Below are 52,322 nucleotides of genomic sequence, written 5' to 3'. Positions count from 1 at the left end.
CTGGGGGCGCAGCCCCCAGTAGTGACGGGAAGGGTAGGGGCGGCGGGGGCGGATCAAATGGTTCGCCAGGCCCCCAGGGCCAGCCCCGGTTCCGACTTGCGGCGGGTCAGCAGGAGCGCGCCGGTGGTCGGCGCGAGGCTCGCCGCGACCACCCGCCCCTCCGCGTCCTCCGCCAACGCCACCTGCGCGTCCGCAGGCAGTTGCGGACCCGAGTCGGTCCACCACGCCCCCGCCGACTCCTGCTCGGTGGGATACGCGGCGAAGGCGACACGCCCACTCGCCGAGCGCTGCGCCAGCAGCGTGCAGTCGATGTCGTCGAGCGTGCAGCGGATCGCGGACACCGGGCCCGGCCCCGCGCAGCCGAGAAGCTCCACGGGCTCCGCTCCGGGCCGCCAGGCGCACACGGTGTCCTTCTCGTCCGTGAAGAACAGGGTCACGTGCTCCTCGGAGGTGACCAGCGCCCGCAGGGTGCCCGGCCGCACCGCCACCTTCAGCGGCTCGTCGTCGAGCGCGGGGACGTGGCCGGGACCGGCCTGGGCCCAGCGCAGGATGCCGGCCGGCGTGGCCGCGTACAGTTCGACGCGCCCCGACGCCCGGGTCACGGCGGCGAGTTCGCCCGTGACCTCGCGGCCCTTGAGGTCGCGCCAGGGGCCCCAGCCGCCGCGCTCCTTCTGGCCGCGCATGCTGACTCCGCCGCCCTTGTTGCGTACGAAGACGTGCGCGCGGCCCTCGGCGTCCACGGCGACGGCCGGTACGCCGGTCTGCTTCCCCTTGGTGTTGGGGTGCCCGAGCCGGTTCCAGTCGAGCGCGGCGAGGTGCGGCCGGAAGTGGGTGGAGTGGACGAGCCCCGCCTCCTGTGCGCCGGTGGGACGCCAGGAGACCAGATGGGCGTAGGAGTCGGCTCCCTGCCCCACGGCGAGCACCGGGTTCACGCGCTGGTCGCCGCCGACCGCGCGGGGGGCCGCCCAGGGGCCGCCGGGATGCTGCTCGGCCCAGCACCACACCGCGTCCTCCAGCGGAGCGTAGGCACTGAGTCTGCCGTCCCGGCCGCGTATGAGCCAGACGCCGTTGAGTGTGCGGACCATTGACACTCCCCCACTCTAATCGGGCCGTGCGATCCGCCTCCGTGCGACCCTGGTTCTCATGGACGCGCCTCCCCTTGTGATCGTCGACGCAGCCAATGTGGTCGGGTCGGTGCCCGACGGCTGGTGGCGCGACCGCCGGGGCGCCGCGGAGCGCGTACGGGACCAGCTCGTCCCGTACGCCGCCGAAGGCCTCCCTGGTGTGCCGGGTCCCCTGGAGCTGGTCCTCGTGGTCGAGGGGAGCGCCCGTGGAGTGACGTCCGTGCCCGGTGTACGGGTGGACGCGGCGCCCGGCAGCGGTGACGACCGTATCGTGGAGCTGGTCGGCGAACACCCGGACCGCTCCCGCCTGGTGGTCACGGCGGACCGTGAACTACGGCGCAGAGTGGGGGAGTTGGGCGCCGACGTCACGGGACCGCGGACCGTCCGCCCCTAAGGCCCTTCTGAGACCCTGTCCCGGATTGCCCCTTTCGGCGTTCGAGAGGACCGGCTGATCCGTAGCGGAACCGTTGCGCAACGCGACGAAAGGTTGCGAAGGAAAATAGGTACGCTCCCCCTTGGCCTCGCGGCTTCGGCAGAGGCCGTACTGCCGTTAACAGGGGATGATTCGTCATGAGCAGCACGCCTTCTGCCAACCTTTTCAAACCGCTCCAGGAGGGTGACCCGGCTGTTGTCGGCGGTTATCGCCTGGCGGCCGTGCTCGGCACGGGTGGCATGGGCAAGGTGTATCTCTCCTACACCCCGGGCGGCCGGCCCATCGCGCTCAAGGTGATCCGGCCCGAGTTCAGCGAGGACCCCGAGTTCCGGCGGCGGTTCAAGCAGGAGGTGCAGGCCGCGCAGCGGGTGCAGGGTCTGTACACGGCGCCGGTCATCGACTTCGACACCGACGGCGCTCAGCCCTGGCTCGCCACCGCCTACGTGCCGGGCCCCTCTCTCGCGCACGCCGTGGCCCAGCACGGTGGACTGCCGCTGCGCAGCGTGCTGTTGCTGACGGTGGGGGTCGCCGAGGCGCTCCACGTGATCCACGGCGCGGGCATCGTCCACCGTGATCTGAAGCCCGCCAATGTGCTCCTGGCCTCCGACGGTCCTCGCGTGATCGACTTCGGCATCGCCCGCGCGGCCGACGCCACCGCGCTGACGGGCACCGGCGTCAGCGTGGGCACCCCCGCGTTCATGTCGCCCGAGCAGGCGTCTGCCGGTACGGTCGCCCCCGCCACCGACGTCTTCGCCCTGGGGCAGATCACGGCCTTCGCGGCGATCGGTTCGCCCGCCTACGGCGACGGGCCCTCGCACGCCGTGCTCTACCGGATCGTCCACGAGGACCCCGACCTCAGCCGGCTGCCCGCGGAACTGCTGCCTCTGGTGACCCGCTGCCTCAGCCGAGACCCGGCCGGCCGGCCGAGCCTGACCGAGATCATCGAGCTGTGCCACGAACTGTCGCCCGTCGCGCTGCGCCAGGGTGAGGACTGGCTGCCGCAGGCGGTCGCCGGATCGATCACCGAGCGGCTGCGACTGCCCGAACCGGCGAAGACCCCGCCGCCGCAGCCCGCCGTCGCTCCGACGCCGACGCAGTTCTCCCCGCAGCATCCGGCGCCGGGCACGGTGAACCCGTACACGCCGACCGAGTTCTCCTCACCCTCCGCGCCCTCCGCGTCCTTCGCACCGACGCAGAGCGCGCCAGGAGTTCCGGGGCCGGTGCCACCGCCCGGGTACCCGGCGCACCCCACGCAGGGCCCGCACACCCCTGCGCCCGGCTATCACACTCACCACACGCCGCCCCCCGTCACCTACGCCCCCTACGCGCCCCCGCCGCGTGTGAAGCCGAAGCGGACGGGGCTGATCGTGGCCGCGTCGGTCGTGGGCGTGGTCGTCGTCCTGGGAGTCATCGGCTCCCTGCTGTCCGACGGGTCCGGCAAGGACACGAACAGCGGGGCCGACTCCCCCGGCAGCAACAGCAGTAACAGCAGGAGCGGTTCGAGCGACGGTGGGACCTCGGGTGGGGACCAGCGGAGGGCGGACCCGAAGCCGGTCTCGTACAAGGGCATCGATCTGACCGAGAGCTACGAGCTCATGCTCGCCGACGACCCGCCGCGCCCGGTGGAGGGCGAGGACCTGGCCTACGGCAACGGAGATCTCTACTTCAGCGTCGTACGTTTCATGGACGAGGCGGCGATCGGCACCGCCAACGGGAAGCTCGTCCTGCTGAACAACACGCAGAAGGGCTCCCTGGAGACCTGCCGCACCGAGACGCGCTACACCGAGAAGATCGCCCTCGACCAGCTCAGCAACGGCTCGGAGATCTGCGTGCTCAGCGACGCGGGCCACATCGCGGTGGCCACCTACCGCGGCAAGTCGGGCGAGAACGACCCCGGCTCGTACATCACCATCGACCTGCGGATCTGGCGCAACGCCGAGGAGGCCAAGGCCGACTAGGGCGTTTGCTCGCTGTCATGCCTGTTCCGCGTCCGGCACGGGAGCTCTGCCTGGCCGGGTCGGTTCGTGGGTCATCCGGTCGCGGAAGCGGCCCGGTGCGATGCCGAACTTCCGCCGGAACGCGTTCGCGAAGGCGTATTCGCTGGAGTAGCCCACCTGTCGGGCTATCGCCGCCAGCGGTGCCTTCGTCTCCCGCAGCACCCGCGCGCTGTGGGTCAGCCGCCAGTCCGTCAGGTACGTCATCGGCGGCGTACCCACCAGCAAGGTGAACCGCCGCTTGAAGGCGGTGAGGGACATACCCGCGATCGTGGAGAGCTGTCCCAGGGTCCACGGCCGCTGCGCGCTGGTGTGCATCTCGTTCAGCGCGGCGGCGATGCCGGGATCCGTGACCTCCGGCCAGGCGCCGAGCCGGGTGTGGCCGCGTGCGTGGCGCAGGGCGTGCACCAGCGTGAGGTCGACGAGCGCCGACCGGGACACCGCGGCGCCCGGCAGGTCCTCGGCCATATCGGCGACGAGCATCTCGATCAGCATCCGCGTCTCGGGGTGGCGGTCGTAGTCGGGCGACATCGTGATGACCGGTGGCAGTTCGCGCAGGAAACGGTGGATCCGGCCCCGTTCCAGCCGGTAACACCCGAGGACGACGTCGAAGGCCGCCGGCTCGGTCACCGGATGGGCCGAGGGCAGCTCCAGGTCGGGCAGCCCGTCGATGGTCCACGCGGCGGTATGGCTGAGTCCGTGCTCCACGCCGTGCGGTACGAGGACGACATCCCCCGCGTTGAGCGGAACAGGCTGACCGGAGGGGGTGATCAGCCAGCCCGTGCCCTTGAGGACGACGTGGAAGCCCATCCCCTCGATGCCGGGAAGGTACATGCCCCAGGTACCCGACTGCCGGACGCGCAGCGCACTCGGCCGTCCCGCACGGATGGTGCCGATCACCTCGCTGATCACGTCCACGGAGCAATCGTAACGAGCGCGGTGAACGGCCCGTCTCCTCGGCCCGTCTCCCCGGACCGTCTCCCCGGCCCGGGTCCCCGCCGATCCATCGGCGTATCAGGGCGGGCCTTCCGCGCATCGTCGGGGCACCGGTTCGGTGTTTCGATCAGTTCGTGATCGACATCGACATCCTTGCCGCCGACGCGGAAAAGACCGAGCAGCGCAATCGTCCGACGGCGGCCGGCGAACAGCTCCCGCAAGGTGGCCTCGCCGAAGTCGCCGAAGGTGACGACCTGGGCCGTTTTCGGCGCGATCGTCGACGGCACCTTCTCGCTGGTCCCGCTTCCGATGACCGAGGTGACCGTCGACCGCACCTGGGACGTGGCGGGGTTGCGTGGGAGCGGCAGTCACTCGGGGGTCAAGGCGCGCTTCCCACCCGACGCGAGGACTCTGCAGCTGTGGGGGCTCAGCGCGCCGGCACCGGTGGTGGGCGCGACCGTCGGCGCGTTGGGCGTGGTCGACGCGGTGTTCGCCTCGGATCGCAAGCCGTTCATGACGTCCTACTCCCGCATGGGCGAATCGGCGGGCGCGCGGCACTGGCCGGCCGCCGGGACAGCAGCCGCATGCGGCAGGACCGAGCCGACGCGGGCCGTGACTGCCGCGCGGCCGTCGAGCGGATGCTCGACCTGCACGGCGGGAGCGGCTTCCGGACGGCCAACCCGCTGCAACGCTTCTGGCGCGATGTGGCAGTAGCCAGCCGTCACCCACAGCTCAACGCGTACCTGGCCGTCGAGGACTACGGCACGGCCCTGACCACCGTCGACAGGGTTTGAGGGCTGCTGGGTCCAAGGGCTTCTAAGGGGCGTTCTTGCCTGGAGGAGTCGTGGGCCGGCCCGCGGTCGCCTTCTGGTCCCGGCCGAGCCGGCTGTGCGAGCGGCCGTACAGGAAGTACACGAGGAAGCCGAGCGCCATCCAGATGCCGAACCGCAGCCATGTCTCGGCGGGCAGGTTCAGCATCAGCCACAGCGAGGCGAGGACGGACACGACGGGCAGGAGCGGCACCAGCGGGGTGCGGAAGGCGCGCGGCAGCTCCGGGCGGGTGCGACGCAGGATGATCACGCCGATCGCGACGACGACGAACGCGAAGAGCGTGCCGATGTTCACCAGCTCGGCGAGTTCGCTCAGGCTGGTGAAGCCGGCGACGATCGCGATGATGACGCCGAGCAGGATGGTCGGCCGGTGCGGGGTCCTGAAGCGCGGGTGGACGTGCGAGAAGAGGCGCGGCAGCAGTCCGTCGCGGCTCATCGCGAAGAAGACCCGGGTCTGGCCGAGGAGCAGGATCATGCAGACGGTGGTGAGGCCGACGGCGGCGCCGAAGCTGATGAAGCCCGCGAACCAGGGGTGTCCGGTGGCCTTGAACGCGTCGGCGAGCGGGGCGTCCACGGACAGCTTGCTGTAGTGCTGCATGCCGGTCACGACGATCGACACCGCGACGTACAGCGTGGTGCAGATGATCAGGGAGCCGAGGATGCCGCGGGGCATGTCGCGCTGCGGGTTCCTGGTCTCCTCGGCGGCCGTGGCCACGACGTCGAAGCCGATGAAGGCGAAGAAGACGACGGAGGCGGCGGTGAAGACGCCCATCACCCCGAAGTTGGAGGGTGCCCAGCCGAACATCAGCTGGATGAGCGGGGAGTCGAGGCCGCCGCCCGCGTCCACGGGCTTCGCCTTCGGGACGAACGGGTCGTAGTTGTCGCTCTTGACGAAGAAGGCACCGGCGATGATCACGACCAGGACGACCGTCACCTTGACCGCGACCACGACGGCGGTGACCCGCGCCGAGAGCTTCGTACCGACCACGAGGATGGCGGTGAGCACCAGCACGAGGGCGGCGGCGAGGATGTCGAAACCGAAGCCGTCGGCGCCCTCCCTGCCGCTGAGGGCCGCCGGCAGCTGCCAGCCCGCGTTGTCGAGGAGCGAGGCGATGTAGCCGGACCAGCCGACCGCGACCACCGCCGTGCCGAGCGCGAACTCAAGCACGAGGTCCCAGCCGATGATCCAGGCGGGCAGTTCGCCGAGGGAGGCGTACGAGAAGGTGTACGCGGAGCCGGCCACCGGGACGGTGGACGCGAACTCGGCGTAGCAGAGTGCGGCGAGCGCGCAGACGACGCCGGCCACAACGAAGGCCAGGGCGACGGCGGGACCGGCGTTGTTCTTGGCGACCGTGCCGGTGAGCACGAAGATGCCGGTGCCGATGATGACACCGACCCCGAAGACCGTGAGATCCAGGGCGGACAGGGATTTCTTGAGCGCGTGCTCCGGTTCCTCCGTGTCCTGGATGGACTGCTCGATCTTCTTCGTCCTGAAGAGGGTGTTGCTCACGGGCGTTCCTCCCACGCTTGTCGTCCTCGACATGATCGAGAGGGGGCGTCGTCCGTATGCCCCGGCGCGTGGGAATTCACACGAACGGGCCGGTCCCACCACCGTAAAGGGTGGGGAAACCGGCCCACTCGGGTCTGTCGGTCGCGGCTGTGTCAGTCGCGGTCCGTCAGTCGCAGGTCTGTCAGTCGCGGGCGGGCTCCGCCGTGGCGTGGGCCTGTGCGGAGGGGGTTCCCCCGTTGGAGCGGAGCCGGGAGTGGGGGATGCCGTCGAACTTGGAGACGAGTCCGGTGACCTGCCGGGCGATGTCCGGTGCGGTCAGTCCGATCTCGGCCATGACCTCCTTGCGGGAGGCGTGGTCGAGGAAGCGCGGCGGGATGCCGAAGTCGCGCAGGGGTACGTCCACGCCCGCGTCGCGCAGGGCCTGGGCGACCGCGGAACCGACGCCGCCGACGCGGGAGTTGTCCTCGACGGTGACGACCACCCGGTGCCGCTCGGCGAGCGGTGCCATGGCTTCGTCGACGGGCTTGACCCAGCGGGGGTCGACGACGGTGGTGGTGATGCCCTGCTTGTCGAGGAGACCGGCGATCTCCAGGCACATGGGGGCGAGGGCGCCGACCGAGACGAGGAGCACGTCCGGGGTGTCGGTGCCCGGCTCCCGCAGGACGTCCATGCCGCCGACGCGGCCCACGGCCGGTACGGCGGGGCCGACGGCGCCCTTGGAGAAGCGGACCACGGTCGGCGCGTCCGTGACCTCGACGGCCTCGCGCAGCTGGGCGCGGACCTGCTCGGCGTCGCGCGGCGCGGCAAGGCGCAGGCCCGGCACGACCTGGAGGATCGACATGTCCCACATGCCGTTGTGGGAGGCGCCGTCGGTGCCCGTGATGCCGGCCCGGTCGAGCACGAAGGTGACCCCGCACCTGTGCAGGGCCACGTCCATCAGGACCTGGTCGAAGGCGCGGTTGAGGAAGGTCGCGTAGACCGCGAAGACGGGGTGCAGGCCGCCCGCGGCGAGCCCGGCGGCCGAGACGGCGCCGTGCTGTTCGGCGATGCCGACGTCGTAGATGCGGTGCGGGTAGGCGTCCGCGAACTTCTTCAGGCCGACCGGCTGCAGCATCGCCGCCGTGATCGCGACGATGTCCTCGCGTTCCTTGCCGAGCGCGACCATCTCGTCGCCGAAGACGGAGGTCCAGTCGGCGCCCGAGGCCTTGACCGGCAGGCCCGTGTCGGGGTGGATGGGGCCGATGCCGTGGAACCGGTCCGCCTCGTCGCTCAGGGCGGGCTGGTAGCCGCGGCCCTTCTCGGTGAGGCAGTGCACGATGACCGGGCCGCCGAAGCGCTTGGCGCGCACGAGCGCGGACTCCAGGGCCTCCACGTCGTGCCCGTCGATGGGCCCGACGTACTTCAGGCCGAGGTCCTCGAACATGCCTTGCGGGGCGATGAAGTCCTTGAGGCCCTTCTTGGCGCCGTGCAGGGTCTCGTAGAGCGGTCTGCCGACGACCGGAGTGCGCTCCAGGAGGTCCTTGCCGCGGGCCAGGAAGCGCTCGTAGCCGTCGGTGGTGCGCAGGGTCGCCAGGTGGTTGGCGAGGCCGCCGATGGTCGGCGCGTACGAACGCTCGTTGTCGTTGACGACGATGACGAGCGGGCGGTCCTTGGCGTCGGCGATGTTGTTCAGCGCCTCCCAGGCCATGCCGCCGGTGAGCGCCCCGTCGCCGATGACGGCGACCACGTGGTGGTCGTCCCTGCGCAGGACCTCGTTGGCCTTCGCGAGGCCGTCGGCCCAGCCGAGGACCGTGGAGGCGTGCGAGTTCTCGATCACGTCGTGCTCGGACTCGGCCTGTGAGGGGTAGCCGGACAGGCCGCCCTTCATCTTCAGCTTCGAGAAGTCCTGGCGGCCCGTGAGCAGTTTGTGGACGTAGGACTGGTGCCCCGTGTCCCACAGGATGCGGTCCTTCGGGGACTCGAAGACCCGGTGCAGGGCGAGGGTGAGCTCGACGACACCGAGGTTGGGGCCGAGGTGGCCGCCGGTCTTGGACACCGCGTCGACGAGAAAGGTCCTGATCTCGCCGGCGAGCTGGTCCAGCTGCTCCAGGCTGAGCCGGTCCAGATCGCGAGGTCCCTTGATGCGGGTCAGCAGCGGCACCCGTGCCTCCTTGCAGTAGAGCTGATCGAGATTGCCGGGCCTGTCGAGTCTAATGTTCCGCCACGCGCGGCAATGCCCGGGCCGCCGTCGTACGTCACGCGACCGGCGGAAGAACATCTCACCCACCAGCGCCCCCGGCAAACGCCCCAGACCACACAAAAGTGCCCGGCACCTCTACAGGCACCGGGCACTGAAGCCCCCCAAGGGGCGCGAGGAACTGCGCGACCAGCCACGACGGCCGGCAGCCACTCCACGCCCCGCAAGCCCTACGGCGCAACCGCACGCCGCGCAGCGGCACTCACCGCGCAACCGCGCAGCGTTATGCGCGGCCGGCCGTCTTCTGCGTCTTGCGCGTCACCGAGTCGATGACGACCGTGGCAAGCAGCACACCACCGGTGATCATGTACAGAACCGGCGTGGCGGTGCCCTCAAGGGCGAGCCCGTACTGGATCGAGGTGATCACCATGACACCGAGCAGCGCGTTCCACGTACGGCCGCGACCGCCGAAGAGGCTGGTGCCGCCGATGACGGCCGCCGCGATGACGTTCATCAGGAGGTCGCCCGCACCGGCGCTCTGGTTGGCCGCGGCGATCTTCGAGGACCAGAACAGACCGCCGACGGCGGCGAAGAAGCCCGCCAGGGCGAAGACCGAGACGCGGATCGCCGTGACGTTGATACCGGCACGGCGGGACGCCTCGACGCTGCCGCCGAGCGCGAAGATCTTGCGGCCGTAGCCCGTACGGCGCAGTACGAAGTCGCTCGCGACCAGGACCACCAGGAACAGCAGCAGCGCCAGCGGCAGGCCCTTGTACTGGTTGAACATGACCGCCGCGGCGAACGCGACGATCGCGAGCAGCACCGTGCGCACCACGAGGTCGATCAGCGGCCGGGACGGGATGCCCGCGGCCTCGCGGCGGCGGTTGTCCAGGAAGCTGGTGACGAAGAAGAGCACCACGGCGGCGGTCGCGAGCCCGTAGGCGGCGGCGACGTCCGAGAAGTAGTACGTGGTCAGCTTGCCGACCACGCCCTCGCCGTCGATGTTGATGGTGCCGTTCTCGCCCAGGATCTGGAGCATGAAGCCGAGCCAGAACAGCAGGCCGGCCAGGGTGACCGCGAACGCGGGGGCGCCGATCCTGGCGAAGAAGAAGCCGTGGAGGGCTCCGATGGCCGCGCCGCTGACCAGGGCGATGAGGACGGCCAGCCACTCGTTCATACCGTGCGTGACGCTGAGCACGGCGGTGATGGCACCCGCCACACCGCTGACCGAGCCGACCGACAGGTCGATCTCGCCGAGCAGCAGCACGAAGATGATGCCGACGGACATCATGCCGGTGGCGACCATCGCGACGGCGATGTTGTTGAGGTTCTCGGCGGAGAGGAACGCCGAGTTCAGGCTCTGGAAGACGACGCAGATGACGATCAGGCCGATGACGACCGGGACGGAGCCCAGGTCGCCGCCCTTCATCTTGCGCTTGAACTCGCCGACGTAGCCGGCCAGGCCCTGCTCGCGCACGAGCAGCCGGGGGTCGACCACGGTCACCGCGTCGGCCGCGGCCTCGGGGTTCGCGACCACGACGTCGTCCTTGGAGGCGGAGGTCTTGTCGATGCTCACTTCTGAGCCTCCCCGTTGCTGCGCGCCGCACGGCGGGTCACGGCGTTGTCCGTGGCACCGGTGATGGCGGAGATGATCTCTTCCTGCGAGGTGGCCTTCACCTCGAAGACGCCGTTGTTGCGGCCGAGCCTGAGCACGGCCACCTTGTCGGCGACGGCCTTCACATCGGCCATGTTGTGGCTGATGAGGAGGACGGCATGGCCGCGCTCGCGCAGCCGTTCGACCAGGTCGAGGACCTGGGCGGTCTGCTCGACACCGAGGGCCGCGGTGGGCTCGTCGAGGATGACCAGCTTGGGCTCGCCGAGCATGGAGCGGGCGATGGCCACGGTCTGGCGCTGGCCGCCGGAGAGCGAGGCGATCGGGATGCGCACGCTGGGGATGCGGATCGACAGCGTCTGGAGCAGTTCGCGCGAGCGGCGCTCCATCTCGACCTCGTCCAGGATGCCGCGCCTCTTCAGCTCACGGCCCAGGTAGAGGTTGCCGACGACGTCGATGTTGTCGCACAGCGCGAGGTCCTGGTAGACGGTCGCGACGCCCAGGTGCTGGGCGTCGTGCGGCTTGTTGATCTGGACGGTCTTGCCGTCCCATTCGATGACGCCCTCATCGATGGGGTGCACGCCGGCGATCGTTTTCACCAGCGTGGACTTTCCGGCGCCGTTGTCGCCGACCAGGGCGACCACCTCGCCGGCGTGGACTTCGAGTTCTACGTCGGTGAGCGCCTGGACGGCGCCGAACCGCTTCGATACCCCACGCAACGCCAGAACAGGCGTAGCGGACACGTTGACCATCTCCTTCGCCGCCTGACCCGGCGGGAGGTTGTGCAGAAGAGTTTGGGGGGTGTGAAGTGTTCCGTCCGGCGCCCCGCCCTAGCTTGCGGGGCTGGTGATTGCGGGGCGCCGGATGGGCTTCGGGTACGACCGTCCCTTGGGGCCCGGGGGCCCGTACGGGAATTCAGTGGAGTGAATTCCCGTGCATACCCGTAGGTGCCAAGGGAATGGTCGTCGACTAGTTCAGTCCGACCTTGGCGCAGTCGGCCTTGAACTTGGTGGTGCAGATCTCGTCGACCGTGTAGATCGCTTCCTTGATGACCGTGTCGTTGATGTTGTCCTTGGTCAGCGAGACGACCGGGACGAGCACCGACGGGACGGCCTTCGTGGTGGGGCTGTCGACCTTGGTCTTCGCGATGGAGTCGAGCTTCTCGCCCTTGGCGAGCGCGACGGCCATCTGCGCCGCGATGTCCGCCTCCTGCGGGTAGGACTTGTAGACGCTCATGAACTGCTCGCCCGACACGATGCGCTGCACGCCCGCCAGCTCGGCGTCCTGACCGGTGACCGGCGGGATCGGGGAGACGCCCGCGGCCTTCAGGGCGGTGATGATGCCGCCCGCCATGCCGTCATTGGCGGAGTAGACGCCGACGATCTTGGTCTTGCCGATCGCGGAGATCGCGCCTTCCATGTTGGCGTTGGCGTTCTCCGGCTTCCACTCCTTGGTGTCGTACGACTTGGCGATGTCGACCTTGCCGTCGAGCTGGGACAGCGCGCCCTTCTTGAAGAGGGCGGCGTTCGGGTCGGTGACCGCGCCGTTCATCATGACGATCTTCGCGGAGGGCTTGGCCTTGTCGCCCAGGGCCTCCAGGAGCGCCTTGCCCTGGACGCGGCCGACCTCTTCGTTGTCGAAGGAGACGTAGGAGTCGATCGGGCCCTCGGCGAGGCGGTCGTACGCGACGACGGGGATGCCGGCTTCCTTGGCCTTCTTCACGCCGTTGGCGATGGCCTTGGAGTCCACCGCGTCCACGATCAGCACGTCCACCTTGTTGGTGATCATCGTGTCGACCTGCTGGGCCTGCGTGGTGGCGTCCTGCTTGGCGTTGGCGTAGACGATCTCGCCCTTGTTGTTCGTGAGCTCCTTGACCTTCTTCTCGATCAGGGGCTTGTCGAACTTCTCGTACCGGGCGGTCTGGTTCTCCGGAAGGAGGAGCCCGACCTTGATGTCGTCGCCCTTGGCGGGGGACTTGCTGGAGTCGCTCTTGTCGCCGGACTCATCGGCGCTGCCACAGGCAGCGAGCGAGACGGCCATGGCACCCGCGGCAACAGCAACGGCGGCGCGACGCATACGCGTATTCACTTCAGAAACCTCCCTGACGAGGCCGCGACGTTGCGGCCGAGGTGGCTGGAAGTCAACTCGGCTCCAGGTGCGACGTCAAGAAGTAAATCCTTAACGAGATGGCAACGGTGCCATCCGTTCTCTAAGTGAAGGCAGGTGTTACAGCAGTGAGCGATCCGTCCAAAAGGGTTGAATCGCCCATTTCGCTGAGTGCGAGAGCGAGCGCCCCGAGGACCTCCGCCCGACCGCCAAGTGCCCCTGGCAGAACGGATAGTTGACGTGCCGCACTGGGGATCGCATAGCGGCCGACGGACTCCCTTATGGGTCCTAGTACGAGCTCTCCGGCCTCGGCGAGATCACCACCGAGCACCACCCGGCTCGGATTGAGCAGATTGCACAGATTCGCTACTCCGCTGCCGATATGTCGACCGACGTCGGCGATCACCCGACGGCAGCCGGGGTCACCGTCCCGCGCCAGTCGTACGACACCCTCCATGGTGAGATCCGTGCCATGGCTGGACTGGAGGAGCGGCAGCACGTAGCGCGCCGCCGCGAAGGTCTCCAGGCAGCCCCGGTTGCCACAGCGGCAGACGGGACCGGACTCATCAAGAGTAATATGCCCGATTTCTCCCGCTGTGCCACCTGGGCCACGGTAGATCTTGCTGTCGATCACGAGTCCGGCGCCGACACCGCTGGCGACCTTGATGTAGGCCAGGTCCCGCACGCCCCTGCCGCTCCCCCAGACGAGTTCGCCGAGGGCTCCGAGGTTGGCGTCGTTGTCCACGTGCACCGGCACCCCGAGCCGCTCCCGCAGCTCCTCGGCGGGCTTGGTGCCGGTCCAGCCCGGCAGGATCGCCGTGGAGCCGAGCGTGCCGGTCTCCGCCTCGATCGGCCCGGGCACGCCGAGACCCAGCCCCGCGATCTTCGTACGGTCCACGCCGGTGGCCACGATCAGGCGGTTGACCAGCTGTTCCGCCCGGTCGAAGCCCTGTGCGGCGGACGCGTCCACGTCGAGCGGCTCGGACTCCTCGGCCAGCACCTGGTGCGCCAGGTTCCCGACCGCGACCCGCAGATGCGTATGCCCGAAGTCGACGCCGATGACAATCCCGGCGTCGCCGCTGAGGCTGACGCTGCGGGCCCTTCGGCCGCCCGCCGAGGTGGGCGTGACCTCGACCGTTCCGCCGTCCTTGAGCTCCCGGACGATGTTGGAGACCGTGGCCGCGGACAAACCCGTCGACCTCGCGATCTCCGCCTGCGTGAGCGACCCGGCCAGGCGCACCGCACGTACGACCCGTTCGAGATTGGCTCGGTGCAGCGACGACTGCGACCCCGGAGTCTCCACGACGACCTCCTGCGTACGGGGTCGCCTCGGTGAGACCCCGTCTATGTCCAACTAGTGAACCCTAAGCTGAGCTGTTTGGGTCGCCTCCCGTCAAGAGGTTGAGCAGAGGGGTACGTCCATGCGCCTGTTCGCCCGAGGGCGGACCCGGAGTCATTCCGGGACCACCCTCGCAAACCGAACCGTTGGTTGAATCCCGTTACGGTTGCGGCCCATTACCGGTCGAGGTCGTTGCCGGTCGAAGTCCGTCGCCGTTCGAGGACCGTTGTCGGTCGAAGGAGGCCGTTGTCGGTCGAGGCCCGTTACTTGAGGGCGCCGGCCGTCAGGCCCTGGACGACCTGGCGCTGGAAGACGATGTACGCGGCGAGCACGGGCAGCATCGCCATCACGAGGCCGGCGAACAGACCGGACCAGTCGCCCTTGTAGCCCTGGCTGACGGCCAGTTGGACCAGGCCCTGGGTGAGCACCTTGTTGTCCGGTTCGGTGTTGAGCACCGTCGGCAGCATGTACTGGTTCCACTGCCCCAGGAAGTTGAAGATGGTGATGCTGATCAGACCGGGCTTGGCCATCGGCAGCATCACCTGGAAGAACGTCCTGGTGTGCGAGGCGCCGTCCACGAAGGCCGCCTCGGCCACCGAGGTCGGCAGCGTGCGGAAGAAGGACGTCATGAAGAACACGGTGAACGGCAGCGAGTAGGCGATGTAGACCAGGATCAGGCCGGGCAGCGTGTTCAGCAGGGACAGGTTCTGCATGACGTAGAACAGCGGCACAAGCGCCAGGATGATCGGGAAGCTCATCCCTCCGATGAAGAGGAAGTAGATGAAGCGGTTCCCGGGGAACTCGAAGCGCGCGAGGACGTACGCCGCCATGGAGCCGAGGAGCATGGTGCCCAGGAGCGAGCATCCCACCACGATGATCGTGTTGAGGAAGTAGTCGCTCATGTTCGCCGAGGTCCAGGCGCGCGACCAGTTGTCGAAGTGCAGCGTGTCGGGCAGCGACCAGGGCGAGCCGAAGATGTCCTTGTCCGTCTTGAACGAGGTCATCACCGCCCAGAGCAGCGGCAGCACGACCATGAACGCCCAGAGGACGAGAAAGCCGTGCGAGAAGATGTTCAGGGTCCTGCCGGTGGCCTGCTCCTGCGGCACGGGCGCGGGCGCCTCCTTGCTGACGGGGGGACCCTCCCCGGTGGCGTCGGCGGGCGGTGTGTCGGCGGGAGGCGTGTCGGTCGTCTTCATGCGTGGCCTCCTCGCGGCTCGGCGTGCTCGGCCGGTCGGATGTACTCGGTCGGTTCCGTGTACCCGGTCCGGTCGGTCGGTTCGGTCGGTTCGGTCTGCATCAGTACTCCAGCCGCTCGCGCCGGCCCAGCCGCATCACGACCGCCACGAACAGCAGCGTCACGAGGAGCAGGGCGACACCGATCGTCGTCGCGTAGGCGGCCTGACCGTCGCGGAACGCCTTCTGGTAGACGTACAGCGGCAGGACGGTCGTCGAGTAGTCGGGACCGCCGGGGCCCACGGTCATGATCTGCACGACCGCGAAGGACTCGGCGCCGAGCGCCAGGATGCCCATATAGGCCCAGCCGGACTGCACGGTGTCCCAGAGCAGCGGCAGAGTGATCTTGAAGAAGGTCGTGAAGCGGCTCGCGCCGTCCAGCAGCGCGGCCTCGTAGTAGTCCTTGGGAATGGAGGCCATTCCCGCGGAGAAGAGCACCACGAAGAATCCGACGGTGCTCCAGACGAGGACCGCGAAGATGCACCACAGGGCGAGGTCGGGGTCACCGAGCCAGTCGGGCTGGACGCTGTCGAGACCCACCGCCTGCAGACCGGAGTTGAGCGCCCCGCTGTTCGGGTTGTACGCGAACTGGAAGAGCAGCGCGACAATCGCGATCGACAGCACCTGGGGGAAGAAGTAGACCACTTTGTAGAAGGACGTGCCGCGCACACCGGCGATCGCGGCGTTCTTACGGCGCCGGCCGCCCACATTGAGCATGAAGGCGAAGAACAGCGCCATGGTGAGCGTCACCAACGGCAGCAGCAGCACGAACGTCACGCTGTGCTGCAACGACTTCCAGAAAACGTCGTCGTCGAACAGCCTCGTGTAGTTCTTGAAGCCCACCATCTTGAACTCGGGGCTCAGACCGCTCCAGTCCGTGAACGAATAGTAGATGGACTGGATGAAGGGCCAGATCACGAAGAGGCTGTAAATGGCCAGAGGGGCCGTCAAGAACCCCACGATGAAACGGTATTTACCGTGTTGCATTCCTACCGACCCGATCTTTCCCGCGGGGGCTGCCGTCGACGTCGCACACGCCGCACATCGAGAGCCGGGGCCCCGGACACCGCCCGGGGCCCCGGCCGCGCTCACTGGTGCTTGTAGTGCTGGATGTTGTCGTCCTTGGCCGCCGCGTCGGCGTAGCCCTGGATCTTCTTGATGGCCTCGACCGGGGTGAGCCGTCCCGCCATCATCTCGCCGAGGCCGCCGACGCCGATCTGCTCCTTCTGGAGCGCCACGTACCAGTCCTGGAGGCGCGGGTTGACCACGTTCTCGCCGGCCTTGTCCAGAGCCGCGACACCGGACTTCAGACCCGGCGTCAGCTCGATGCCGTCGGTGCCGCCGTTGAACGCGGACAGCGACTTCACGGACGAGGTGAAGTTCTTCGAGGAGGCCTCGCTGAGCATGATGCGCAGCTGCTCCATGCCGCCGTCGGTGTTCTTGGCCTTGGCGGGGACGATGAACGGCTCACCGCCGGACGCCCAGATGGTGCCGAAGGGCATCTTGTCCGAGCTGTCGATGCCGCTGGGCGCGGACACCGCGAGGTCGAAGTCCTTCGGCATGGTCTTCGCCGCCTCGTTCTCCACCCAGGAGCCGTTCGGGATGAAGAGCGCCTTGCCCTCGGTCCAGGCCGTCTGGGACTGGATGTGGTCCAGGCCCGGGGTGCCCTTGAGGATGTAGCCCTTCTTGAAGAGCTCGTAGTACGCCTCGAAGCAGGCCTTGACCGCGGGGTGTTTCCAGGCGTTCGGCTCCAGGTTGTCGATGGCGTCGAGCACCTCACGGCCGCCGACCTTGGCGATCATCGGGTAGAGCGAGAAGGGGACGTAGTACGGGTACTTGCCGGCGTACGTCCAGCCCGCGATGCCCTTCTTCTTCGCCTTCGCGCAGACCGCGAGCATGTCGTCCCAGGTCTCCGGGTACGTGGCGTCGAGGGAGTCCAGCGCCTTCTGGGAGTACCAGACGCCGTAGATCGTGTACGCGTAGTACATGATCCAGACCGGGTCGCCGTCGAGTTGGCCCATCTCGACGATGCCGGGGCGCAGGGTGTCGCGGACCTTCTTGGCCGGGTCGTCGAAGGACGGCGCGTCGAGCAGCGGGGTGAGGTCCGTCAGCTGCTTCTTGCTGGCGAGGACGCCCATGTCCATCTGCTCGGCGCCCGAGTTGTCGATCAGGTCCGGCGGAGTTCCCTGGTTGAAGCGCGGCTGCAGGACCGACTGGATCTTCTGGGTCGAGGAGAACTTGACCTTCGCCTTGGGGAAGTTCTTCTCGTAGACGGCCTTGGCGTCCTCGGCGTACTTCGTGCCGAAACCGCCGTCGAAGATGACGATCTCCAGCGGCGCGCTCTCGTTGACCGCGAGCGGGTTGCCCTTGGTCTTCTTGCCCTTGTCGACCTTTTCGTCGCTGCCGCTGTCGCCGCTGGCACACGCGGACAGGAAACCCATCGCGGGGACGGAGATCAGGCCGAGCGCGGCGGACCGCTTGATCAGATCCCGGCGGCCGACACCCTCGCGGTCGTTGTGTGCGGAAGTGGATCCCATGCTCAAGTCCTCGCCTTCATTCAGGACTCAGGCGGTGAACCGGACCCTCCCCGGCACCGCGGTTGGTACTGCATTACCCGGGGAGAACCCCGGCCCCCCGGCGGCAGAAGCGGGTCGGACGGTCGTCCGGCGCTTGAGCGAGGGAAGGTCAGTAGAGCTGGATCGTGCCTGAATACCGGGGACCGCGGGAATGCACGGCAAGTCGTCGAGCGCCGCGCCCTCTCGTCCCCGGCCTCTGCTGCCCGCGACCGGTCGAACGACTGGGCGGACGCCGACAGGTATAGTCCACTTCCCGCCAGCGGAGCAAGATCGAATGCACAGTTGGCCGACACTCTTTCCCGAAGTGAGACCTCGCGGAAATATGAGCTGCCCGGGGACTCGCCACAGGACTTGCGCCGGACTCGCCGCGGGCTTGCTGCAGTACTTGCCGCAGGAGTTGCCGCGGGGCTTGCCACACAGCGGATGATCAGGGAACGATCAGCGATCGACCGTGGATCGATCACGCATCGACCACGGCGTCGATCACGGCGTCGATCAGCGTGCGCACAGCAAGCCGACAGGCGGCCCACAAGGGGGTCACCGCGTCGGCTGTCGGCGTTGCCCGCACATTGCCCCCGTACGCCACGTACAACACCCTTGACAGCACTGGCAACTTGACTCCCTACTGGACCTTGCGCAGCTAATTTGACAACGTTGTCCAGGCGCACGTGACAGGGAGGGTGCTGGCGCATGCACCACAGATCTCGGCAAGGGACTCTGCACAGACCTCGGCTCGGAGCATGGCTCGGAGCACGGCACGGATGGGGTTCCACGGCGGTCCTCGGAGCGGCCGCATTCGCACTGGTGGTGGCCTCACAGGGCGCCGCCGTGGCCCGTCCCGGCGAAGCGGCGGCCCCGGAGCGGGAGTTCGGCTCCTCCTTCGAATCGGGCGAGCCCGCACCCGACTGGCTCGACACCGTCGACACCTCGCCCGACGGAGCGAAGCGTTCCTCGGGTGTCGACGGCGACTACAGCACCGGCATTCCCGGCAACGTGACCGACCAGGTCTCGGCCGTCCGGGCGAGCGGCGAGAACACCAACGGCGGCGAGGTGGCGAAGAACCTCGTCGATGTCGAGCCCAGCTCCAAGTGGCTCACCTTCGCGCCCACCGGCTGGGTGGAGTTCGACCTGGAAGCCCCCGTCAAGCTGGTGACGTACGCCCTCACCTCGGCCAACGACCACTCGGAGCGCGATCCGCGCGACTGGGCCCTCCAGGGTTCCACGGACGGCAAGGACTGGAAGACGCTCGACAGCCGCACCGGCGAGACCTTCGCGGGGCCGTTCGACACGAAGTCGTACAAGCTGTCCGAGCCCGCCGAGTACCAGCACTTCCGTCTCGACGTCACCAGGAACAACGGCGCCACCGACGCCCTCCAGCTCGCCGACGTCCAGTTCTCGAACGGCGACGCCGACAATCCCGTCCCCGAGGACATGCTGTCCCACGTGAACAAGGGCCCCGCCGGCTCCCCGACGGCCAAGTCCGAGGCGGGCTTCACCGGCAAGCGGGCCCTGCAGTACGCGGGCACGCACAAGGGGGACGGCCGCGCCTACTCGTACAACAAGGTCTTCGACGTGAACGTGGCCGTCGGCCGCGACACCGAGCTGGCGTACCGGATCTACCCGTCGATGGCCGACAAGGACCTGGACTACGACGCCACGAACGTGGCGGTGGACCTGGCCTTCACGGACGGCACCTACCTCAGTGACCTGCGCGCCCAGGACCAGCACGGGTTCGCGCTGACGCCGCGGGGCCAGGGCGCGTCGAAGGTGCTGTACGTCAACCAGTGGAACAACGTCACCTCGCGGATCGGCTCGGTCGCGGCCGGCCGCACCGTCGACCGCATCCTGGTCGGGTACGACTCCGCCAAGGGTCCTGCCAAATTCCGCGGCTGGCTCGACGACGTCAACCTGAGCGTCAAGAAGCCCGAGAAGCCCAAGGCGCATCTCTCGGACTACGCGTCGACCACCCGCGGCACGAACTCCAGCGGCAGCTTCTCGCGCGGCAACAACTTCCCGGCGACGGCCGTTCCGCACGGCTTCAACTTCTGGACGCCGGTGACGAACGCGAACACCCTGAACTGGCTGTACGACTACGCGCGCGACAACAACGCCGACAACCTGCCGACCATCCAGGCGTTCAGCGCGAGCCACGAGCCCAGCCCCTGGATGGGCGACCGGCAGACCTTCCAGGTGATGCCGTCGGCCGCCAACGGCACCCCGGACACGGGCCGCGGCGCCCGCGCGCTGCCCTTCAAGCACGAGAACGAGACGGCACGCCCGTACTACTACGGCGTACGGTTCGAGAACGGGCTGAAGACGGAGATGGCGCCGACGGACCACGCGGCGGCCCTGCGGTTCACCTTCCCCGGTGACGACGCGAACGTCCTCTTCGACAACGTCACGGACCAGGGGGGCCTCACCCTCGACAAGGAGAGCGGGACCTTCACCGGCTACTCGGACGTGAAGTCCGGGCTGTCGGCGGGCGCGACGCGGCTCTTCGTGTACGGCACCTTCGACGCGCCGGTGAAGGACGGAAGCTCCTCGGGGGTCAAGGGCTACCTCAAGTTCGACGCCGGCTCCGACCGCACCGTCACGCTGCGCATCGCCACGTCCCTGATCAGCATCGACCAGGCCAAGGACAACCTCCGTCAGGAGATCCCGGACGGCACGTCCTTCGACAAGGTCAAGTCGAGCGCCCAGAAGGCGTGGGACAGGATCCTCGGCAAGATCGAGGTCGAGGGCGCGACCACGGACCAGCGGACGACGCTGTACTCCAGCCTCTACCGGCTGTACCTGTACCCCAACTCCGGCTTCGAAAAGGTCGGTTCGAAGTTCCAGTACGCCTCGCCGTTCTCGCCGATGCCCGGCCCGGACACGCCGACGCACACCGGGGCGAAGATCGTCGACGGCAAGGTGTACGTCAACAACGGCTTCTGGGACACCTACCGGACGACATGGCCCGCGTACTCGTTCCTGACCCCCGGTCAGGCGGGTGAAATGGTCGACGGGTTCGTCCAGCAGTACAAGGACGGCGGCTGGACCTCGCGCTGGTCCTCGCCCGGATACGCGGACCTGATGACCGGCACGTCCTCCGACGTGGCGTTCGCGGACGCGTACGTGAAGGGCGTCGACTTCGACGCGGAGTCGGCGTACGACGCGGCCGTGAAGAACGCGACCGTCGTGCCCCCCTCCTCGGGCGTGGGCCGCAAGGGCATGGACACCTCGCCCTTCATCGGCTACACGAGCAGCGAGACGCACGAGGGCCTGTCGTGGGCGCTGGAGGGATACCTCAACGACTACGGCATCTCGAAGATGGGCGAGGCCCTCTACAAGAAGACCGGCAAGAAGAAGTACAAGGAAGAGGCCGCGTACTTCCTCAACCGCGCCCAGGACTACGTCAACCTCTTCGACTCGAAGGCCGGCTTCTTCCAGGGCCGGGACGCCAAGGGCGACTGGCGGGTGGAGTCCGAGAAGTACGACCCGCGCGTGTGGGGCTACGACTACACGGAGACCAACGGCTACGGGTACGCCTTCACCGCGCCGCAGGACTCGCGCGGGCTCGCCAACCTGTACGGCGGCCGGTCGGGACTCGCCGACAAGCTCGACACGTACTTCTCCACCCCGGAGACCGCCTCGCCGGACCTCAAGGGCTCCTACAACGGTGTCATCCACGAGATGATCGAGGCCCGCGACGTCCGCATGGGCATGTACGGGCACTCCAACCAGGTGGCCCACCACGTCAACTACATGTACGACGCGGCCGGCCAGCCCTGGAAGACCCAGAAGAACGTGCGTGAGGTCCTCTCCCGCCTCTACACGGGCAGCGAGATCGGCCAGGGCTACCACGGTGACGAGGACAACGGCGAGCAGTCGGCCTGGTACCTCTTCTCCTCGCTCGGCTTCTATCCGCTGGTGATGGGAAGCGGCGAGTACGCGGTGGGCTCACCCCTGTTCACCAAGGCGACCGTGCACCTGGAGAACGGCCGCGACCTCGTCGTGAAGGCCCCGAAGAACAGCACGAAGAACGTCTACGTGCAGGGGCTGAAGGTCAACGGCAAGGCGTGGAAGTCGACTTCGCTCCCCCACTCGATCGTCTCGCGCGGCGGGGTGCTGGAGTTCGACATGGGGCCGAAGCCGTCCTCGTGGGGCACCGGCAAGAACGCGGCGCCCGTGTCGATCACCAAGGACGACAAGGTGCCGACGCCCCGGACCGACGTCGTCGAGGGCGAGGGCGCGCTGTTCGACAACACGTCGGCGACGAACGCCACCGTCGCGTCCGCGGATCTGCCGACCGCCGATCCGGTCAAGGCCGTCCAGTACACGCTGACGTCGGCCGACGGCGCCAAGGCTCCGAAGGGCTGGGTCCTCCAGGGCTCGTCCGACGGGACCAGGTGGAAGGACCTCGACAAGCGCTCGGGGCAGTCCTTCGCGTGGGACAAGCAGACGCGGGCGTTCTCGGTCGCGGCGCCCGGGAAGTACGCGAAGTACCGCCTGGTCCTCGACGGTGAGGCGACGCTGGCGGAGGTGGAACTGCTGGGCTGACACTGCCGGCTTGACACTGCTGGGCTGACGCACGGCAGCGCACACGGCACCGGTTACGGCAACACCGTGACCGGTGCCGTGTCGTTGGCGGGGTCGGGGTCGCGGCGGTCGGTGCCGGCGGCGTCCGTCACCCGCACCTCGCCCTCGCCCGGTCCGCCGAGCCGGAGGGTGAAGTCGAAGGTGCTCGTCTCCCCCGGCGCGAGCCCGCTCCGCACGTAGCAGGAGTACGTGCCCTTGGCGAGGTCGCAGGAGGGCTCGTACACGTCCTCGTCGATGGCCTCCTCGGGCTGCTCGACCACGGTGGCGCCCGGCGGCGGGGTGAACAGCAGCCGCGTGGTGCCGGGGGCGGCGGGCCCGTTGTTGCGGACCAACAGGCGCACGGTGTGCTCGGAGCCGCGCTCGCCGCTGAACTCGGCGCCGAAGACTTCGAAGTCGGCGTACGTGTCCACCTGCACGTCGCTCCCCACGGGGCCGCCGGCGAACGTCCCCGACAGATCGGGCCCCTTCGCGGCCCGGGTCGTCAGCCGCGGGCCGTCGCCCGAGTCGCCGCCCTCGGGTACGACGCTGTTCTTCGCGGGGCCCATGTCCAGGGCCCACGCCTCCTGACGGAAGGAGGTGTCCGTCCGCGTGGTGGGGATGCGCAGCGCCAGGTCCGGGTGGAGGACGACCGCCTTCCCCGGCGGTATGCGCAGGCCGGGGAACTCGCACACCGCGACGGAGCCCTTCTGGGGCTCCGGATAGCGGCAGTTGCCGTACCGGTCCTCGAAGCCCATGTCGGCGCCGACGGCGAGTTCGAGGCCGACGCCCCGCACGGGCACCTCTCCGGTGTTGCGGACCACGACCGGCGTGCTGAGCACGGAGCCCGGCCCGACGTCCTCGAACACCTTCGTCGTGCGCACCTTCACCACGGGCTCACCGACGACGACCCGGGTGCGGGCGGTGAGCGTCTTCCCCTTCCGGACGGTGAACCGGAAACGGACCGTCGCGCTGTCGCCGGGCTCGGCGCCCGGAGCGGCGAAGGGGTGGACGCGGTCCAGGTCGGACCAGCTGTCGTAGGTGCCGCCCACCCGGCAGACGACCCTGGTGGCGCTCCCGGCGCACCTCGGGTTCTTCTTGCGGATGTCCGAGATCTTGAGCCGTACGGTCCGTCCGGACCCGGTGACGTCCACCGTGAGCCGGTGGTCCTGCGCTCCGAAGCCGCTCCTGGCCGTCGCGTCCTCGGCCTGGACGTGGAAGGGCACCTTGTTCGTCGGACCCGCCCTGTCCCCGTGCGGCCGCAGATAGAACAGGTCCGGCACCACGATCCCCGCCTTCTTCCCGGCGCCGGTGCCGGTCCCGCACCCGGCGAGCCCGCCCAGCAGCACCAGTGCCAGGCAGAGGGCCGCCCCCACGGACCGCAGCACTGGACCTCGCTCGCGCATGTCTCTGTCCCCTGAGGAGACCGTCATCCTGCTCACTGAAAACGGTCGAAGATCGATCGGAATCGCACACGGTACCGCCTCCGCCGATCGAAACATCGACGGAGTCGAAACCTCGGGCTCGGCTCGGACGGCACGGAGGACCCGGATGAATCCGACAATACGGCTTGCGCGGGCGGCACGAACGGCGTGAACCTCAAACCCGGCTCAAGGTCTCAACTGGATTGGCCGCGTTGTCCGTTGGAGGAGTAGAGTCATATTCAGACCGCTGGACAACGTTGTCTCGTCCCCGGTCGACACGGACCACGTTCCATCCGGTCAGGCACTCCCCCGACCTGTCCGGCTCGCGGACCCGGTGGATTACGGCCACCGGGTCCGCCCTGAGCAACGTGAGGGGATGGCGCTCCTGGTTTCGGGGGATTCCGGGCTCGGGTGTTTTTGGATCAGCCCGGCCGGCACGCCAGGGCGGTCGCCGTATCACCTCCGGAGCCCTGGACGACGTATCCGAACGTGGTGCTCTCCCCCGGATCGAGCGACCCGTTCCAGTCGGCGTTGTGGACCATCACGTCCTGGCCGGTGTACGTGGCGTTGCCGCTCCAGAGGCTGTCGACGGACTGCCCGCCGGGCAGCGACCAGTCGACCATCCAGCCGAGCAGCGGTACGTCGCCGGAGTTGGTGACGGTCACCTCGGACTGGTACCCGTCCGACCAACTGCCTGTTGTACGGCGGGGGGCGGAGCAGGCGCCGGCCGGGGGCTCGGTCGGGTTGCCCGGTTCGTGGATGCCCGTCACCTCTCCGTTGCCGCCGTCGAAGACGACGTCGGAGCAGGAGTAGAAGGTCTCCGCGCTGTCCGAGCGCTGCCAGACCATGTAGACGAGGTGGCGTCCCGACTTGCCGGCCGGGAGTTGGCCGGTCCAGGAGTAGTTGGCCTCGACCGTGCCCGGGGACCCGTTGAGCGGTGGGTGGTCGACGCTCAGGAACGGCTGTTCCTCCATGTCGTCCCAGGTGAGCGCCCTGGTCGGGTCGAAGCCGTCCTTGGTGATGTAGACGTAGAACCAACCCGGGTGCACCGCCCAGGCGTTGTACGAGAAGTCGACGGTCGCGCCCGAGGTCAGATGGGTGAGCGGCCAGTCGGCGCTCGGCGTGTTGAAACCGGTGAAGTTGGTGTTGCCGCCGCTGCACAGTTCGCCGTCGGGCACGAAGCCGCGGGTGCGGCCCGCTCCGTCGGAGCGCAGTACCGAGAACCAGTTGTAGAACGGCGTCGTGCCGCTGACCTGTTGCGCCGCCTTGCAGGCCGGGTTGACCGGCTTGATCTCACCGGTGTCGGTGAGTGCGTCCTGCCAGCACAGGAAGGTGCGGCTGGCGGGCTTCATGGGCGTGCCGTGGGCTTCCGCCTCGCCGCCCGCCGAGACGACCAGGCCGAGAGCCGGGACCGTGACGACCAGGGCCAGCAGGATGAGGAGGAAGGCTCTGCCGCGGGCGGGGAGCGGTGACCGCCGTGGGGGGCGGGGAGGTGCGGAGGTCGATGGTGTTGTCAGGATCATGACAGGTGTGTCCGTCCCTTCGTCCACAGGCCGTGTGGGGTCGGGTGCGTGTACGGATGTCTGTACGAATGTCTGTGCGGATGCGCGAGGTGGGAGCGGTCCCGGGCGGGTTCCGGTCCACCTGGAGTGGGAGCGCTCCCACCTCACGTGCTGTCGAAGCTAGCGCGGACCGGTACGCCTGTAAACGGCTGACGCGCGAGGGCCGCCCCCGGGCGGGCGCGGCCCTCGCTGTGACGGGGAACGTCACGTCGCGTTCGTGTCACCGGTGGTGAGGTGACGTCAGGTAGTGCTGTCGCAGGAGCTCCTTCCCGTAGTCGTTGCCGTTCGGCGTGCGGATGATGGAATGGACGTGCATCTGGGTCGCTCCGCTGCCCTGCGAGGCGCCGTACGCGCCGGCCAGCGGACCGGGGGCCTGGCAGTCCACCTCGACCCACACGACCGGGCTGTGCACCCGGACGTAGAAGGCGGAGTCGTCCTCGATGCCGCCCGCCCAGGTGACGTACGTGTCGTTCAAGTGCCCCCGGACCTCGGCAAGTCGGGCCTTGGCGACGTCGGCCTTGGCGCGGCCCGCGAAGGCCTCGACGATGCCGAGGAGCTTGAGCTTCTGGGCGCCGGTGAGGGTGTTGCCTCGGATGCCGGTGTACTCCTGGACCGCGTTGTCGGAGAAGGCGCCTGCCTTCATCGACTCGTTCGACTTGGTCGTGGACTCGACCGCGACCTTCCGCTGGGCCTCGGTGAGGGAGTTGATGAAGGCGAGGCTCGCCTTCACCTCCTCCTTGCACACGGAGACGGTCGTGCCGTCGATCTCGATCTCGGTCGGCTCCGAGCCCCAGAAGCAGGGGCTCATGACGATCTGGTCGCCGAGGACGAAGTAGTTGATGACCAGGTGGTGCCCGTCGAACTGGAAGCCCCAGGGCTCGGTGGCGGACGGCGTGCCCATCACCGTGTAGTAGAAGGCCTCTTCGTTGAAGGCGTCCGTGTTGTCGATCGCCTCGCCCGCGGCCTGGTTGATCCTGCGGATCCGCTCCGTGGTCTCCAGCCCCTCGGCGCTGAGCGCCGACTTCAACAGGGCTTTGCCGAGGGCCTGTTGCGCGTCCGACAGGTCGGCGATCGACACGCCCTGACGGTCGTACGCGTCGACGTTGCTCCACAGCCGCCACTCGGTGGAGTGGACGGTGAACTGCGTCGACGACTTCTGCGTGGCGCTCAGCCCGGCCAGGAAGGCGTTCGCCGCGGCGATCACCGGAGCGGTCGCGACGCCCTCGGAGTGGATCGTGAACAGGTCGTCGATCTTCTTGCCGTCGGTGGTCAGACCGAGGAAGTCCTCGGTGATGGACTGGTTGCCGGGGCCTCCGGTGCCGCCGCCGGGGCCGCCGCTCGGAGCTCCGCTCGGAACGGCGCTCGGGTCGGCCGACGCGGTGGTGCCGGTGCCGTCGGCGGTGGTGTCATCGGCGGCGAGGGCGGCCCAGGCGCCGGCCCCGCCCATCGTCGCGACGGCCGTGGCGCCGCTGGCGAAGAAGACCTTGCGCATGAAGTTCCGGCGACCGACGTGGGCGTGCCGGCCGGTCTGCGGTTGCTGGGGCGTGGGTTCTCCGGTGTCTCCGGTGGCTCCGGTGGCTCCGGTGGCTCCGGTGTCTCCCGTGTCGAGCTCGGTCATCGTGGCTGGCTCCCTCTTGGCCGTGGGCCGGTCCCTTGCGGACGGCCGCGCGAGACGACTGTGGGGCGCCGACCTGAGTCCCACCTGAAGTTGTGGGTCGGGGCGGTGGACTCCGGCCCCGCGCCTCGCGTCACCGACGGCGCATCCGTGGGCGGCGGCAGCGTCAGCGTGAACTCCGTGCGCCCCGGCTCGCTCTCGACGTCGATGCGGCCGCCGTGTGCCGCCGTGATGGCCGCGACGATGGCGAGGCCGAGCCCCGAGCCGCCCTCGGCGGGGCCGCTCCGGGAACGGGAGACGTCGCCGCGCGTGAAGCGCTCGAAGACGGCGGGCAGCAGGTGCGGCGGGATGCCGGGGCCGTCGTCGCGGACGCGGACGACACAGTGGGCCTCCGTGGCCTCCACCGAGGCGACGACGGTCGTGCCCACAGGTGTGTGCACCCGCGCGTTGGCCAGCAGGTTGGCCACCACCTGGTGGAGGCGGGCCTCGTCGCCGAGGACGAGCGCGGGGGTGTCGAGGAGCAGCGCCAGTTGCCAGTCGTGGCCGCCTCCCGCCGCCCGCGCGTCCCACACGGCCTCGGCGACCAGCGCCGCGAGGTCGACCTCGGCGGCCCGCAGCGGACGCCCCTCGTCGAGCCTGGCGAGCAGCAGCAGGTCCTCCACGAGGCCCGTCATACGCGCCGACTCGGCGGAGACCCGCCGCCAGGCCAGGGCCGGCTCGATCCGCTGGGTGCCGCGGTTCATGAGTTCGGCGTATCCGGCGATGGACGCGAGCGGCGTACGGAGTTCGTGGCTGGCGTCCGCGAGGAAGCGGCGCATGCGTTCCTCGCTGCGCTGACGCTCGGCGAGCGACGACTCGACGTGGTCGATCATGCGGTTGAGCGCGGCGCCGACCTGCCCGGCCTCGCTCCCGGGGTGGGTGTCGCGGTCGCGTACCCGGGTGAGGCCGGTGACCGCGCCCCGGCCCAGCGGGACGCGGGAGACCTCGACGGCGGTGGCGGCCACCCGGCCGAGGGGCCGCAGCTGACGGCGTATCACCACGGCGCAGACACAGCCCGCGGCGGCGAGACCGACGCCCGCCGCGACGGCCTCGACCAGGACCAGGCCGCCGATCACGTCCTGTACGTCGTCCATCGGGAGCCCGGTGAGGACGGGGACGCCGTCGCCGTCGAGGGCGGTCACGCGGTAGGTGCCGAGACCGGGGATCGTACGGGTGTGCGGGGAGCCGTCGGTGGCGATGCCTTCGAGGGCGGTGCGCTGGGCCGCGGTGAGGGTCTGCCGCGGACCGTCCTCGGTGACGACCTCGGCCGCGACGACGTCCCCGTCGTCGCCGAGGCGGGCGGCGAGGGTGCCGACGGCGTGGCCGCGTTCGTTCAGGAACCCGAGGTCCGTGGCGTCGCCCGTCCGGCGCTGCAGCCCGCCCTGGCTGCGCTCGGCGGCGTCGGTGACGCGCTGGTCCAGATTGCCCAGCAGATAGGCGCGTTGGGCGAGGACGGTGGTGAGCGCCATCGCGGCGCATACGACGACCAGGGTCACGCCGATGTAGAGCAGCAGGCGGGTACGGAGTGAGCGGCGATCCGGCAGCCGCGGCCTCATCTGCCCTCCTCCGGCGGTCTGATGGCGTAGCCGACGCCCCGCACGGTGTGGATCATCGGCGTCCGCCCCTTGTCGATCTTCCGGCGGAGGCTGGAGATGTAGACCTCGACGAGGTTGCCGCCGCCGTCGAAGCAGCTGCTCCACACGTGGTCGAGGATCTGTGTCTTGCTCAGCACCTGGCGCGGGTGGCTCAGCAGCAGGCTGAGCAGGTCGAACTCCTTGGCGGTGAGCTGGACTTGGCTGCCGTCGCGGTGCACCTCGCGGGTCTCCTCGGCCAGGACCAGTTCTCCGAGGACCCGTACCGTTCCGTCGGACCCGGACCCGGACCCGGCCCCGGACCCGGACCGGGAACCGGACCGGGAACCGGGTCCGGCTCCGGACCTGGCGTCCTCGGCGCCCGACCGCCGCAGCAGCCCGCGCAGCCGCAGCACGACCTCCTCCAGGGAGAAGGGCTTCGTGACGTAGTCGTCGGCGCCGGAGGCGAGGCCGTCGATGCGGTGTTCCAGGGCGTCGCGCGCGGTGAGCATGAGGACGGGCAGCCTGGGGTTCTCGTACCGCAGCCGGCGCAGTACCTGGATGCCGTCCAGGTCGGGCAGCATGCCGTCGAGGACGACGGCGTGCGGGGCGCGGGCGCGTGCGACGCGCAGCGCGGACTGACCGTCCGCGACCGGGTAGGGCCGCCAGCCGGCCTCCGTGACGGCCACGGAGAGCAGCTCGGTGAGGCCGGGTTCGTCGTCGACGATCAGCACGCGGACGGGCTCGCTTCGGGTGCCAGGCATGGGGCGATGGTGTCGCTCGCACCTGGCAGAACCCTGTGTTCCGCCTGGGTCCGGGCCATGTCCTGAAATGAACGGCAAGGGGAACGGCAGAGGAACGGCGGGGCGAACGGCGAGGGGCCGCACCCCCTTCGGGAATGCGGCCCCTCAACTGCCGTGCGGTACCGCCTGCTCGACCGGCCGTTCGGCCGGTTCGGCCTACTTGGCGATCAGGCTGCGCAGCACGTACTGCAGGATGCCGCCGTTGCGGTAGTAGTCGGCCTCGCCGGGGGTGTCGATGCGGACGACCGCGTCGAACTCCACGCCGGTGTCGGTGGTGACCTTGACCGTACGGGGGGTGGTGCCGTCGTTCAGCTCGGTGATGCCGGTGAAGGAGAAGGCCTCCTCGCCGGTCAGGCCGAGGGTCTCGGCGGTCTGGCCCGCCGGGTACTGCAGCGGGATGACGCCCATGCCGATGAGGTTCGAGCGGTGGATGCGCTCGTACGACTCGGCGATGACGGCCTTGACGCCGAGGAGCGCGGTGCCCTTGGCGGCCCAGTCGCGGGACGAGCCGGAGCCGTACTCCTTGCCGGCCAGGATGGCCAGCGGGGTGCCCTGCTCGATGTAGTTGCGCGAGGCGTCGTAGATGAACGACACCGGGCCGTCCTGCTGGGTGAAGTCGCGGGTGTAGCCGCCCTCGGTGCCCGGCGCGATCTGGTTGCGCAGGCGGATGTTGGCGAACGTGCCGCGGATCATGACCTCGTGGTTGCCGCGGCGCGAGCCGTAGCTGTTGAAGTCACGGCGCTCCACACCGTGCTCGGTGAGGTACTTGCCGGCCGGGGTGTCGGCCTTGATGGCGCCGGCCGGGGAGATGTGGTCGGTGGTGACCGAGTCGCCCAGCTTGGCAAGCACGCGGGCGCCGGTGATGTCGGAGACCGGGCTGGTCTCGATCGCCATGCCCTCGAAGTACGGGGGCTTGCGGACGTACGTCGACTCGGCGTCCCACTCGAAGGTGTTGCCGGTGGGGATCGACAGCGCCTGCCACTGGGCGTCGCCCGCGAAGACGTCCTGGTAGGACTTGTTGAACATGTCCTCGCCGATGGTGTTCGCCACGACGTCGTTGACCTCGGCCTCGGTCGGCCAGATGTCGGCCAGGAAGACCGGCTTGCCGTCCTGGTCGGCGCCCAGCGCGTCCTTGGTGATGTCCACCTTCATGGATCCCGCGATGGCGTACGCGACGACCAGCGGCGGGGAGGCCAGGTAGTTCATCTTGACGTCGGGGTTGATCCGGCCCTCGAAGTTCCGGTTGCCGGAGAGGACCGAGGTGACCGCGAGGTCGTGGTCGTTGACGGCCTTGGAGACCTCGTCCGGCAGCGGTCCCGAGTTGCCGATGCAGGTGGTGCAGCCGTAGCCGACGAGGTTGAAGCCGATCTTGTCGAGGTAGGGGGTGAGCCCCGCCTTGTCGAAGTAGTCGGTGACGACCTTGGAGCCGGGCGCGAGGGTGGTCTTGACCCAGGGCTTGCGCGTCAGCCCCTTCTCCACGGCCTTCTTCGCGACGAGCGCGGCGGCGACCATGACGTACGGGTTCGAGGTGTTGGTGCAGGAGGTGATGGCCGCGACCGTCACCGCGCCGTGGTCGAGCTCGTAGGTCGAGCCGTCGGGGGCGGTCACGGTGACCGGGTTGGACGGGACGCCGTTCGGGCTGACGGCCGGGGCGTCGGAGGCCGGGAAGGACTCCACGCCCGCCTCGTCCACGGAGTCGACGTAGTTGCGTACGTCCGTCTTGAACTGCTCGGCGGCGTTGGCCAGGACGATCCGGTCCTGCGGGCGCTTGGGACCGGCGATCGACGGGACGACCGTGGCGAGGTCCAGCTCCAGCTTCTCGGAGAAGTCGGGCTCGGCGGCCGGGTCGAGCCAGAGGCCCTGCTCCTTGGCGTACGCCTCGACGAGCGCGACCTGCTGCTCGTCGCGGCCGGTCAGGCGCAGGTACTTCAGGGTCTCGTCGTCGATCGGGAAGATCGCGGCGGTGGAGCCGAACTCCGGCGACATGTTGCCGATGGTGGCGCGGTTGGCGAGGCTCGTGGCCCCCACGCCCTCGCCGTAGAACTCGACGAACTTGCCGACGACACCGTGCTTGCGGAGCATCTCGGTGATGGTCAGCACCAGGTCGGTGGCGGTGGTGCCGGGCTTGAGCTCACCGGTCAGCTTGAAGCCGACGACGCGCGGGATGAGCATGGAGACCGGCTGGCCGAGCATCGCGGCCTCGGCCTCGATGCCGCCGACGCCCCAGCCGAGGACGCCGAGGCCGTTCACCATGGTGGTGTGCGAGTCGGTGCCGACGAGGGTGTCGGGGTACGCCTGGCCGCCCCGCACCATGACGGTACGGGCGAGGTGCTCGATGTTGACCTGGTGGACGATGCCGGTGCCCGGCGGGACGACCTTGAACTCGTCGAAGGCGGTCTGGCCCCAGCGCAGGAACTGGTAGCGCTCCTTGTTGCGGCCGTACTCCAGCTCGACGTTCTGTGCGAACGCCTCGTGGGTGCCGAACTTGTCGGCGATGACGGAGTGGTCGATGACCAGCTCGGCCGGGGCCAGCGGGTTGATCTTCGCCGGGTCGCCGCCGAGCTCCTTCACGGCCTCGCGCATGGTGGCGAGGTCCACGACACAGGGCACGCCCGTGAAGTCCTGCATGATCACGCGGGCCGGCGTGAACTGGATCTCCTGGCTGGGCTGGGCCTGCGAGTCCCATCCGCCGAGAGCACGGATGTGGTCGGCGGTGATGTTCGCGCCGTCCTCGGTACGGAGCAGGTTCTCCAGCAGGACCTTGAGGCTGTACGGAAGGCGGGCCGAGCCTTCCACCTTGTCCAGCCGGAAGATCTCGTACGACTCGTCGCCCACGCTGAGCGTGCTACGGGCGTCGAAGCTGTTCGCCGACACGACAGTCTCCTTCATTCATGTGCGCGTACCACCGCATCCTGCCGCCATACCCTCTTGGCCGATCCGCTAAGGTCAGGCTAAGTTAGGTAACCCTTACAACCCTTACCGGTCCGGGCGGCTGCGGCACGCCTCGGCAGATATCTCGATGTCGAGATAACTCTAGTACATGACCGGCGGACGGTCATGCCCGGAGGGTGCTGCAATGCCTCCACTTGCCTGGCGCAGCCCTCATCCAGGAGGCCGGAGCGATCCGGAGCCGGGCCGGAACCGAGCCGGAACCGGGCCGGGGCCGAGCCACTCGATGTGCAGCACGTCGGCAGGACGTCGGCGGATGTCTCGGCAGTACATCGATGGACACTCCGGACCGGGTGGCCGCTCAGCCCTCGCGCAAACTAGGACGCACCGTCGCCGACGCCCTCGCCGCGACGCGACGCAAGTCCGTCGACCGCCTGCTCGCTCCACGCCCGGATGACCGACGCCTGCTCAGGAGTGAGCGAGTCGAGGAAGTGGCGGCGGATGTTCCCGGCGTGCACGAGGAGTGCACTCTGCGCGGCGCGGCGGCCCTCGGCGGTCAGCCCGATCCCCGCGCGGCGGCCGTCGGCCCCGTACTGGGTGCGCTTGACGAAGCCGCGGTTCTCCATGCGTGTCAGCTGATGTGAGACGCGGCTCTTGTCCCAGTCGAGCGACTCGGAGAGCTCACCGACGCGCATCTCGGGACCGGCAGCCCTCCACAGCGTCACCAGCACGCTGAACTCGGCCTTCGAGACGGCGCAGTCACGCTGCAGACCGCGCTCCAGCTCCCTGGCGAGCAGGCGCTGCGCGCGCATCCAGGTGTCCCAGAACTCCCACTCGTCGGGTTCCAGCGATCGAGGCTCCGTCATGCCGTCGAGAATACCGGGACCAGCGGAGTTGTCACATCAACACCCTCCGACCTAGAGTTGACGTGACAACTCCACCGGAAGGAAGACCATGCCGCTCCGCATCGCGCTCGTCCTCGGAAGCACCCGCCCCGGTCGCCGCGGCGACCAGATCGCCGCCTGGGCGCTGGAGGCCGCCCGTGCCCACGGCGGCGCCGACTACGAACTCGTCGACATCGCCGACCATCGCCTCGGCAACCTCGACGAGCCGGGCAACCCGAATCTCCAGCAGTACCAGCACGACCACACCCGCGCCTGGGGCGAACTCGTCGACAGCTTCGACGGTTTCGTCTTCCTCGTCCCCGAGTACAACCACTCGTTCCCCGGAGCGCTGAAGAACGCCCTGGACTACGTCTACCGGGAGTGGAACGACAAGGCCGCCGGGATCATCAGCTACGGCGGATGGGCCGCCGGGGTCCGGGCCGCCGAGGCACTGCGCCTCGTCCTCGCCGAACTGCAGGTGGCCACGGTCCGCACCCAGCCCACCATCTCGACGCTCCCCTCGTTCCACACGGGCACGTTCCTCCCCCAGGACGGCCTGGACACCGCGGTCCACGGCATGCTCGACCAGGTGACCGCCTGGTCGGGCGCGCTGCGCGGGGTGCGCGAGACGAGGACGCGGAGGGCCACGGCTGCGTGAGGTGCGGGCCCACGCACGGAGAATCGACACCGCGGAAGCGCCCCGGACCGCCCGATCCGCTCTCCGCTTCCAGGACCGACGCGTCGCTACCCTCGAAGTCCGCCTCACCGGGCCGAAACCACCGGCCCGATCACATCCTCCTGTCGAGATGCCGGGCGAAGAACCGTAGCGTGCTGTCCAGTTCGAATGCAGGGATCTCCCCGTGCTTGCCGGGGTTGGCGTGCAGCGTCTTCTCGGCTGAGGCCAAGGCGTCGAACAGCGCCAAGCTCTGGGTCCGGGGCACCCGCTCATCGTCCCACTGCACCAGGAACTCCACCGGGACGGTGATCCGCGCGGCAACCTCGGCCGTTGCCAACGCCCCGCCCAGGCCCAGCACCGCAGCGCGGACCCGGGGTTCGGCGGCAACGAACGGAACGCCGAGTCCGCAACCCAACGACACGCCCCAATAGCCCACCGGGCCAGTACCGACGTGGTCGAGTTCCTGGACCGCGTCCAGGACCGCCCGCTATTCCGGGACGGTCTGACGAGCTACAAGCGCCTGGAAACCGGCGATCAGCGGAGCCAGTTCTTCTCCTGCCTCCACACGGGCCTGGTTCTCGGTCGCGATCCTGTCGCACTTCTCATCCTTCGGCCGGTCGCCATGGCCTGGCACGTCGACGGCCGCGACCGCGAACTGACACTCGGCCACGAATCGGCGCGCACGAGACACGATGCCAGGGGCCTTCTTGTGCTGGCCGCCACCGTGTTCCATCAAAATCAGGGGACGAGTCCCGGCGGCATCCTCCGGCGTCCACAGCACACCGGGAACGTCACCGAGGGTAAAAAGCTGTTCGCGGACGCCGTCAGACAATGCCTCAGCGGTGAAGCGCATGGAGTTTCGAGCCTTTCGGGGTGCCTTACGGCGGGCACTGGGCGGAACTGATGGACGAGCACGGCCAGGCGGCCTAGCAGTGATAGCCATCAGGACATTCGGCGAGCAGTACGCCGAAGACCCAGTAGGTGAGGATCAGCGCGCTGGACAGCGTCGTCATGACGATGAAGCGTCCGAGGGCCTTCCGTCGACGTCCGTTGTGCGCCACCACGAGCCCCGTGATCGGCGCGACCATCGCGCCAGTCGGAGCGGCCCACCAAAAGACGCTGCCGAACTCCTCCATCACCCAGGGAAAGCCCATGGCACGGACGATCGCCGGAGTGCAGAAGATGAGGGGACCAGCCATCCACCACAACGACAACCACATGATCACCCGGTCCACCCCGAAAGGCATCCGCCGATCAGGCACGTCGCCGGCACGCGGATCCGGACCGGCACCGAGGGATGACACGCCCAAATCATAAACGGTCCTGCGGGAGCAGCAGCGCATGTCAGCGGAGGGCGATCTCCGCGCTCAGCACCTTTGGCCTGGACTTCTTGGACGCCTGCGGGGTGTGGTCAGTAGGCGGGGAATGCCCAGCCGCCGGGGTAGAAGGGCTCGCGGTCGGTGCGGAAAGCGCGCGTGGTGCGGGCCAGCGCGCCGGGCCGCAGTTCGTGGACCAGGCCAGCGGCCGCGAGGGAGGCGAGTGTGGTGCCGCCGAGTCAGGCCGCTGCCAGCTCGGCTGCGGTGAGCTGGAGGTCGGCGGGGGCGTTCGTACGCTCGCAGTCGACTGCGTCTCCTTCGGTCTGCAGCCGGTAACGTCCGGTGTTCCAGGGGCAGAAGTCGTCCTCGACGTTCAGGACCACGTCCAGCGGCGCGGAGTAGCGGCGGCTGGCCAGGGCCCGGTCGACATCGACCAGTCGTACCCACAGTCGGTCGACCACGGTCGAACGTACCGCCCGCGGTTCGGTCAGCAGGTGCGGCAACGGCTCGTCCACAGCGGCCTCGTACTCGATCCACGGCACCAGGTCGATCCCGGCGAGGAAGCGCCACAGAGAGGCGTACGCCTGCCGGGTCGCGGCTGCCAGCTCGACGACGCGCACCGCGCTCGTGTCATTGCCCAGGGGGTCCCGCGCGTCGTTGATGCGGTAGAGCGCGTACCCGGTGATGTCTCCGTCCGGGGCGCGATGCACGGCATGGCGCAGCGATGTCGCGCCGCCGCGCGCCTGCGGGGCGTCGTCCAGTCGGTTGTTCCAGAAGCGTTCGGCACGGTCGGGCCAGGCGACCGAGACGGTCCGGACCCGGTCGTAGACCTTCTCGATCGAGGGCCGGGCCGTGTCGCGGTCCAGGAGCTGGACGGCCCCGTCGCCGAAGTCGGTTCCGGGACGGAACAGCATGCGACCGGCCCTCGCTCCTCCGCAGGCTCAGGATGCCAACCGGCCCACGGCATGCGGTTGTTGTTGCGGCAGAGCCTCGGCATGATGGGTGCCGCATGCCGTGCGTCTGCGCTGCCCATGGCCTCTCCGCGACCGGGTCCAGCGGGAATCCGTATCGCGATATAGCGTTGGCCCACTCGCGTCGCTGCCCGTGTCGCGGAAACCTTCGACAGGACCGGGACGGAAGCATGTCGGGAGAGATCTCACCCACCGGGAAGCAGTCCGGCCCCGGTTCGCCGCCCGAGCTGCGGGCCTCTCATGCGGACCGGGACCGGGTGGTGGACGTGCTGCGCATCGCGGCGGGGGACGGTCTGTTGACCGCGGAAGAGCTGGACGAGCGTCTGGAAACCGCCCTGTCGGCGCGGACTCTGAGCGAACTGGCCGTGCTCACCACCGACTTGCCTGCCGTGTCGACCGCCGCCGACGGCACCGCGGTGGAGGCCTCAGCGGTCAAGGACGTCGTCCGGATCGAGCAGGTGTTCAGCGGCGCGGTCGAGCGGACGGGCCGCTGGGTGCTGCCGCGGCGGTTGGAGCTCGCGGTGACCTGGTGCGACGTGACGCTCGACCTCACCGAGGCCGTGATCACGCAGGACACCCTGCGGATCGACGTGGCCATGTCGGGGAAGAGCCTGACGCTGATCACGCGGCCGGGCGTCGAGGTCGATGTCGACGGCCTGACCCTGGTCCACTGCAAGCTCAGACACCGCCGCACCCGGACGCCCTCGGACACACCGACCACACTGCGAGTGGAGCTGGTGGGGCACAAGGCCCACGGCAACGTGGTGGTGCGGCCCCCGCGTCGGACGTTCGGGCAGTGGCTGCTGCGCAGGCCCGCGTCCCTTTCCGCAGGAGCTTGATTCACCTACCGCTGTCTGCGGGATCAGGCGTCGACGGCCGGTTTCCGCACGGCCGGCTTCAGTACGTCCGTGCACCACTGGCGGAACGTGGTCGGGGTGGTGAACTCGGGGGTGCGGGTGACGCCGGCGTCCAGCCCGTTGTTCTTGGCCAGCGCCATGTCGAGCAGGCCCCGCGCCATCGGCTCGGCGTATCCGTTCCGCATCAGGTTCGCCTTGTACGCCTCGCCCGGGATCCGCTGGTAGCGCACCGGCCGGCCGAGCACCTCGGAGATGACCGCGGCCATCTCGTCATGGGTGAGGTCCTCCGCGCCGAGCACCGGCACCTCCCCGAACCCCGACCCCGTCCAGGTGTCGTCGCGCAGCAGCCGGGCGGCGACCGCGGCGATGTCCCGGGTGGCGACCAGCGGGAACGACCGGTCGGGCAGCGACGGACCGTAGAACACGCCCTCGGACCTGATCGGGCCGGCCTGCCACAGCGTGTTCTCCATGAAGTACGACATGGTCAGGGCCCGGTACGACACACCGGTGGCGGCGATCAGGTCGTCCATGGCGAGCGTCGCGGCGATTGCCCCGGACTGCTTGACCTCGGGCGTGCCACGCCCCAGCACCGAGACGCCGACCACGCGCCCGACCCGCTGCGTCCGGAAGGCCTCGACCGCCGCGCGCGCGAAGCCCGAGTACGCCGCGTCGACGCCGTCCGCCCGCGGGTCGGCGGCCACCAGCCAGAAGACCGCGTCCGCGCCGGCGAACGCCTCGGCCACAACGGCCGGATCGCGATGCGAACCTCGTACGATCTCGATCCGCTCGGCGACGTCCGGCGCGAGGCGCGCCGGGTCCCGGACCACCACGCGGACCGGCGTTCCCGCCGCCAGGAGGGTGCGGACCACCTGGCCGCCGATGTGGCCGGTCGGAGCGGTGACGACGATCATGGCTTTCCCCTTTTTTCGCTGTTCGCTGTTCGCTGTTCGCTGTTCGCTTTTAGCTTTTAGCTGTTCGCTGCGGATCTGACGCTCTCAGTGAAGGCGAACCCCGGCGCCGAGCGGAAAGACCATCTCCCTCTCGATTGATACCTTGGCGGTATGAGTAGCCTGGAGACCCGGCAACTGCGGTACTTCGTGGCCGTGGCCGAGGAGCGGCACTTCGGGCGGGCCGCCCGACGGCTCGGCATGGCGCAGCCGCCGCTCTCCCGCGCGATCCGCGAGCTGGAACGGCAGCTCGGCGTGGAGTTGCTGACCCGGACGACACGCATGGTCACGCTCACGCCGGCCGGTGAGACGCTGCTGGCCGACGCCCGGGTCGCCCTGGACGCGGTCGCCACCGCCGAGCACCGGGCCCGCCGCTCCGGACGGCGACCGGTGCTCCGGCTGGCGCTCAGGGCCGACTACGACGCCGGGCTGCTGCCAAAGATCCTGGACGCGTACGACGAGTTGCCCGTCAAGCTGCTGTTCGGCGGGCCCGGTGAGCAGGTGCCGCCGCTGCACGACGGACGCGCCGACGTGGCCCTGTTGCCGACACCGTTCGACGAGCGCGGGCTGGACGTCGAACCGCTGCTGACCGGCCCGCGCGTGGTGGCACTGGCCGCGACCGACCCGCTGGCCGCACGGGCGACCGTGCGCCTGGCCGACCTGGCTGGCCGCCCGCTGCCGGACGGCACGCGGGCCGAGAGGGGCGGCCGGGATCCGGTGCGGCCCGGGGCCCGTTCGCTGGACGTCTCGCAGATCTTCAGCCTGGTCGAGGTGGGCTGCGTCGTCTGGTTCCTGCCGGAATGGGCGGCCCGGCGTTTCCCCCGGCCGAACACCGCCTACCGCCCGGTCGAGGGTCTCGACCCGGCGACGCTGGCGGTGGCCTGGCCGGCCGAGTCGCGGTCCCGCTCGGTGGCAGCCTTCGTACGGACCGCAAGGCAGGTTGCGCAGAACGCCGTTGACGATGGCCCGCCGGAGCCAGCCACCCTCTCAGCCTCAAGGCCATCCCCTGACTGAGGGGCGTCACACTGCTGCCGGCCGTCTGCGCGACGCCGAGGCCCGACGGGCTGACACCGGACCGCGGGGGCGCCCGTGACCATCTCCGGAAGGCTCAGGGGGCAGGAACTCCTGGCGTAGCGGTCGGTGTTCGGGGTACCCGGCGTCGGACGACAAGGAGGCACGCATGCCCCTCACCTTCCGCAAGAGCTTCCGGATCCTGCCCGGGGTGCGGCTGAACATCAACCGGAAGTCGTGGTCCCTCACCACGGGCGGCCGCAACGGACCCAGGCGCACGCACAGCAGCACCGGACGGCGTACCACCTCGATGGACCTCCCCGGCCCCTTCGGCTGGCGGCGCACCACCAGCGCCGGCAAGCGCCCCAAGCGCCGCTGAGACACCATCACCCCAACGGGCCCCCCGAGATGCCACATCTCATATGTGAGATAGCCTGCCGTTATGGCAGACGACTATCTCGTACGCATCGGCAAGCTCATCCGTGACGCCCGTCAGCACCGGGGCTGGACACAGACGCAGCTGGCCGAAGCGCTCGGCACCAGTCAGAGCGCGGTGAACCGCATCGAGCGCGGCAACCAAAACATCAGCCTTGAGATGATCGCTCGAATCGGTGAAGCGCTGGACAGCGAGATCGTCTCGCTCGGCTACGCGGGCCCCATGCACCTGCGCGTGGTCGGCGGACGTCGGCTCTCCGGCTCGATCGACGTGAAGACCAGCAAGAACGCGTGCGTGGCGCTGCTCTGCGCGACGCTCCTGAACAAGGGCCGCACGGTGCTGCGCCGCGTCGCGCGCATCGAGGAGGTGTACCGCCTTCTGGAGGTGCTCGGCTCCATCGGCGTACGCACCCGCTGGATCAACGACGGCGTGGATCTGGAGATCGTGCCGCCGGCCGCGCTGGAGATGGAGTCCATCGACGAGACGGCGGCCCGTCGCACCCGCTCGATCATCATGTTCCTCGGCCCGCTGCTGCACCGCATGGACAGCTTCAAGCTGCCGTACGCGGGCGGCTGCGACCTCGGGACGCGGACCATCGAACCGCACATGATCGCGCTGCGGCGGTTCGGGCTCGACATCGCGGCCACCGAGGGCATGTACCACGCGCGCGTGGACCGCAAGGTGGCCCCGGGCCGTCCCATCGTGCTGACCGAGCGCGGCGACACGGTGACCGAGAACGCGCTGCTGGCCGCCGCCCGCCACGACGGCACGACCGTCATCCGCAACGCCTCCTCCAACTACATGGTCCAGGACCTGTGCTTCTTCCTGGAGGCGCTGGGTGTCCGGGTGGAGGGCGTCGGCACCACGACGCTCACCGTGCACGGTGTGCCGAACATCGACGTGGACGTGGACTACTCGCCGTCCGAGGACCCGGTCGAGGCGATGAGCCTGCTGACCGCAGCGGTCGTCACCGAGTCCGAGCTGACCGTGCGCCGGGTGCCGATCGAGTTCCTGGAGATCGAGCTGGCGGTGCTGGAGGAGATGGGCCTCGACCACGACCGCACACCGGAGTACTTCGCCGACAACGGCCGTACGCGCCTGGTGGACCTCACCGTCCGGCCCTCCAAGCTGGAGGCGCCGATCGACAAGATCCACCCGATGCCGTTCCCGGGTCTGAACATCGACAACGTCCCGTTCTTCGCGGCCATCGCGGCCTCCGCGCAGGGCCAGACGCTGATCCACGACTGGGTCTACGACAACCGCGCGATCTACCTCACGGACCTGAACCGCCTCGGCGGACGCCTCCAGCTCCTCGACCCGCACCGCGTACTGGTCGAGGGCCCCACCCGCTGGCGCGCCGCCGAGATGATGTGCCCGCCCGCGCTGCGCCCCGCGGTCGTCGTCCTGCTGGCGATGATGGCGGCCGAGGGCACATCCGTCCTGCGGAACGTGTACGTCATCAACCGCGGGTACGAGGACCTGGCCGAGCGGCTCAACTCGGTCGGGGCCCAGATCGAGATCTTCCGGGACATCTGAGCGTCTTCAGGAACAACGCCACTACGCCCCTTCTGACCTACATGTATGCGGGCCCGGAGGGGATTCGGCTTCGCCTGTGGGACTTCTCAGAAACTTTCAAGCCGGCCGGGAAACCGCCTCGGCCTCAGGGACGGATCACCCGGCACACCACGCGACGCGTCACCGGCAGGACGTCGGTCTGAGTGGCCCATCGACGAGCACGAGTCAGGGCGGGTTTCTCGACTCACCGCCTTGCCCCCACGCTCAGACACGCTGCGCGAGCCCGTCCCGCTCATTGCGGTCGCAAGCGCACATCATGCCCCTTGCCGCTCCCCCGCCGTCATAATGGAGACATGTCCTCGAACCCGCAGCACCCCGCACCCGCGCCGAGCGACCCCTCGGACGCGGTCGCCGCGGATCTCGCGCTGTACCGGGAGAAGTTCCGGCGGCGGCTGCCGGAGTCACTGGACGAGTTGCACGGCCCGAGCCAAGGGACTGTGGAGCTGCCACTGCACATGGCCTGGTCGGGGATGACCTCGTACGACCTGAGCAAACCTCGCCAGCGTATGGGCTTGTACCGCACCGTCCTCCACGAGGGCCTGCACGACGACCTGCCCCGCTACCTCAGCCAGGACCTGCTCCTCCAACTGTGGCCGGTGCTGCGCACCCTCGTCGGCCGCAGCGTGCGCTCCGTGTGGGAAGACGCTTTTCCACAGCTCGCCTCCCGCACCCGGGCAGCGGCGTGACGGACATGCCGGAGCTGCACACGCGGCTCCTGGCGGATGTGATCGCGCTCGGTTCTCCGTATCCCCTGGTTCTCACCGGTGGATACGCCGTGCGGGCACACCGTCTCGTGAACCGACCCAGCCAGGACCTCGACGTCGCCACCGAGAACCCGGCGCCCATGGCCGACATCGCCGCCACACTCCGCGTCGGACTGGAAGCCCGCGGCTGGAAGGTGCACGCGCTGGAAACCGCTCCGCTGTCCGCCCGCTTCACCGTAACTGACCCAGCAACGGGGCAGGGCTGCGAAGTCGACATCCTCAAGGAGATCTTCTGGCGGCCGGTCGCCCAGAGCCCGTACGGGCCCGTCCTCGCGGAGGAGGACGTGATCGGGACCAAGGTCCGCGCCCTCGCCGATCGCGGAGCGCCGCGCGATCTCATCGACGTGTTCGCGGCCTCCCGCCGCTGGACCGATGCCGAGCTGGAGGAGTTCGGCCGCCGCCACGCCCGTGGCCGCTTCGAACGCGAGGACCTGCAGTCGAACCTCACGGGCGCCGAGTGGACCGACGACGAAGCCTTCGCCGCCTATGGACTCGATGACGCCACCATCACCGCTCTCCGCGTCTGGGCCTTGGGATGGGCCGACGACCTCGCCACCCGCCTCCTCGAAGAGGCCGGTGATCCGGACATCGACTGAGCAGGTGCGCTTGGCCTCCAGGGCCTTGGCCGTAAGGAAAGCCAGCGTGAACAGGGCAGCGCGCCATCGAATACGTACGACGTGCCTGGTCGGCTATCGGCAAGATGACCGTGAAAGACGACCGGTCGCCCGAACGTACGGACGACCGGACCGGTGTCACACACTGTCACGCACGGAGCGCCATGCACTGGCGCAACAGCGGTTCCAGACGCAAGTGGATGTTTTCGCGGTCGAATACCTGAAGAGCGTCGAGGCAGTTGACGATCCACCGCGCCTCGTCCTCGTCCTCGATCTTGAGCGCCACAGCGGTCACCGCGCCCTCCAGATCGAAGGGACCGTCCTTGAACTCGTCATCGAGGGCTCGGTAGCCAGCGGCAAGCAGCGGGTCCTCGTACACGCCGGTCGCCTCGGCGAACGCCCTGGCCTCGGTCCGGTCCACGCTGAGACCGGCCAGACGGCGCAACACGTCGTCAGGGTCGCCCAGTTCACCGTGCAGGCGATGTGCTCGTCCTACCAGGAGCGGCCAGCCGCCGGTCAGGTCGTGGAGACGGTCCAGACGGTCCTCCGTATGGAACATGTTGACACGCTGAGCCCAGCCGCGCAGGCTGCGGCGGTCATGTCGGCGCAGCACCACCGGGACGGCCGATGTGGGTTCGCTTCCCATCAGCAGGGGGCGCCACAGGGCCAGCTGAGTGGTATCGGTGACGAGGACTACCGCGCGAGTGACCCCCGGGATGGCGGGCAGCAGTGTCTCGGCCAGATCGACGGCCTCCCGGCAGGTCGCAGGCCGCACCGGGTCCCGGTAGTTGACGAAGTCACTGATGACGACACGTCGTTCGCGGGGACGTCCGCCGGTGAGCTGTTGCTTGTAGACGCTGGGCTTGCCGACGGGCGGCAGCGTCCAGCCATCGATCGGTCCGGCGATCGTACGCAAGGCCCGGGCAACGTCGGTGACTCCGGTGGCGGATGTGCCGAGGACGACCCTGGTCCGGCTGGACCGTTCACCCAGAAGATCGTCAAGTTGCGCGTTGGTCAGTGGAGCCGGCTGGCCGTCGGGCAGCTCGGGGCGGCCTTCCTGCACGATGCTCTCCTGGAGTTCACAGTCCTGTTCGGCCCTGAGCAGGCGGGCCTCCACCTCGTGGGAGGTACCGATCATGCGCAGGGCGTTGGGGCCGCGCAGATGCCAACCCAGGCCGTCGTGGTTGGGCGCGAGAATACCGAGGCCGACCATCTCGGAGAGATAGGCGCGGAAGCCCTCGGTGTCGAGCTGTTCGAACCCCTTGCGCCAGTACGTCTCGCACTCCTCGCGCAGTTCGGTGTCGCTCAGCCGAACCTCCAGGCCATGATGACGGGCGTGGTACGCCAGCACGTTGGCGATCACGTCGTAACGGTGGTCGAGGCTCAGCGTGTCCTTGAAAGCCGCCGAGATGCCATCTCTGAGCGCGGCGTCCGACTCTACGACCTCGAAGTCGGTCACCTCCACCTCATAAGGGGGTCCCTCGGCTCCGCGCCGCGCCCGCTTGCGGTGCATCAGCTCGACCAGCCGGTGCCCGAACATCTGGAGCAGGAAGGGCTGGTAGGAGCAGTAGCCGAGCACCCGGTTGACGAGATCCAGGTCCTTGAACTCGAACCCGAGCGCCCTCATCGGCTCGACCAGCAACTCGGCCGCGGACTGGGGAGCCAGCGGGCCGATCACCTTAGGGGTCTGCGCGAGGTGGCCGAACGGCCCGTTACTCGCGAGCTTGGAGAATCGCTGCACAGAGTGCAGTCCGGCAAAGACGACCTTGGCGCGGTCCTTGGTGTCGGACCCGAGGCCCTTGAGCTTCTTGGTCTGGTCGAAGCGCGGGGCGTCCGCCTCGAAGAACTGGTCGCACTCGTCGAGCAGGATCAGCAGGCGGCGGCGCGAGTCCCCGTCCAGCCAGGTCCGGATACCGGCGCGCACCCGCTCGGAGATCTCCTGCCCTTTCCTACGCCCCTGCAGCCGGTCGTCGAGTACTTGCGCCTCGGTCAGCTCCCGCCCCAGGACGCTCCAGAGCCTCTCGGGCCCGAACGAGCTTCCCTTGCCGATGTTCTCCTGGTCGAGGTTGACGTACACCGCCTGGTGGTAGCCGGGGCGTTGGTCCGTGAACCGTTCCCCGGCATCGGCGAGCAGTGCTGACTTGCCGAGTCCCCGGCCGCCGTAGATGACCTGGGTGCCACGCGGGTCGAGGATGCTTTTGCGTTCGGCGTCACGGCCGTAGAACATCTCGCCGCCGATCCGGCCGCGCTTCTCCCTGATGTACGGGTTGACGCCGGAGAAGGGCAGCAGTGTCTGCGTGGCGGTGCTGACCTGGCGATTGCCGCGGGCAGCGAGGTAGGCGAGGGCGGCATCGTCCACAACCAGCAGCGGCTGCAACCGACCTGAGCCGACGGCGAGTTCGACGCGGGCCTCACGGCTCAGTGTTCCGAAGTAGACGACGAGGAGGCTCACATCGCTGGTGTCACGCTCTGCCCAGCTCATGACGACCTTGGCGGGCGGTCTGCCCCAGACCATCATCACCCGCAGATTACCGCCCTGCTCCCTGATCTGTGAGCCGAAAGCGGGCGCCTTCGCCCTGCCGTTGATCTCCACCCCGGTTGCTTCGAAGAGACGGTATTCCCTCCGGTGCTGGGACCGGTCGTCGAGCGGCCTGGCGCTCTTGGCGTCGTAGCCGAGGAGCTTGAGGAGCGGCGGCACCTGTCGCGTCGGAGCCACTTGAAGTCGGTCTTTCCGCTCGACGGCGGCCAGCGCGCGCCACTCGTCGAGGACGTCGGCCGCAAGTGCCGCCTCGTCGGTGGAAAGGCCGCCGTAGTCCAGGACGGGAAGTATCGGATGCTTGCCGCCGGACCGGACCAGGTCGATGAGGCCGTGGTCGATGCCTCCCGGCAGGCCGTCGGGCACGGCCGGGAAGAAGTCGGGCAGGTGGGACTCGCCTCCCTCGATCTCCGGGACGAGTTCGCCGATCTCCAGGAAGTAGACGAGGTCAGCAGCGGTGGCCAGGTCGTTCGTCTCCAGGCGCCGCAAGATCTGGGCCCGCTCCTCCCCGGTGGGGTCCAGGGCGTCGAGCCGGGCGCGGATCCGGTCGGCCGCCTGCTGCCGGAAGGCGGGCAGGTTACTCCGTACCGCGTCGAGCGCCCGGCGCACATCCAGCAGGTCGTGCCGTTCGGGGCCTTCAAGGCGGTCATGGGCGTCGGCGAGCAGCTCCTGGAGGCCCAGGTCCTGGTCCTCGGTCACGGCACCGTCCGCCTGAGCGCGGTGCAGCTCGGCGACGAGCTCGTCATGTGCCTTGCGCAGGTGCGTGCGCCGGACGGCCTCCCGGTCGTCGATCTCGGTGTCCACGAGCAGGGCGGACTCCCCGCCCCGGCCGGCGGGAAGCAGCCCTTGTCCGGCCAACTCGACGATGGTACGGGCCGCGGTGAAGGCGTCGTGGGAGAGCCGCTCGTCGAAGGCATCCTGCCAACTCCGGCCGACCGCGGTGAGAAGCTCATCGAGCGACGGTCGCTCGTCAGGGGTGTCGCACACCTTCAGCAGTTCCGCATTCAGCACGAGTTCCGGGTCGATCGGACCGCCGGAACGCATGGTCAGGGCGTCACCGGCCAGCAGAGCGAACAGGTCCTCCATCGAGGCGCGTGCCGCCCAGGCCGTTGCGGCCGAGACAGCGTCCGAGCGCCGCGCCAGCTGCTCCAGATCTCCCAGCGCCGCCTCCCTGCCGTTCAGCAGGGACTGGCGAAGGGAGGAGATCTCCTTGGCCGCACGGTTGCCGTCGGAACGGTCCCCGCGGCGGGTGCCGTCGACCGCCAGGCACCACTCCTTGACGAGGCTGACGGTTCGCTCCACGAGATGCACCAGGTCCTGCCGCCCGGAGCCTTGCAGCGGCTTGCCGCTGGACGAGCGGTGCTTGCGGTCCATGCGCTCGATCTCGCTGTTGACCTCGGCCATCTTCGATAGCCGCTCGGTCTGCTCACGCACCTGCTGCATCGCTTCGCGGTTGTCGCCGACGACGGTCATGAGCATCGATCCGAGCATCCCGTCGTCGGCCAGCCAACGCTTGGCGATCTCCGTCGCCCGCGCGAACCGCAGCCTCTGTGGCGCGAGCAGGGCACTGCTGTGCTTGCGCAACTCCCGCAGCCGGGCCTCGCTTCGGGAGGTATCGGCAACCAACGGGGAAGCGATCATCAGGGCGCCGCTGAGGGCACGGTCGGCGACGGCGGTCGCCGCCTCCCCGAGCCGGTCCGGAAGCCGGGGCACCAGTGCCTTGAGCTGAGCGCCTGCCAAATGGTCGCCAGTGATCAGTGCGCTACGCAGCAGGGCGGGCAGCAGCAGGAGTTCGCTGCCCTCCGTGTCCTGGCCCGCGTATGCGCCGTACTCCTGGAGCAGGTCCGCCGTCAGCCGGGCGCCCTGGCTGTCACCGGAGGTGAGCAGCGCAGCGGCACCTGCCAGGCGCAACACCGCCACCTGGGGCTCTGGGCGGCCGACGGCCCTCGCCAGATGGTGGGCAAGTCCGAAGCGCCGGTCCAGGACCAGCTGTGCCAAGGCCTGCTCGACTGTGGCCTCGTCGGTGTCGTCTTCTGTAGACGGGGCTGCTTCTCGGACAGGCACGTCCTCGCTGGGACGCATCGTGGGTGCGGCGGGGGCCGAGGCGGGCGTATCCGGGCCCGGGTGGGGTGCCGGGTGACTGTCGACAGAGGGCGTGGCCCGTGCGTCGCCGGCGCGGACCGACTCCAGGGCCGTCGTCGGGGCGGGCGCGGCGACTTCCGGTTCGAGGGTGAAGTGGCGCGCAGCGTCCTCGGTGGAGTGGCCGCCGGTCTCCTCTGTCTCTGTCCGGTCGGCTGGTTGTACGGCCTCGTACTCCACGGTCGTCTCGGCGGCGGCGGACTCGGTGATGCTGCCCGCCTGGCCCCCGGCGGATTCGCGGCCGGCGCTCTCCGACTCGGCCAAGGCCAGGTCAGGGGCCATGACCACCGCCATGGCACACGTGGGCATCACCTGCACGACCTGCGCCTGCAGAGCCAGAATCTCCGCGGCGGCATCCGTCTGCCGCCCCAGTCTGATGAGCCGGGCCAAGGCGGCCAGCGCGGCACTTTCCTCCCTATTCGACTCCTCCCACACCGGTGTGTCCAGCAGGCTGCGGGCCGCGCCTCGCACGGCCTCGGCGGCAGTGCCGGCAGCGGCGGAGCTGTCCGGACGGGAGGCGACATCCAGCAGTTCCCGCAGCAGTTCCCGCGCCTGGAGGTCACGCTCGTGCGCCGCATGGTGCGCGCGTGCGGCGGACGTCAAGTCCTCCAGGCGGCGAGGTACCCCTTCGATCCCCGCCACGCGGAGCACCGCGTCGACGTTGTCGAAGACGGCACCCAGCGCGGCCAGCGGAGCCAGGTCCTCGTCCGACGGAGGGCAACCGTCCACGACCGCACTGGTCACCTTCTCCGCGGATTGCCGGGCTTGCGCAAGGGCCGACTCCAGTTGTCGGCAGGCCGTCTCCGGGTCCGCCTCCTCGTCGGTTCGGGCGCCGTCGGACGCCGTAGCGCTCATACCGTGAGAAGCGCCGGGGCCGGGTACGACGAGTTCGGAGGCGGGGGTATTCATGCCCGACCGGTCGGCGGCTGCACGCACAGGCTTTCCGTCGCCCGCGAGCGGCGGCTCGTCGTCTTCCGCTGCTCCGGGGGCGAAGGCCGGGTTCGCCTCCACGATGGACCGCGCCACTGCACCGACAGCGGCGAGCTGAGTCGTTTGCCTGTCATCGGCCGTCAGCGCGAACCAGTCCTGGTCCGCCGCCCAGGCAAGAATGTGGGCGTCGGCGACGGAGGCGTTGCACCATGCGAACACCGTGGCCCGGACGAGCGTCGTGCCCCACCGGGCGACAGGGTCGGGCCCCGTCTCACCGGCCTGCGCGAGGACCAGGTTGCCCACCTGACTCATCACAGTGACCGTCAGTCCTTTGATCCCGCATGTGCAATTGTGCTGCCGCGCCTCACGCCGCAGCCTGGCGAGAACGTCCTGGCACAGAGCACTGCTCACCCGCCGAGGGGCCGCCATACGGATGCCCAGGCTGCCGAGCAACTCCTGTCGGTCCTTCGGTCGCAGGGAGTTGAAGGCCAGTTCCACCATGTCGACCGTGAGGTCGTTCAGGGCGGCGACGGCCGGGGGTTCCAAGGCGTTGAGCGCCGCGGCCAGGCCCTCAAGGTCCTGGGCCGAGACATTCGACGGGGACCACGGTGGTCCCGTGACGACGCGGTAGCGGTCCTGCATGTACGCGTACTCCTTTTCTGTAAACACCAAGAAGAAGCAAGGGGGGCTGGCCGGACCCGTGGACACGCAAAAGCTGTGACGGATCAGCGGCCGCGCGTGTGCTCGGTGACGAACGTGTACCCGTGGGGCAATTCCCAGCCGTCCGCCTTGCCGAGCCCGCGGCAGTGCTCCCGAAAGGCCGCACGCTGAACGTCACTGGGTGAGCAACCCGGTCGCAGACGGCGCAGATGGCCGGGGACGAACTGGACGTCCCGCAGCCCCTCACCACCCGGATCGCTGTCGCCCCAGGGACGTATCACCCGCGGCAGGGCAGGGCAGTAGCCGATGAGAGCGATGGTCCGCTGTCCGTCGCACGGCGGGAAATGCGGCTGGCCCCAAGCGTCTCGGCTCCCGAGGGCCGGTTCCAGGAGCCGTTCCGCAAGCAGTTCCGAGACGGCCGATTCCAACGCGGCGGCCTGTGACCGGGTCGGCCGACGCCCGTAGATCGCGCTCGGCAGGACCGAACGATCCATCAGCGCATGGCCATCCAGGGTGAGCAGGCCGCAACGGCGCACGGTGCGCATCACCAACTGCCGGGGGCCGAGCCTGACCGCGCTGTCACCGTGGCGGTCACTTCCTGGGACATCCTCCCTCGTGAGCACACAAGGGTCGTAACAGTGCCCGGTCGCACGGTCGCCGACCTGCGCCCGTTCCCTGAGCCGTATCGTGGTCAAGTGGATCACCGAACCACCACGGAGCCGACACAGCTCAAGTATCAGGCCGGGAAAGAAGCCGCCGGGCCAGGTTATTCCGGTCAACCGGGCCGAGTCGTCGACGAGTTCGACCGTGACGTCCTGCACCGCCTCCTTCTCGTCCAACACCTCGCCAGCATGGTTGAGTTCGAGTCGAACAGTGGGGTACGCACCGTGAGACCGGCGAAGTTCCTCGGCGACGTACGGATGCACGGGGAACCAGCCGTCGATGAGCTGCGCCAGCCGCAGGGGTGCCCGCCAGACGATCTCCTGCGCGTCGCTCCGCAGGAGATCGCCGGTGCCGAGAAAGGCGCCGTCGGGCAGGGGCAGATCGACCGGCTCGGACTCTGTTTCCGGCTCCGATGGCGCGGAAAACGCGGACGTCCAGCCGCGTCCGGTCGGAGTCAGTGGATCTCCGGGCACTTCTGCATCACCGGGATGATGGGATCGCCACACTCCTCCGCCCTCGAAGGCGTCGTCGAGCGTGATCCGAGAGCCGTTCTCGAACAGGCCCTGGTCGCTCTCCCCTTGAACGACGTCGGCAAGCGCCACATTCGCCCGGCACACCGCTGCTGCGTACCCCACTCCCCTGAGAAGTTCCGCCGCCCCGGGGAACCCGCGAAGCCGCGGTCCGACCGCTGTGTACACGGTGACCGGCGTGGTGAGGCCGTAGCGCCGCCTCCCCGGGGTGGCCGCGCGTTCGACCGCCGCGGCAAGCGACCTGAGGTCATCGCCGCCCAGCGGCCCGGAGTTGCGCCAGCAGTCCGCAAGGGATGTCCGGGTCATCGCGTAGTCACCCCATGTGCGTAAGGCGGCGATGGAGTTGAGCACACCCCGCACCGTGCCGAGGAGACCAAGCAGCCCCGCCCGCAAGTCGTCGTCGCGCGTGCCGCCCACCAGCGCAGCGAGAGACACGGGTACGAGAGGGCTGAGCAGCTGCTCCCGTGCCGTCGTCAGGAGATGGTCCGCATAGGCCGTCAGGTCGTCGCGCCGGGCTGCCTCCGGGGACGGGTACCGGACGTCGACGACGACATGCCCGTCCTCGTTGATCCAGCGCCGGCGCGTACGTAAGCGGTGAAGCTGCGCCGATGAAAGGCTCAGAGCCGGGCCAAAGGCATCAAGGTCCAGGACCAGGAGTTCCCTTCGCCGTGGTGCGGCGCCGTCTCCCGGCCTCCCCCGGCCCTCGGCTCCTGCAGGCGCCCCCGACACCCAGGCCGGTACGTCGCCGAGGGTGCCCATCTCAGGGTGGGCACCCTCCCGATAGACGATCTCGGCATACAACGGGTCCGATCCGGTGGCGACACACACCATGGCACCGACCGGGAGCACGGGGGCGCACTCTCCGAAGGTGATCACAGGGAAGTCGTCGACGCAGAGCGGGCTGCCGCCGTAGCCGTCGCCGCCGACCTCGTACCCGAAGTACACGGCGTTGAAGGCGACGGTGGTGTGCACGGGCGCCGGGCGGGCCGCGACAACCGCTTCGAGATAGCTCCGCAACCGATCCCGTTCTTCGTCGGGTACGGCGTCGTAGCCTTTCGTCATGACAGGAGTCAGTAGGGCCCGATCACCGTAAGGATCAGGCACCTGCGATCTGTCACATGGCGTCGATGACGCTGCCGGCCCCCCACGTTCGTCAACCGTTGCCATCACATACGGGTCCCCACCCATGACACCTCCGCCGCGCTTCAGGCCGCTGCGGTCTGACGTGCGGTAATTCCCGCAGAGTATGCCGACCCGGAACATTCCGGAAGCACTTTCGTCACTTTGAGATGATTGGCAGTAACTCACATCGACACACCCGCGCGCCCACCCCAGACCGAGTTGGCGTAGGAGCACAGCACCCGATGCGTTTATCTACCGGTTCCAAACCGTGCGGCTTCGCGTAGTCGACGACGCGCCGCCACTTCGCAACCTCGTCGTCATCGGGATCATTGATCCGATCGCGCCCCTCGGCGACGAGCCACTCGCCCAGCTCTCGAGTCTCCGCCCTCCGGGTGTGTGAGACAGGCCACTCGTTGTAGGGCGTCCGAGGCACGACAGGCACCGCCGACTCACTGCCGCCGGCGAACGCAGAGTCGTCGTCGCTCATCAGAGACCCACGATCCCGCAAGGCGTCACCCGAGCGCCAGTCAGTCGACGTCCAGGTTCCAGCACCTTCGTCAGCAACGGGGCCTTTCGAGGAGTCTGTGATGCCGTTCGATCAAGGCGGGCCTTCGACGCACATGAACCGGACCACACCGCGCTGCCTCACCCTCACCAGAGCCCGAAGGCCGCCCTTCGCACTGGGAGCCCTCTGGGACTTTTCTGGGACTTCCGGACATGTCAACGAGCACGAACGTGAAACAGCCGAAAGGTCATCTGCGCAGGTCAGCGACGCGAATCCGCCAAGCGTGCCAGGCTCCGAGGCCACCTGGCCTCTTCCGGGACATCTGACCGTCCGAGTGGACGTATCTGACGTATCTGCGGGGTCCGGCACCGGCCGTGCACGTGTTCGTCGACCGGAAGCCGCGTCCGGTGCTTCCCCCGAGTCGGGGGGTCGGGCGGTTCGGTCTCTGCCGGGGCCGCGGCACGTCGTACCCTTCGTAGTGTCTACGGCGTCAAATAGCGGGCGCCGAAAAGTGGAGGCAAGACCCCGTGCTCATTGCTCAGCGTCCGTCCCTGACCGAAGAAGTCGTCGACGAGTTCCGCTCCCGGTTCGTCATCGAGCCGCTGGAGCCGGGCTTCGGCTACACGCTCGGCAACTCTCTCCGCCGCACTCTCCTGTCCTCGATCCCGGGCGCGGCGGTCACGTCCATCCGGATCGACGGCGTTCTGCACGAGTTCACCACCGTGCCGGGCGTCAAGGAGGACGTCACCGACCTGATCCTCAACATCAAGCAGCTCGTCGTCAGCAGCGAGCAGGACGAGCCGGTCGTGATGTACCTGCGCAAGCAGGGTCCCGGCCTGGTCACCGCCGCCGACATC

Annotated in this window: 37 protein-coding genes and 1 pseudogene; 12 read left to right on the top strand and 26 right to left on the bottom strand. The window is 69.0% G+C overall.

The genetic code is table 11. The features are described 5' to 3' along the window. Nucleotides 1-53 precede the first annotated feature (53 nt). Nucleotides 54-1,085: a PLL family lectin gene (locus AOK01_RS05280; RefSeq protein WP_055508919.1), complete on the bottom strand. Its 1,032-nt coding sequence runs from the start codon at nucleotides 1,083-1,085 to the stop codon at nucleotides 54-56. Nucleotides 1,086-1,143: 58 nt separating this feature from the next. Here AOK01_RS05280 and AOK01_RS05275 point away from each other — a divergent pair, with 58 nt between their 5' ends. Both AOK01_RS05275 and AOK01_RS05270 read left to right on the top strand, forming a co-directional pair. Next, nucleotides 1,144-1,518: a hypothetical protein gene (locus tag AOK01_RS05275; RefSeq protein WP_055508918.1), complete on the top strand. Its 375-nt coding sequence runs from the start codon at nucleotides 1,144-1,146 to the stop codon at nucleotides 1,516-1,518. Between the two features lie 176 nt (nucleotides 1,519-1,694). After that, nucleotides 1,695-3,515 carry a serine/threonine protein kinase gene (locus tag AOK01_RS05270; protein WP_055508917.1) on the top strand — a complete coding sequence of 607 codons (1,821 nt, stop codon included), beginning with the start codon at nucleotides 1,695-1,697 and terminating at the stop codon, nucleotides 3,513-3,515. A 15-nt stretch (nucleotides 3,516-3,530) separates the two neighbouring features. On the opposite strand, the gene AOK01_RS05265 is transcribed toward AOK01_RS05270, so the two are convergent. From AOK01_RS05265 to AOK01_RS44320, 3 genes are all read right to left on the bottom strand, one after another. Continuing rightward, nucleotides 3,531-4,469, bottom strand: a complete 939-nt coding sequence (locus AOK01_RS05265) for an AraC family transcriptional regulator (protein ID WP_063792728.1) — start codon at nucleotides 4,467-4,469, stop codon at nucleotides 3,531-3,533. Then, nucleotides 4,460-4,774 (bottom strand): hypothetical protein, encoded by a 315-nt coding sequence (locus tag AOK01_RS43350; RefSeq protein WP_157871188.1) that lies wholly within the window; start codon nucleotides 4,772-4,774, stop codon nucleotides 4,460-4,462. Before AOK01_RS43350 ends, AOK01_RS05265 begins: the two co-directional genes overlap by 10 nt. A gap of 81 nt (nucleotides 4,775-4,855) precedes the next feature. After that, nucleotides 4,856-5,002, bottom strand: a complete 147-nt coding sequence (locus tag AOK01_RS44320; RefSeq protein ID WP_213862055.1) for a hypothetical protein — start codon at nucleotides 5,000-5,002, stop codon at nucleotides 4,856-4,858. Nucleotides 5,003-5,071: 69 nt separating this feature from the next. On the opposite strand from AOK01_RS44320, the gene AOK01_RS44315 reads away from it, so the two are divergent. Next, on the top strand, nucleotides 5,072-5,281 hold the full coding sequence (locus tag AOK01_RS44315; protein ID WP_055508912.1) for a hypothetical protein: 210 nt from the start codon (nucleotides 5,072-5,074) through the stop codon (nucleotides 5,279-5,281). A gap of 22 nt (nucleotides 5,282-5,303) precedes the next feature. Here AOK01_RS44315 and AOK01_RS05250 read toward each other — a convergent pair whose 3' ends face one another. From AOK01_RS05250 to ngcE, 9 genes are all read right to left on the bottom strand, one after another. Further along, the gene (locus tag AOK01_RS05250) at nucleotides 5,304-6,827 is read right to left on the bottom strand and encodes an amino acid permease (protein ID WP_055508910.1); all 1,524 of its coding nucleotides are present in this window, start codon (nucleotides 6,825-6,827) and stop codon (nucleotides 5,304-5,306) included. A 181-nt stretch (nucleotides 6,828-7,008) separates the two neighbouring features. Further along, a complete protein-coding gene (gene dxs, locus AOK01_RS05245) occupies nucleotides 7,009-8,967 on the bottom strand; it encodes a 1-deoxy-D-xylulose-5-phosphate synthase (RefSeq protein ID WP_055508908.1) in 1,959 nt (652 codons plus the stop codon). 319 nt (nucleotides 8,968-9,286) lie between these two features. Continuing rightward, nucleotides 9,287-10,579 carry a sugar ABC transporter permease gene (locus AOK01_RS05240; protein ID WP_055508906.1) on the bottom strand — a complete coding sequence of 431 codons (1,293 nt, stop codon included), beginning with the start codon at nucleotides 10,577-10,579 and terminating at the stop codon, nucleotides 9,287-9,289. Next, nucleotides 10,576-11,367 carry an ATP-binding cassette domain-containing protein gene (locus AOK01_RS05235; protein WP_055508904.1) on the bottom strand — a complete coding sequence of 264 codons (792 nt, stop codon included), beginning with the start codon at nucleotides 11,365-11,367 and terminating at the stop codon, nucleotides 10,576-10,578. The genes AOK01_RS05240 and AOK01_RS05235 overlap by 4 nt, the downstream gene beginning before the upstream one ends. A 217-nt stretch (nucleotides 11,368-11,584) precedes the next feature. Further along, a complete protein-coding gene (locus AOK01_RS05230; RefSeq protein ID WP_055508902.1) occupies nucleotides 11,585-12,691 on the bottom strand; it encodes a substrate-binding domain-containing protein in 1,107 nt (368 codons plus the stop codon). A 133-nt stretch (nucleotides 12,692-12,824) separates the two neighbouring features. Beyond that, nucleotides 12,825-14,024, bottom strand: coding sequence for an ROK family transcriptional regulator (locus AOK01_RS05225; protein ID WP_055508900.1), 1,200 nt, complete (start codon nucleotides 14,022-14,024; stop codon nucleotides 12,825-12,827). A gap of 299 nt (nucleotides 14,025-14,323) precedes the next feature. Then, entirely contained in the window at nucleotides 14,324-15,256 is a 933-nt protein-coding gene (locus tag AOK01_RS05220) for a carbohydrate ABC transporter permease (protein WP_055508899.1), read from the bottom strand. A gap of 100 nt (nucleotides 15,257-15,356) precedes the next feature. Continuing rightward, nucleotides 15,357-16,280 carry a carbohydrate ABC transporter permease gene (locus tag AOK01_RS05215; protein ID WP_055508897.1) on the bottom strand — a complete coding sequence of 308 codons (924 nt, stop codon included), beginning with the start codon at nucleotides 16,278-16,280 and terminating at the stop codon, nucleotides 15,357-15,359. 101 nt (nucleotides 16,281-16,381) lie between these two features. Beyond that, nucleotides 16,382-17,830 carry an N-acetylglucosamine/diacetylchitobiose ABC transporter substrate-binding protein gene (gene ngcE / locus AOK01_RS05210; protein ID WP_055508895.1) on the bottom strand — a complete coding sequence of 483 codons (1,449 nt, stop codon included), beginning with the start codon at nucleotides 17,828-17,830 and terminating at the stop codon, nucleotides 16,382-16,384. An 840-nt stretch (nucleotides 17,831-18,670) separates the two neighbouring features. Here ngcE and AOK01_RS05205 point away from each other — a divergent pair. Next, nucleotides 18,671-22,411, top strand: coding sequence for a GH92 family glycosyl hydrolase (locus AOK01_RS05205; RefSeq protein WP_055508923.1), 3,741 nt, complete (start codon nucleotides 18,671-18,673; stop codon nucleotides 22,409-22,411). A gap of 53 nt (nucleotides 22,412-22,464) precedes the next feature. Here the strand turns inward: AOK01_RS05205 and AOK01_RS05200 are convergent, their stop codons facing one another. The 7 genes from AOK01_RS05200 to AOK01_RS05170 form a co-directional block, all read right to left on the bottom strand. Continuing rightward, entirely contained in the window at nucleotides 22,465-23,832 is a 1,368-nt protein-coding gene (locus AOK01_RS05200; RefSeq protein WP_245702105.1) for a COG1361 family protein, read from the bottom strand. A gap of 440 nt (nucleotides 23,833-24,272) precedes the next feature. Next, a complete protein-coding gene (locus AOK01_RS05195) occupies nucleotides 24,273-25,373 on the bottom strand; it encodes a lytic polysaccharide monooxygenase auxiliary activity family 9 protein (protein WP_079103170.1) in 1,101 nt (366 codons plus the stop codon). A 259-nt stretch (nucleotides 25,374-25,632) separates the two neighbouring features. Continuing rightward, entirely contained in the window at nucleotides 25,633-27,030 is a 1,398-nt protein-coding gene (locus AOK01_RS05190) for a DUF3500 domain-containing protein (protein WP_055508893.1), read from the bottom strand. After that, nucleotides 27,027-28,622 (bottom strand): ATP-binding protein, encoded by a 1,596-nt coding sequence (locus AOK01_RS05185; protein ID WP_079103169.1) that lies wholly within the window; start codon nucleotides 28,620-28,622, stop codon nucleotides 27,027-27,029. Before AOK01_RS05185 ends, AOK01_RS05190 begins: the two co-directional genes overlap by 4 nt. Continuing rightward, nucleotides 28,619-29,401 (bottom strand): response regulator transcription factor, encoded by a 783-nt coding sequence (locus AOK01_RS05180; RefSeq protein ID WP_055508891.1) that lies wholly within the window; start codon nucleotides 29,399-29,401, stop codon nucleotides 28,619-28,621. Before AOK01_RS05180 ends, AOK01_RS05185 begins: the two co-directional genes overlap by 4 nt. A 195-nt stretch (nucleotides 29,402-29,596) precedes the next feature. After that, nucleotides 29,597-32,314 carry an aconitate hydratase AcnA gene (gene acnA / locus AOK01_RS05175; protein WP_055508889.1) on the bottom strand — a complete coding sequence of 906 codons (2,718 nt, stop codon included), beginning with the start codon at nucleotides 32,312-32,314 and terminating at the stop codon, nucleotides 29,597-29,599. A gap of 392 nt (nucleotides 32,315-32,706) precedes the next feature. After that, nucleotides 32,707-33,195, bottom strand: a complete 489-nt coding sequence (locus AOK01_RS05170; RefSeq protein WP_055508886.1) for a MarR family winged helix-turn-helix transcriptional regulator — start codon at nucleotides 33,193-33,195, stop codon at nucleotides 32,707-32,709. 88 nt (nucleotides 33,196-33,283) lie between these two features. Between AOK01_RS05170 and AOK01_RS05165 the strand changes: the two genes are divergently transcribed. Beyond that, nucleotides 33,284-33,871, top strand: coding sequence for an NADPH-dependent FMN reductase (locus AOK01_RS05165; RefSeq protein ID WP_055508885.1), 588 nt, complete (start codon nucleotides 33,284-33,286; stop codon nucleotides 33,869-33,871). A gap of 130 nt (nucleotides 33,872-34,001) precedes the next feature. On the opposite strand, the pseudogene AOK01_RS05160 reads toward AOK01_RS05165, so the two are convergent. The 3 genes and pseudogenes from AOK01_RS05160 to AOK01_RS05150 form a co-directional block, all read right to left on the bottom strand. Next, nucleotides 34,002-34,742: pseudogene (locus AOK01_RS05160) on the bottom strand (dienelactone hydrolase family protein). A gap of 73 nt (nucleotides 34,743-34,815) precedes the next feature. Further along, the gene (locus tag AOK01_RS05155) at nucleotides 34,816-35,193 is read right to left on the bottom strand and encodes a hypothetical protein (RefSeq protein ID WP_245702104.1); all 378 of its coding nucleotides are present in this window, start codon (nucleotides 35,191-35,193) and stop codon (nucleotides 34,816-34,818) included. 251 nt (nucleotides 35,194-35,444) lie between these two features. Then, on the bottom strand, nucleotides 35,445-36,119 hold the full coding sequence (locus tag AOK01_RS05150; RefSeq protein ID WP_245702103.1) for a sterol carrier protein domain-containing protein: 675 nt from the start codon (nucleotides 36,117-36,119) through the stop codon (nucleotides 35,445-35,447). 227 nt (nucleotides 36,120-36,346) lie between these two features. Here AOK01_RS05150 and AOK01_RS05145 point away from each other — a divergent pair, with 227 nt between their 5' ends. Then, nucleotides 36,347-37,015, top strand: a complete 669-nt coding sequence (locus AOK01_RS05145; protein WP_055508881.1) for a DUF1707 SHOCT-like domain-containing protein — start codon at nucleotides 36,347-36,349, stop codon at nucleotides 37,013-37,015. Between the two features lie 23 nt (nucleotides 37,016-37,038). On the opposite strand, the gene AOK01_RS05140 is transcribed toward AOK01_RS05145, so the two are convergent. Beyond that, nucleotides 37,039-37,944 (bottom strand): NmrA family NAD(P)-binding protein, encoded by a 906-nt coding sequence (locus AOK01_RS05140; protein WP_055508879.1) that lies wholly within the window; start codon nucleotides 37,942-37,944, stop codon nucleotides 37,039-37,041. A 150-nt stretch (nucleotides 37,945-38,094) separates the two neighbouring features. On the opposite strand from AOK01_RS05140, the gene AOK01_RS05135 reads away from it, so the two are divergent. The 5 genes from AOK01_RS05135 (at nucleotide 38,095) to AOK01_RS05115 (ending at nucleotide 42,362) form a co-directional block, all read left to right on the top strand. Then, nucleotides 38,095-38,994, top strand: coding sequence for a LysR family transcriptional regulator (locus tag AOK01_RS05135; RefSeq protein ID WP_055508877.1), 900 nt, complete (start codon nucleotides 38,095-38,097; stop codon nucleotides 38,992-38,994). Nucleotides 38,995-39,160: 166 nt separating this feature from the next. After that, nucleotides 39,161-39,370: a DUF4236 domain-containing protein gene (locus AOK01_RS05130; protein ID WP_055508875.1), complete on the top strand. Its 210-nt coding sequence runs from the start codon at nucleotides 39,161-39,163 to the stop codon at nucleotides 39,368-39,370. A 63-nt stretch (nucleotides 39,371-39,433) separates the two neighbouring features. Next, nucleotides 39,434-40,963 (top strand): helix-turn-helix domain-containing protein, encoded by a 1,530-nt coding sequence (locus AOK01_RS05125; protein ID WP_055508873.1) that lies wholly within the window; start codon nucleotides 39,434-39,436, stop codon nucleotides 40,961-40,963. A gap of 332 nt (nucleotides 40,964-41,295) precedes the next feature. Then, the gene (locus AOK01_RS05120) at nucleotides 41,296-41,688 is read left to right on the top strand and encodes a hypothetical protein (RefSeq protein WP_055508870.1); all 393 of its coding nucleotides are present in this window, start codon (nucleotides 41,296-41,298) and stop codon (nucleotides 41,686-41,688) included. 5 nt (nucleotides 41,689-41,693) lie between these two features. Further along, a complete protein-coding gene (locus tag AOK01_RS05115) occupies nucleotides 41,694-42,362 on the top strand; it encodes a nucleotidyl transferase AbiEii/AbiGii toxin family protein (RefSeq protein ID WP_055508868.1) in 669 nt (222 codons plus the stop codon). Between the two features lie 166 nt (nucleotides 42,363-42,528). On the opposite strand, the gene AOK01_RS05110 is transcribed toward AOK01_RS05115, so the two are convergent. Further along, on the bottom strand, nucleotides 42,529-48,627 hold the full coding sequence (locus tag AOK01_RS05110; RefSeq protein ID WP_055508865.1) for a hypothetical protein: 6,099 nt from the start codon (nucleotides 48,625-48,627) through the stop codon (nucleotides 42,529-42,531). A gap of 83 nt (nucleotides 48,628-48,710) precedes the next feature. Then, nucleotides 48,711-50,900: a hypothetical protein gene (locus tag AOK01_RS05105; RefSeq protein ID WP_245702102.1), complete on the bottom strand. Its 2,190-nt coding sequence runs from the start codon at nucleotides 50,898-50,900 to the stop codon at nucleotides 48,711-48,713. Between the two features lie 1,092 nt (nucleotides 50,901-51,992). Between AOK01_RS05105 and AOK01_RS05100 the strand changes: the two genes are divergently transcribed. Continuing rightward, nucleotides 51,993-52,322 (top strand): DNA-directed RNA polymerase subunit alpha (locus AOK01_RS05100; RefSeq protein WP_483855240.1); only part of this gene is annotated, 330 nt, incomplete at its 3' end.

This window comes from Streptomyces aurantiacus (assembly GCF_001418335.1).
Taxonomy (GTDB): domain Bacteria; phylum Actinomycetota; class Actinomycetes; order Streptomycetales; family Streptomycetaceae; genus Streptomyces; species Streptomyces aurantiacus.
The sequence above is the reverse complement of the archived record's forward strand: the minus strand, read 5'-3'. Positions and strand labels throughout refer to the sequence as shown.

Excerpts from the sequence above, each read along its gene's own strand:
- AOK01_RS05280 (WP_055508919.1), bottom strand. The coding sequence starts at position 1,085 with ATGGTCCGCACACTCAACGGCGTCTGGCTCATACGCGGCCGGGACGGC.
- AOK01_RS05275 (WP_055508918.1), top strand. The coding sequence starts at position 1,144 with ATGGACGCGCCTCCCCTTGTGATCGTCGACGCAGCCAATGTGGTCGGG.
- AOK01_RS05270 (WP_055508917.1), top strand. The coding sequence starts at position 1,695 with ATGAGCAGCACGCCTTCTGCCAACCTTTTCAAACCGCTCCAGGAGGGT.
- AOK01_RS44320 (WP_213862055.1), bottom strand. The coding sequence starts at position 5,002 with ATGAACGGCTTGCGATCCGAGGCGAACACCGCGTCGACCACGCCCAAC.
- AOK01_RS44315 (WP_055508912.1), top strand. The coding sequence starts at position 5,072 with ATGCGGCAGGACCGAGCCGACGCGGGCCGTGACTGCCGCGCGGCCGTC.
- AOK01_RS05235 (WP_055508904.1), bottom strand. The coding sequence starts at position 11,367 with ATGGTCAACGTGTCCGCTACGCCTGTTCTGGCGTTGCGTGGGGTATCG.
- AOK01_RS05230 (WP_055508902.1), bottom strand. The coding sequence starts at position 12,691 with ATGCGTCGCGCCGCCGTTGCTGTTGCCGCGGGTGCCATGGCCGTCTCG.
- AOK01_RS05220 (WP_055508899.1), bottom strand. The coding sequence starts at position 15,256 with ATGAAGACGACCGACACGCCTCCCGCCGACACACCGCCCGCCGACGCC.
- AOK01_RS05215 (WP_055508897.1), bottom strand. The coding sequence starts at position 16,280 with ATGCAACACGGTAAATACCGTTTCATCGTGGGGTTCTTGACGGCCCCT.
- ngcE (WP_055508895.1), bottom strand. The coding sequence starts at position 17,830 with ATGGGATCCACTTCCGCACACAACGACCGCGAGGGTGTCGGCCGCCGG.
- AOK01_RS05200 (WP_245702105.1), bottom strand. The coding sequence starts at position 23,832 with ATGCGCGAGCGAGGTCCAGTGCTGCGGTCCGTGGGGGCGGCCCTCTGC.
- AOK01_RS05195 (WP_079103170.1), bottom strand. The coding sequence starts at position 25,373 with ATGATCCTGACAACACCATCGACCTCCGCACCTCCCCGCCCCCCACGG.
- AOK01_RS05190 (WP_055508893.1), bottom strand. The coding sequence starts at position 27,030 with ATGACCGAGCTCGACACGGGAGACACCGGAGCCACCGGAGCCACCGGA.
- AOK01_RS05185 (WP_079103169.1), bottom strand. The coding sequence starts at position 28,622 with ATGAGGCCGCGGCTGCCGGATCGCCGCTCACTCCGTACCCGCCTGCTG.
- AOK01_RS05180 (WP_055508891.1), bottom strand. The coding sequence starts at position 29,401 with ATGCCTGGCACCCGAAGCGAGCCCGTCCGCGTGCTGATCGTCGACGAC.
- AOK01_RS05170 (WP_055508886.1), bottom strand. The coding sequence starts at position 33,195 with ATGACGGAGCCTCGATCGCTGGAACCCGACGAGTGGGAGTTCTGGGAC.
- AOK01_RS05165 (WP_055508885.1), top strand. The coding sequence starts at position 33,284 with ATGCCGCTCCGCATCGCGCTCGTCCTCGGAAGCACCCGCCCCGGTCGC.
- AOK01_RS05150 (WP_245702103.1), bottom strand. The coding sequence starts at position 36,119 with ATGCTGTTCCGTCCCGGAACCGACTTCGGCGACGGGGCCGTCCAGCTC.
- AOK01_RS05145 (WP_055508881.1), top strand. The coding sequence starts at position 36,347 with ATGTCGGGAGAGATCTCACCCACCGGGAAGCAGTCCGGCCCCGGTTCG.
- AOK01_RS05140 (WP_055508879.1), bottom strand. The coding sequence starts at position 37,944 with ATGATCGTCGTCACCGCTCCGACCGGCCACATCGGCGGCCAGGTGGTC.
- AOK01_RS05135 (WP_055508877.1), top strand. The coding sequence starts at position 38,095 with ATGAGTAGCCTGGAGACCCGGCAACTGCGGTACTTCGTGGCCGTGGCC.
- AOK01_RS05130 (WP_055508875.1), top strand. The coding sequence starts at position 39,161 with ATGCCCCTCACCTTCCGCAAGAGCTTCCGGATCCTGCCCGGGGTGCGG.
- AOK01_RS05125 (WP_055508873.1), top strand. The coding sequence starts at position 39,434 with ATGGCAGACGACTATCTCGTACGCATCGGCAAGCTCATCCGTGACGCC.
- AOK01_RS05120 (WP_055508870.1), top strand. The coding sequence starts at position 41,296 with ATGTCCTCGAACCCGCAGCACCCCGCACCCGCGCCGAGCGACCCCTCG.
- AOK01_RS05115 (WP_055508868.1), top strand. The coding sequence starts at position 41,694 with ATGCCGGAGCTGCACACGCGGCTCCTGGCGGATGTGATCGCGCTCGGT.
- AOK01_RS05110 (WP_055508865.1), bottom strand. The coding sequence starts at position 48,627 with ATGCAGGACCGCTACCGCGTCGTCACGGGACCACCGTGGTCCCCGTCG.
- AOK01_RS05105 (WP_245702102.1), bottom strand. The coding sequence starts at position 50,900 with ATGACGAAAGGCTACGACGCCGTACCCGACGAAGAACGGGATCGGTTG.